The sequence below is a fragment of the Lactiplantibacillus sp. B652 genome, from assembly GCF_023806745.1.
Taxonomy (GTDB): Bacteria; Bacillota; Bacilli; order Lactobacillales; family Lactobacillaceae; genus Lactiplantibacillus; species Lactiplantibacillus pentosus.
Map to the genome: position 1 here is coordinate 1 of NZ_JAMSKY010000002.1, position 57,671 is coordinate 57,671.

The 57,671-nt window shown below is 47.5% G+C and carries 47 protein-coding genes, 1 other RNA gene and 2 pseudogenes (1 of these 50 running past the window's edge); 14 read left to right on the forward strand and 36 right to left on the reverse strand.

Annotated elements, in window-relative coordinates; genetic code table 11:
• Window positions 1-108 (forward strand): annotated as a pseudogene (locus tag MZO40_RS02750) (IS5/IS1182 family transposase); the annotation flags it as partial.
• Here MZO40_RS02750 and MZO40_RS02755 read toward each other — a convergent pair.
• From MZO40_RS02755 to MZO40_RS02770, 4 genes and pseudogenes are all read right to left on the reverse strand, one after another.
• Window positions 104-424 (reverse strand): annotated as a pseudogene (locus MZO40_RS02755) (glycosyl hydrolase family 25); the annotation flags it as partial. The pseudogenes MZO40_RS02750 and MZO40_RS02755 sit on opposite strands and share 5 nt — an antisense overlap.
• Window positions 425-824: 400 nt before the next feature.
• Entirely contained in the window at window positions 825-1,904 is a 1,080-nt protein-coding gene (locus MZO40_RS02760) for a S66 peptidase family protein (RefSeq protein ID WP_105961765.1), read from the reverse strand.
• Window positions 1,905-2,060: 156 nt separating this feature from the next.
• Entirely contained in the window at window positions 2,061-3,401 is a 1,341-nt protein-coding gene (locus tag MZO40_RS02765) for a glycosyltransferase (protein ID WP_105961766.1), read from the reverse strand.
• 71 nt (window positions 3,402-3,472) lie between these two features.
• Window positions 3,473-3,868 (reverse strand): nuclear transport factor 2 family protein, encoded by a 396-nt coding sequence (locus MZO40_RS02770; RefSeq protein ID WP_122217602.1) that lies wholly within the window; start codon window positions 3,866-3,868, stop codon window positions 3,473-3,475.
• Window positions 3,869-4,056: 188 nt separating this feature from the next.
• On the opposite strand from MZO40_RS02770, the gene MZO40_RS02775 reads away from it, so the two are divergent.
• Complete coding sequence (locus tag MZO40_RS02775; protein WP_105961768.1) at window positions 4,057-4,809, forward strand: alpha/beta fold hydrolase; 753 nt, start codon at window positions 4,057-4,059, stop codon at window positions 4,807-4,809.
• Window positions 4,810-4,992: 183 nt separating this feature from the next.
• Here MZO40_RS02775 and MZO40_RS02780 read toward each other — a convergent pair whose 3' ends face one another.
• The 4 genes from MZO40_RS02780 to MZO40_RS02795 all read right to left on the reverse strand — a co-directional run bounded on the left by MZO40_RS02780 (window position 4,993) and on the right by MZO40_RS02795 (window position 7,679).
• Window positions 4,993-6,135, reverse strand: coding sequence for a class I SAM-dependent RNA methyltransferase (locus MZO40_RS02780; protein ID WP_050338671.1), 1,143 nt, complete (start codon window positions 6,133-6,135; stop codon window positions 4,993-4,995).
• 168 nt (window positions 6,136-6,303) lie between these two features.
• Window positions 6,304-6,678: RNase P RNA component class B (gene rnpB / locus MZO40_RS02785), an RNA gene on the reverse strand.
• Window positions 6,679-6,693: 15 nt separating this feature from the next.
• Window positions 6,694-7,035: a cell division regulator GpsB gene (gene gpsB, locus MZO40_RS02790; RefSeq protein ID WP_252133089.1), complete on the reverse strand. Its 342-nt coding sequence runs from the start codon at window positions 7,033-7,035 to the stop codon at window positions 6,694-6,696.
• 74 nt (window positions 7,036-7,109) lie between these two features.
• Window positions 7,110-7,679, reverse strand: coding sequence for a DUF1273 domain-containing protein (locus MZO40_RS02795; RefSeq protein ID WP_252133090.1), 570 nt, complete (start codon window positions 7,677-7,679; stop codon window positions 7,110-7,112).
• A 113-nt stretch (window positions 7,680-7,792) separates the two neighbouring features.
• Between MZO40_RS02795 and recU the strand changes: the two genes are divergently transcribed.
• From recU to MZO40_RS02820, 5 genes are all read left to right on the forward strand, one after another.
• Window positions 7,793-8,416 (forward strand): Holliday junction resolvase RecU, encoded by a 624-nt coding sequence (gene recU, locus MZO40_RS02800; protein ID WP_021336540.1) that lies wholly within the window; start codon window positions 7,793-7,795, stop codon window positions 8,414-8,416.
• An 11-nt stretch (window positions 8,417-8,427) separates the two neighbouring features.
• A complete protein-coding gene (locus MZO40_RS02805; RefSeq protein WP_105961770.1) occupies window positions 8,428-10,734 on the forward strand; it encodes a PBP1A family penicillin-binding protein in 2,307 nt (768 codons plus the stop codon).
• Between the two features lie 175 nt (window positions 10,735-10,909).
• A complete protein-coding gene (locus MZO40_RS02810; protein ID WP_088769535.1) occupies window positions 10,910-11,863 on the forward strand; it encodes an ABC transporter ATP-binding protein in 954 nt (317 codons plus the stop codon).
• An 11-nt stretch (window positions 11,864-11,874) separates the two neighbouring features.
• Window positions 11,875-12,888 carry an extracellular solute-binding protein gene (locus MZO40_RS02815; RefSeq protein WP_105919756.1) on the forward strand — a complete coding sequence of 338 codons (1,014 nt, stop codon included), beginning with the start codon at window positions 11,875-11,877 and terminating at the stop codon, window positions 12,886-12,888.
• Window positions 12,888-14,525: an iron ABC transporter permease gene (locus MZO40_RS02820; RefSeq protein WP_105961771.1), complete on the forward strand. Its 1,638-nt coding sequence runs from the start codon at window positions 12,888-12,890 to the stop codon at window positions 14,523-14,525. Before MZO40_RS02815 ends, MZO40_RS02820 begins: the two co-directional genes overlap by 1 nt.
• Window positions 14,526-14,813: 288 nt before the next feature.
• On the opposite strand, the gene MZO40_RS02825 is transcribed toward MZO40_RS02820, so the two are convergent.
• The 11 genes from MZO40_RS02825 to MZO40_RS02870 form a co-directional block, all read right to left on the reverse strand.
• Window positions 14,814-15,311: a universal stress protein gene (locus MZO40_RS02825; protein WP_105919754.1), complete on the reverse strand. Its 498-nt coding sequence runs from the start codon at window positions 15,309-15,311 to the stop codon at window positions 14,814-14,816.
• A 91-nt stretch (window positions 15,312-15,402) separates the two neighbouring features.
• Complete coding sequence (locus MZO40_RS02830; protein WP_088769539.1) at window positions 15,403-16,260, reverse strand: MetQ/NlpA family ABC transporter substrate-binding protein; 858 nt, start codon at window positions 16,258-16,260, stop codon at window positions 15,403-15,405.
• A 15-nt stretch (window positions 16,261-16,275) separates the two neighbouring features.
• Window positions 16,276-16,947 (reverse strand): methionine ABC transporter permease, encoded by a 672-nt coding sequence (locus MZO40_RS02835; RefSeq protein WP_122217599.1) that lies wholly within the window; start codon window positions 16,945-16,947, stop codon window positions 16,276-16,278.
• Window positions 16,947-18,014: a methionine ABC transporter ATP-binding protein gene (locus tag MZO40_RS02840; protein ID WP_050338680.1), complete on the reverse strand. Its 1,068-nt coding sequence runs from the start codon at window positions 18,012-18,014 to the stop codon at window positions 16,947-16,949. Before MZO40_RS02840 ends, MZO40_RS02835 begins: the two co-directional genes overlap by 1 nt.
• 1,006 nt (window positions 18,015-19,020) lie before the next feature.
• On the reverse strand, window positions 19,021-19,149 hold the full coding sequence (locus MZO40_RS17365; RefSeq protein WP_260201178.1) for a hypothetical protein: 129 nt from the start codon (window positions 19,147-19,149) through the stop codon (window positions 19,021-19,023).
• Between the two features lie 360 nt (window positions 19,150-19,509).
• Window positions 19,510-20,235, reverse strand: a complete 726-nt coding sequence (locus tag MZO40_RS02845; RefSeq protein ID WP_050338681.1) for a DnaD domain-containing protein — start codon at window positions 20,233-20,235, stop codon at window positions 19,510-19,512.
• Window positions 20,236-20,307: 72 nt separating this feature from the next.
• Complete coding sequence (gene asnS / locus MZO40_RS02850) at window positions 20,308-21,603, reverse strand: asparagine--tRNA ligase (protein ID WP_165860976.1); 1,296 nt, start codon at window positions 21,601-21,603, stop codon at window positions 20,308-20,310.
• Between the two features lie 20 nt (window positions 21,604-21,623).
• Window positions 21,624-22,823: a pyridoxal phosphate-dependent aminotransferase gene (locus tag MZO40_RS02855; protein ID WP_165860975.1), complete on the reverse strand. Its 1,200-nt coding sequence runs from the start codon at window positions 22,821-22,823 to the stop codon at window positions 21,624-21,626.
• Window positions 22,824-22,846: 23 nt separating this feature from the next.
• Window positions 22,847-23,347 (reverse strand): DUF5590 domain-containing protein, encoded by a 501-nt coding sequence (locus MZO40_RS02860; protein WP_021336528.1) that lies wholly within the window; start codon window positions 23,345-23,347, stop codon window positions 22,847-22,849.
• A gap of 66 nt (window positions 23,348-23,413) precedes the next feature.
• Window positions 23,414-26,218 carry a helicase C-terminal domain-containing protein gene (locus MZO40_RS02865; RefSeq protein ID WP_252133091.1) on the reverse strand — a complete coding sequence of 935 codons (2,805 nt, stop codon included), beginning with the start codon at window positions 26,216-26,218 and terminating at the stop codon, window positions 23,414-23,416.
• 164 nt (window positions 26,219-26,382) lie between these two features.
• Entirely contained in the window at window positions 26,383-26,625 is a 243-nt protein-coding gene (locus tag MZO40_RS02870) for a hypothetical protein (protein WP_105961774.1), read from the reverse strand.
• Between the two features lie 251 nt (window positions 26,626-26,876).
• On the opposite strand from MZO40_RS02870, the gene mvk reads away from it, so the two are divergent.
• The 4 genes from mvk to fni all read left to right on the forward strand — a co-directional run bounded on the left by mvk (window position 26,877) and on the right by fni (window position 31,065).
• Entirely contained in the window at window positions 26,877-27,815 is a 939-nt protein-coding gene (gene mvk, locus MZO40_RS02875; RefSeq protein WP_101873507.1) for a mevalonate kinase, read from the forward strand.
• Window positions 27,816-27,836: 21 nt separating this feature from the next.
• Window positions 27,837-28,817 carry a diphosphomevalonate decarboxylase gene (mvaD, locus tag MZO40_RS02880; RefSeq protein WP_105961775.1) on the forward strand — a complete coding sequence of 327 codons (981 nt, stop codon included), beginning with the start codon at window positions 27,837-27,839 and terminating at the stop codon, window positions 28,815-28,817.
• Between the two features lie 49 nt (window positions 28,818-28,866).
• A complete protein-coding gene (locus MZO40_RS02885) occupies window positions 28,867-29,958 on the forward strand; it encodes a phosphomevalonate kinase (RefSeq protein WP_088769544.1) in 1,092 nt (363 codons plus the stop codon).
• Window positions 29,959-30,030: 72 nt separating this feature from the next.
• On the forward strand, window positions 30,031-31,065 hold the full coding sequence (gene fni, locus MZO40_RS02890; RefSeq protein WP_105961776.1) for a type 2 isopentenyl-diphosphate Delta-isomerase: 1,035 nt from the start codon (window positions 30,031-30,033) through the stop codon (window positions 31,063-31,065).
• Window positions 31,066-32,180: 1,115 nt separating this feature from the next.
• On the opposite strand, the gene MZO40_RS02895 is transcribed toward fni, so the two are convergent.
• The 10 genes from MZO40_RS02895 to MZO40_RS02940 form a co-directional block, all read right to left on the reverse strand.
• Window positions 32,181-33,488 carry an MFS transporter gene (locus MZO40_RS02895; RefSeq protein ID WP_105961777.1) on the reverse strand — a complete coding sequence of 436 codons (1,308 nt, stop codon included), beginning with the start codon at window positions 33,486-33,488 and terminating at the stop codon, window positions 32,181-32,183.
• Between the two features lie 17 nt (window positions 33,489-33,505).
• Window positions 33,506-34,090, reverse strand: a complete 585-nt coding sequence (leuD, locus tag MZO40_RS02900; protein ID WP_105961778.1) for a 3-isopropylmalate dehydratase small subunit — start codon at window positions 34,088-34,090, stop codon at window positions 33,506-33,508.
• A gap of 1 nt (window position 34,091) precedes the next feature.
• Window positions 34,092-35,465, reverse strand: a complete 1,374-nt coding sequence (gene leuC, locus MZO40_RS02905) for a 3-isopropylmalate dehydratase large subunit (RefSeq protein WP_252133092.1) — start codon at window positions 35,463-35,465, stop codon at window positions 34,092-34,094.
• Complete coding sequence (leuB, locus tag MZO40_RS02910) at window positions 35,446-36,525, reverse strand: 3-isopropylmalate dehydrogenase (RefSeq protein WP_105961780.1); 1,080 nt, start codon at window positions 36,523-36,525, stop codon at window positions 35,446-35,448. The genes leuC and leuB overlap by 20 nt, the downstream gene beginning before the upstream one ends.
• Window positions 36,525-37,688 (reverse strand): 2-isopropylmalate synthase, encoded by a 1,164-nt coding sequence (locus MZO40_RS02915; RefSeq protein WP_122217596.1) that lies wholly within the window; start codon window positions 37,686-37,688, stop codon window positions 36,525-36,527. The genes leuB and MZO40_RS02915 overlap by 1 nt, the downstream gene beginning before the upstream one ends.
• A gap of 447 nt (window positions 37,689-38,135) precedes the next feature.
• Window positions 38,136-39,158, reverse strand: coding sequence for an aldose epimerase family protein (locus tag MZO40_RS02920; protein WP_105961781.1), 1,023 nt, complete (start codon window positions 39,156-39,158; stop codon window positions 38,136-38,138).
• 22 nt (window positions 39,159-39,180) lie between these two features.
• Window positions 39,181-41,427 (reverse strand): glycoside hydrolase family 65 protein, encoded by a 2,247-nt coding sequence (locus MZO40_RS02925; RefSeq protein WP_105961782.1) that lies wholly within the window; start codon window positions 41,425-41,427, stop codon window positions 39,181-39,183.
• 14 nt (window positions 41,428-41,441) lie between these two features.
• Window positions 41,442-42,788: an SLC45 family MFS transporter gene (locus MZO40_RS02930; RefSeq protein WP_056953007.1), complete on the reverse strand. Its 1,347-nt coding sequence runs from the start codon at window positions 42,786-42,788 to the stop codon at window positions 41,442-41,444.
• Between the two features lie 381 nt (window positions 42,789-43,169).
• Window positions 43,170-44,096, reverse strand: a complete 927-nt coding sequence (locus MZO40_RS02935) for a zinc ribbon domain-containing protein (RefSeq protein WP_105961783.1) — start codon at window positions 44,094-44,096, stop codon at window positions 43,170-43,172.
• Between the two features lie 194 nt (window positions 44,097-44,290).
• Window positions 44,291-45,658, reverse strand: coding sequence for an RsmB/NOP family class I SAM-dependent RNA methyltransferase (locus MZO40_RS02940; RefSeq protein ID WP_105961784.1), 1,368 nt, complete (start codon window positions 45,656-45,658; stop codon window positions 44,291-44,293).
• Between the two features lie 148 nt (window positions 45,659-45,806).
• Here MZO40_RS02940 and MZO40_RS02945 point away from each other — a divergent pair, with 148 nt between their 5' ends.
• The gene (locus MZO40_RS02945) at window positions 45,807-46,616 is read left to right on the forward strand and encodes a Cof-type HAD-IIB family hydrolase (protein ID WP_252133093.1); all 810 of its coding nucleotides are present in this window, start codon (window positions 45,807-45,809) and stop codon (window positions 46,614-46,616) included.
• A gap of 295 nt (window positions 46,617-46,911) precedes the next feature.
• On the opposite strand, the gene MZO40_RS02950 is transcribed toward MZO40_RS02945, so the two are convergent.
• The 4 genes from MZO40_RS02950 to MZO40_RS02965 all read right to left on the reverse strand — a co-directional run bounded on the left by MZO40_RS02950 (window position 46,912) and on the right by MZO40_RS02965 (window position 52,589).
• Window positions 46,912-48,411: an APC family permease gene (locus MZO40_RS02950; protein WP_050338698.1), complete on the reverse strand. Its 1,500-nt coding sequence runs from the start codon at window positions 48,409-48,411 to the stop codon at window positions 46,912-46,914.
• Window positions 48,412-48,434: 23 nt separating this feature from the next.
• Complete coding sequence (locus tag MZO40_RS02955) at window positions 48,435-49,784, reverse strand: aspartate aminotransferase family protein (RefSeq protein WP_105961786.1); 1,350 nt, start codon at window positions 49,782-49,784, stop codon at window positions 48,435-48,437.
• 423 nt (window positions 49,785-50,207) lie between these two features.
• Window positions 50,208-51,887, reverse strand: coding sequence for an SWIM zinc finger domain-containing protein (locus MZO40_RS02960; protein WP_105961787.1), 1,680 nt, complete (start codon window positions 51,885-51,887; stop codon window positions 50,208-50,210).
• Between the two features lie 150 nt (window positions 51,888-52,037).
• Complete coding sequence (locus MZO40_RS02965) at window positions 52,038-52,589, reverse strand: TetR/AcrR family transcriptional regulator (RefSeq protein ID WP_088769563.1); 552 nt, start codon at window positions 52,587-52,589, stop codon at window positions 52,038-52,040.
• Between the two features lie 157 nt (window positions 52,590-52,746).
• On the opposite strand from MZO40_RS02965, the gene MZO40_RS02970 reads away from it, so the two are divergent.
• Window positions 52,747-54,021, forward strand: coding sequence for a YhgE/Pip domain-containing protein (locus tag MZO40_RS02970; RefSeq protein ID WP_105961788.1), 1,275 nt, complete (start codon window positions 52,747-52,749; stop codon window positions 54,019-54,021).
• 166 nt (window positions 54,022-54,187) lie between these two features.
• Window positions 54,188-54,700 carry a transposase gene (locus MZO40_RS02975; RefSeq protein WP_088769564.1) on the forward strand — a complete coding sequence of 171 codons (513 nt, stop codon included), beginning with the start codon at window positions 54,188-54,190 and terminating at the stop codon, window positions 54,698-54,700.
• A gap of 190 nt (window positions 54,701-54,890) precedes the next feature.
• On the opposite strand, the gene MZO40_RS02980 is transcribed toward MZO40_RS02975, so the two are convergent.
• The 3 genes from MZO40_RS02980 to MZO40_RS02990 form a co-directional block, all read right to left on the reverse strand.
• Window positions 54,891-56,078 carry an MFS transporter gene (locus MZO40_RS02980; RefSeq protein WP_105961790.1) on the reverse strand — a complete coding sequence of 396 codons (1,188 nt, stop codon included), beginning with the start codon at window positions 56,076-56,078 and terminating at the stop codon, window positions 54,891-54,893.
• Between the two features lie 993 nt (window positions 56,079-57,071).
• Complete coding sequence (locus tag MZO40_RS02985; protein WP_105961791.1) at window positions 57,072-57,320, reverse strand: hypothetical protein; 249 nt, start codon at window positions 57,318-57,320, stop codon at window positions 57,072-57,074.
• Window positions 57,321-57,428: 108 nt separating this feature from the next.
• On the reverse strand, window positions 57,429-57,671 hold the 3' portion of the coding sequence (locus MZO40_RS02990) for a hypothetical protein (RefSeq protein ID WP_105961792.1). 57 nt of this gene lie beyond the right edge of the window; only the last 243 of its 300 coding nucleotides appear in the window; the start codon falls outside the window, past its right edge; it ends in the stop codon at window positions 57,429-57,431.

Genomic DNA, 57,671 nt, shown 5'->3' on the forward strand with positions numbered 1-57,671 from the left:
TGGTTAGATAAATGTCGTCGGCTCTGGAAAAATTGTGAGCGGCACCTTAATTCAAGTCGCCAAATGATTATTCTCGCTTTCTTGATATTACTCTTAAAAAGATTTTAAACAGATTCTTAGCTTCTGCCTTGGCCGTACTGGTGCTGGTAAACGTGGCATAGTCGTATGAGCCAAACGGAATCCCATACTTCACGTATAAACTTTCGTTAGAAGAATGATACAAATCCTCGTAACTACTCCCGTACTGCACCCGGTTGATGACAAAGTCCGCTTGGCTCGCCAGACTCTTGACTTCCGTACTCGTCAGCTTTCCTTGCCATTCTGAAATATCCGGCACCGCGGCGCTGGCCTTCACCGCGCCAGCGCTACCAATCAAACTCCCTAACAGTAGCAACATTAATTGCCATTTTTTGTGCTTCTTCAAAATCTTCGCCTTCCCATCCTTAAACTAAATATGTACCACTTTCCCTGCACTACTTATCGTACCCATAAAATGTGCAAAAAGGTTCACAAACTGATTGCATTCATTTTACGTTTTGTTTACATTGTGAACTAATGCTGGAAAGTGCGATTTAGTTTTTTCGGTGGGCGCCAAAACTGCAGTGAGATATGTAGATTGGAAACTGGCATTCACGATTTTTGCGGACCTTGTTTGCTGAGATGTCATGGATTTGAGCGCTAGACTAAAAAATTTGACCCTTCGCTGAACCAGTTACCGGTGACTGGTTCAGAAAAAGTGTCAAATTTGACTTGAATGTATTACTTGGTAAAAGCTGCAGACGGGCCGCGTCCTGCATCGTAGCAGGCAACCCGAACCAATGACCTCACTCGGACTGAAACCACGGTTCAAGAATCGTCAAGCTGGCCTGGTCGAAATTAATTGCCGCCTGGGCACCATATGGCAACGCTGTTCGTGGAAAGGCGTGGCCAAAATTAACGTTGTAAAGAATTGGCAGATCGAGCGCTGCGGTCTCATCAATCAGCAACTGGCGATATTCTGCGTAGTAATTTTCATTCTGGGGTTTACCGACCACGACAGCAGCGACATTGGTCAAGATACCCGCATCGCGGATACAGCGTAACATCCGCTGGAACAATGCCGGTGCCGGCTGCTCATCACTAGTTTCCATAAACAGAATTTTGCCCCGCCATTCATCAGCGGCCGGAATCAACTTGAAGGTCCTGGCAACTTGCTGTTCATCCGGATAGCGAGTCGTCGTCAATAGATCATAAAAGCTATCTAAACACCCTCCTAGTAATGGCCCTTTAACGACGCCAGTTCCTCGCAGCACTTCATAGTGATGCATTTCCACATGGCTTGTTCGAGAGGTTCCAATAGCCGTGGGACTAAAATCAACCCGCTCGTCATACCAGACTGGACTGCTCTTAATCACCGTCTGAGCATTGTCTGTCATAAAGCGGTGCCAAGTCGCGGCGGTGTATGGCAGCATCTCTGGGGCTAACTCAGCTAAATCACTAAGAAAATTAGGACCGTAAAACGTTTGAAGTCCCAACTGATAAAACATCAAGTGATTAATCGTGGTATCAGAGAAACCAGTAAATAGCTTGGGAGAACGGCGAACCGCGGTTGTAAATTCGTCGTCGTTCAACAAATATGGCAAAGTCCGATACGTTTCATCCCCACCAATCGCTGCCACGATACCTTGAATGTGATCATCCAAGAACGCCGCTTTCAAATCTGCTGCCCGCAATTCCGGGTGCCGGCGTAATGTTTCGCGCCCCTTAAGTGCATTTGGCATTATGACGGGTACTAAGCCAAGTTGGCGTAAACGTTGTAAGCCTAACTTTAGTTGGTGCTCACTTGACGGTTCGCCAAGCGTTCCGCTTGAAAGACTGACCACAGCTAAATGGGCCCCCGGCAATAACGCTGCTGGTTTTAACATTTGACCACCTCCAATTTCATCGTTTCTTAATGTTATCATTTATTTCCAATGTCAACAATCCAGTGATTAAGATTTTCGCTACTTTAGGGTACTCAAAAACGGCCAGGAGACGGCCGCGTGGCTCCTAGCCGTATTTCTGTCAATCGGATTTCAAGTTCAGTGCACCCAGTGCGTGACCGCAACTCGACGTAAATTGTTCGTCACCAGCGCCCATTGTTGCGGCTGCGTTTTGATACTCGTGAGTAACTGCGACAGCGATTGAGGCCCTGACAACAACCGCTGACACAGTTCAAAAACTAATGGTGACTGCGGTTGGGCACCCAAGACAACGCAACGTTCACCACGATAAACCACCACGTCCCCACCGGCCCGCAACTGACCAAACGGCCGCTGCAACGTTACAGGCCCCAAAACTAGTAAGCCACCATGATCAAACAAACCTTGTAATTGCCAATAATCACGTTTGACAGCATCCGGACGTGCTTTTATCTGTCCTGGTGTTTGACCAGTTTTGGGCATTATTACAGTTAAACCACGACTATAGGTTTGCCACGAATCCAGCCAATTTTGCACGGTGCAAATCAAATATGGCGGCAAGGTCGGCTGCGTCGCATAATATAAAATTCGCTTGATTGCGGGGTCGTTCATCACAGACGGACTGGCCTTAAAGGCAGTTGCTAGGCCACGAATCAGTTCGGTAAACGGTGCCAAGTAATCGATAAAACCGGGTGTCGCCAGGTTGATCAAAATTCGTTTGGCGACACAATACGTCACGGCATCCACGTAACGTGGCGCTGCATGGGCAACCGCATCCCGATAAGCGGTCATAATATCGAACAAACGTGGATTGGTGTAATCAAGGGTCGTCGAACCAGCATGTTTGTAATAGTTATAAAAGGGTTGTTGAACATAGGCCACGCGCTCACAGCGACTCAGCATGTCTAGTAAAATATCCAAATCCTCATAAACCATCGGCTGATAGCGACAATTTGTCCAACAATTACGAGCATACAGCTTATTGCCTGAATAGGCATTGTTCAGCCCGTACTTGAGATAAGCGGCGATATCCACGTGGTCGCTGGCAGCCGGTAAGCTCTGCAAACTAGTCTCGCGATTAGTTGCCACATACAATTTGCGAACGTCACAGACCACAATTTGGGCATGACTGCGCTCAGCGGTCGCCAGTAACGTGGCGTACATCGTTGGTTCGACCCAGTCATCACCGTCGACAAACCCCAGATAACGCCCCTGAGCAGCCGCGATCCCCACATTTCGGGCAGGCCCTTGTCCACGATTGGACTGATGAATAACTCGAAACGTCTGTGGCCACTGCTGCGCGTACTGATCACAAATAGCAGCGGTGCCATCCGTACTGCCATCATCAACGACAATCACTTCTAATCCCACCAACGTTTGTTGCCGCAATGACGTCAAACATCGACGAATCCAACGTGCTTCATTGTAAACCGCCACGATCACTGAAACCTGAACTTGCATCCTGATGCCCCCAACAGATTAATGTTTTCGCTTTCATTATGGCACAATCGCTATCCCAATGACAGCTGTATCTAATGATAAGGGTAAGTGTGTTGGGTGGTCGTTTGATATTCTCGTAAGTCATCAATTTGGTTAGCGGCATTAAAGTGAATCGACGAAAGACCATCAAAGACGGTTAGTCGTTGTGTCTGCGCTTCAAAGTGCCACTGAACAAACATCGTCCCATCCGTCGCGGTCCAAATCCGCTGAATTTGCCAGACGATGACTCGTTGCACGGTAAGTTGATGCTGAATCCAGGCCTGAATTTCGGCAAACGAACAATATGCTGGTCCGTAGCATTCTTGGTAATAACAATCCGTGGCGATGACCTGCTTGAGTTTGCTAAAATCACGGGTCAGCCACATGCTGAAATAGCGTTGAATAATGGTTGTCCTTCTTTGAGTTGATGCAATATCGATTGGTTTCATTTTATGTTGCCCTCACTTGCTGATTTATCTTTAGCAGCTACTTGTCCAATTATTAACTCAATTATAACAGCATTGCTGGCCCCAAAATCACTTGAGCGTGCACCATCGAACCTATCAGTTGTATTCTGCAGGTATTTCTGGCAGAGTTAATTTAATAACAATTCTAATCATAAAGTGAGTCGAAAATCATGATCAACATCAAAAGCTATCAGTTGCAAGACGTCCCCGTTTTGGAAGTTGTCGAAGCAACGGATGAACAGCAGCCCTTACCACTCGTCGTTTTTTATCACGGTTGGCAGTCTAATAAAGAACTTGTGCTAACGCAAGCCCGCAAGTTGGCGCATCAACGGTTACGCGTCGTTCTCCCAGATGCGATGAATCACGGCAATCGCCATCAACCCGTCAGTCGCATTCCCTCGTTTACTTTCTGGAATAGCATTCAGGGCAACCTCGCCGAGTTCGACCTCATCATTGCCCACTATGAACAAGCCCATCTGATTTTAAACCATCAAATCGGCGTCGGCGGTTACTCGATGGGCGGGATGACGACCGGCGCCCTACTAACGCACCACCCAGAAATCAAAGCGGCCACCATTATCATGGGCACCCCTAATCTAAATGCTTACGCACAACTGGTTCGTCAGCACGCCACCAAACACCACATTTATTTTCCAAGTGACCTCGGCCTCCTAACCAGCTGGCTAGACCATTACGATCTGAATCTGCAGCCGGAAACAATCAACCACCGGCCAGTTCTCTTCTGGCACGGCACGGACGACGAACGAATTCCTTACGCCCAGTCCCGCAACTTCTTCGACCGCGTTCATACTGCACCGTATGCTGAGCAGGTCGCGTTTATTACCGGGTATCAAGCTAAACACTTGGTTAAAATCCCGTTAATGGATAAGATTGCCAATTTCTTTGATTACTATTTGAACTAGACGCGCCATTTGAGTCATCGACGTGTCTGCTAGTGTCATTGGGTCCCACTAAACTCATGTGCGGTTGTTTATCCTGGATGACTAAAATAAGCGTTCAACCGAATTTTTTCCGATTGAACGCTTATTTCTCATGCTAACCTAAATACAACATCAACCTAAATTGAGGCTGTCTCTTGCTCCTATTTAGTTACGCGCTGGCCGAATACGCTTCCCCCAGTACTGGAAGTAATCGGTCCGTAACGCCCCGTTATAAAGTTTGCGCCGTTTAGTGGCTTTTTGACCGTAGAAGTCTTCAAACTCTAGATCACTCGTTAAAATATACTTGCTCCAACTGGGAAGCTTACCGTAGACTTGGCCCATTTGGCGATAAAGAATCCGGACGCTGTCACGGTCGCTCAACCGTTCCCCATAAGGTGGGTTGGCGACGATAACGCCATTAACTTTATCGGTGGTGAAGTCTTTCACGGCTAATTGTTTAAAGTGAATGTCATGTAACAGACCAGCTTCACGCGCGTTCAGCTTGGCAATATCGATCATTTTGCCGTCGATATCGTAGCCGCTAATATCTAGTTCCATATCATAATCCGCTAAGCTATCGGCTTCGTCACGTAATTCCTGACTCAACCCTTTAGGTACCCAGTCCCATTTCTCACAAGCGAAGGCCCGGTTGAAACCTGGGGCAATGTTGCGAGCGAGCAGGGCGGCTTCGATTGGAATCGTTCCGGAACCACAGACGGGGTCAACAAACGGATTGTCTGGATACCACTTAGCCAACATAACTAAGGCAGCCGCCATGTTTTCCTTAAGTGGTGCGCCCCCTTTTTCGACCCGATAGCCCCGTTTGAACAGACTTGAACCGGTGGTATCTAAGGTCAGCAAAACGTGATCCTTATTAATGGCAACTTCGAGTGGGAACAACGCCCCAGTCTCTGGTAAGTGGCCGCTACGGTGGTAGGTCTCTGATAATTGGTTGACGATGGCTTTCTTCACGATCGACTGCACATCGGGCACACTGTGTAACTTAGAATTACGCGATTTACCCTCAACTGGAAATTCAGCATCCATCGGCAATAACTGGTCCCATGGTAAAGCCAGCGTCTTTTCGAATAACTCGTCAAACGTGGTCGCGTCAAATTCACCGACAATGATTTTGATCCGGTCCGCAGTCCGCAACCACAAGTTCGTCCGTAAAATATCCTTGATCGTTCCATTGAACCGCACCCGACCGTTTTCAGTCTGCACTTGATAACCCAAGTCTCGTAATTCACGACCAACGAGCGCTTCAATCCCACTCGCCGCGGTAGCGATTAATCTAAATTTTTGCATAATTTCCTCCTACTGCAATTGTTAATATCTCTAGTGTTGGTTCCTCATCGAAAGCGAACCGTTTTCCCGCCATCTAGTTTAGCATAAGTTATTGGTTGACTTGCTTCATAGCTAAAAAAACTGGGACAAAAGCGAACTTTTGTCCCAGTCTCCTGTCTAAATGTAAATTCCTGTAGGCCATGTTTTGTACCTAGTCAAAGTACAGGGTCTGTTAACTAGGCGGTAATCATCTATCTCGAGATTACAAATCTCCCCCCACATTCAGTTCAATTCCATATGTGAAGCGCCCCTACCGTAGTTTGGGTTGCCCGCTCGCGGGGTTTACCGCGTTCCAACTCAGTCGTTTCCAACTGAGTATCGTCACTGTGGCACTTTTCAGGGATACTCGGGCATAGCCGAAACCTTAGCCGTTTTTCCCGCCGTTACCGATAAATCGGCACCCCGGCTTATTTTTTCACCGAGCACGAACACTACAAGCATCGCAGCTTGTGCGAGCATGGACCTTCCTCAGCCGACATAAGCCGACCGCGATTACCCAGAATTTACATCGAATCACAATTATAGGCGGTGTGGTTCGTTTTGATTATTATCTAATTGGGCACCAAAGACGTGGCGTTCCAAGTTAGACAACCGTTTCAGAATGTCCATGTTCGTCACCGTACTCGTTGGTTGTGAAGATGGACTGGTTGCACCGACAGCGACTTGCTTAGTCAGCTCGTCAACTTTGGCACGTAACCGTTCGTTTTCATCTGAAAGTTGTTGGTTATCTTTAGTAAATGACTCATAGTCCTTAATGACATTATCTAAGAAGCCGTCCACGTCGGCGGGATCATAGCCCCGCATCTTTGGCTTAAACTCTTTTTGAAGGATGTCTTTGGGAGTAAAATTACGTTTAGCCATATTTAAAAACACCTCATTGTTATTCGCGCGACACCCATAAGGCATCCGCATTACTTAAAATATTGTAGCAGACTTTATTCAAAATTAAAACCATTATTCTGTTTTTCTGCATATTCGTTGGCACTTTCCTGTAACCAATCGAAGTCGATCAGCGTCAATGGATACGGATGATTCTCGCTGAAGGTCTTGATCAAATCGTAGTCGTAGGAAGGCTTACCGGGATTATCCGGGTCATACACCAAGGTGGCCGCATCGGTGTGAGTCACCATAAATTCTTGATAATTTTTTAATTGTTGCGAATTTTCATACGGTTGCTTGCTGACGGATGCGTGAAAGTCAACGCGGGCCAGTAACGTCTGCAACTTGGCCTGATTATTTTCATTCCAGCGCCCTCCAAATTCTCCATATGGAAGCATCATCGCAACTTTCAGTTCCGGATAGGTCTGCTTCAGTTCGAGCCCGACCTCGGCCGCCCACTGTTCAATCCCCAATTGACCACCGGTAATGAGCCAGTCCATGCCATCTTCAATTTGGGTCTTCAAGTAATTAGTTAACGCAAACTTAATAACTTTCAATTTGTCATCTTGATCACCGAAGACATTCAACTCGTAACTCCGGTAACCACTAAGCCATAACCGACTCATAAAAAGGCTCCTTTCGCGGTAGAATTCACGCTTAATCAGCTAAAAACTCACAGATATTTCACATTCCCCATTAGTTAATGGTAAAATGTAACATTATTAGGAGGTTGATTAATGTGACGATTCGCTATCCCAACGGTAAAGTCTATCGTCAACCTGGCCCAACCAAATCCAAAACTTCCAAATTTGCCAATGTTAATTTTGGCGATCGCGGGATGAGCTTAGAACAAGAAATCAACGATAGCAATACCTACTATCTTGAAAATGATATCGCAGTTATTCATAAAAAGCCAACGCCCATCCAAATCGTTAAAGTTGATTATCCAAAACGGAGCGCAGCAGTTATTCGCGAAGCCTACTTCAAACAAGCTTCAACAACTGACTACAACGGCGTTTACCGTGGCAGGTATTTGGATTTTGAAGCCAAGGAGACCAAGAGTAAGACGGCTTTTCCGCTTAAAAACTTTCATGAGCACCAAATCAAGCACATGCGTCAGTGCTTGTCACAAAGCGGCATTTGCTTCGTTATTATTCGCTTTGCTACATTGGGACGCCTATTTTTGCTGACAGCCAGCGACCTATTTACTTATTGGGATCATCAAGGAGATGGTGGTCGCAAATCAATTCCACTGACGGATATTGAACACTTGGCCGTGGAGCTACATTATCAGATCAATCCACGAATTCCATACTTGGATGCGATTGATAACATCATTGATGAGGCCTCATCAATTCATTAAAGGAGAACATCATGGCAGGTAACAATGAACAGAATTCACGGGTTGCGCGACGTAAGAGCCAACCCCAACCACCCAAGAAACACTGGTTTCGACGAATTTTCCTCTCATTAGTTGGCTTATTTGTCGTCGGGGTACTGGCGGGACTGTGTCTCTTCTTCTACTATGCACAAACTTCCCCAACGATCACTGAATCTGACCTGAAAGGAACCAGTGCCGTTAAGATTTACGGTAAAGATGACAACTACATCACGAACCTGGGCACGAGCAACCTTCAGTACGTTAAGTCTAGTAACATTCCGACGACTTTGAAAAACGCCGTCGTCTCGATTGAAGACCGTCGCTTCTATAAACATCACGGGGTCGATTATTATCGGATCTTGGGGGCTGCAGTTGGTAACCTTAAGGGCAGTTCCCTGGGGATGCAAGGTGGGAGTACCTTAACCATGCAACTGGTCAAGTTGGCCGTCTTCTCGACGGATACGTCCGACCGGAACCTGAAAGTTAAGGCCCAAGAAGCTTGGTTAGCACTTAACCTGGAAAAACATTACAGCAAATCGCAAATCCTGGAATTTTACATCAACAAGGTTTACATGGGCAACGGGATCTACGGGATGGGAACCGCTGCGAAGTATTACTATAACAAGTCGCTCAAAGACTTGAGCTTGAGTCAATTAGCCTTGCTCGCTGGGATGCCGCAGTCGCCAACCTATTATGATCCGACGACCTACCCGTCATATGCGACGAGCCGTCGTAACTTAGTGCTCGAAGCGATGTACGACAATAAGGTCATCACGAAGTCTCAGGAAACGGCTGCCAAGAAAGTTAGCGTTAAAACCGGCCTATCTAGTGCAGGTCGATCCGGATTGACGACTCACAGTAAGACCAACAAGATTCTGGACGCCTATTTGAACCAAGTCCGTCAAGACTTACTCAAAAAAGGTTATAAATTGACCGATGGCGAAAAAGTGTATACCAACCTGGATATGGACGCCCAGAAACGCCTCTATGAGATTGCCAATACGTCGAAATACGTCACCTATCCCAACAATGGCAAGCAGACGTTCCAGTTAGGGGTCTCAGTGGTTGACTCCTACACGGGTAAAATTTCTGCCATGATTGGTGGTCGAAAGATTGGGAACGTCGTTTATGGGACTAACCGGGCGGTCCAAACCGATCGCTCGAACGCTTCCACGATGAAACCAATCTTGGACTATGGCCCAGCCATTGAATATTTGAACTGGCCAACTTATAAATCACTTTCTGATACTAAGTATAAGTACCCTGGCACTAATATCTCGGTTCATGACTTTGATAACAATTACCTGGGCAATATGACCATGCGGGAAGCCTTAGTTCAATCACGGAACATCCCCGCTGTTCGGACCTTGCAAGCCGTTGGTAAGACGCGGGCACAGACCTTTGCTAAGGGCATCGGTATCAATTTGAAGACGGTCAACTACGCCAACGCGATCGGTGCGGGCGTAAGTACCCTGCAAGTGGCTGGCGCGTATGCGGCCTTTGCAGATGGTGGTGTCTACCACAAGCCATACTATATCCGCAAAGTCACGACCGCAGACGGTAAGACAACGTCCTACACGAGCAACGGTAAACGGGCGATGAAGAAGTCGACAGCCTACATGATTACTGACATGCTGAAAGGTGTCATCAATAGTTCTACTGGGACTGCGACGACTGCCAAAATCAGCGGCGTTTATCAAGCTGGTAAGACTGGGACTGATGATTACGATTCGAAATACAAGAATTCAGTTCCTTCTAACGCCGTCGTCGATTCATGGATGGCTGGTTATACGAAGAATTATTCCGTCGCTGTTTGGACTGGTTACGACAAAGCCACTGAAGCTGGCGGTTACTTGGACAGTTCCAACGAGAAGATCTCACAACAAATCTATCGGGCGATGATGAGTTACTTGCAACAATACTCACCAAACTCTGACTGGACCAAACCAAGTACGGTCGGGACCACTAAACGTAATGGAATTGAAGAATTGTACGTCGTCGGTCACCTCTTCTCAAGTAGTGAAGCGTCATCCGGCACTTCTAGCTCAGCTAGTTCCAGTTCGTCCGTAACCAGCAGCTCAGCGACGAGTGCTTCAAGCAGTAGCAGTTCTGAGAGCAGTGAAAGTAGTTCCTCTGAAGAATCTTCATCATCATCGTCTGCTTCTTCTAGCAGCGCTGAAAGTTCGTCATCTGAGGAAAGTTCTGAGAGCAGTTCTACCGAAGCAAGTAGCTCTTCTGCCGCTAGCTCGGAAGCTACAACTGAAACACCAACAACGGACACCAACACTGAAGGCCAATAAGTCTTCTTAATCGCACCATCTGATCACTGGTTGAATCTAACCAGTGATCTTTTTTTGCCTAAATTACACACAAACTTTACACAAACGATACCAAAAATCAACGCATCACCCAGCATTTACCACTACAATACAAAGTGACTTAACCAATTTTATCAATTTAGAGGAGTTATCCATTTTGGTCGCGATTAAATTACAACACGTTTCAAAAAGCTACCAAGGACCCGTCATTGAGGACCTCAACTTGACGATTCCGACGCAGCAGATCACTGCCCTGGTTGGCCCATCCGGTTCAGGTAAGTCCACCCTGCTAAACCTCATTGCGGGTTTAACGACGCCCGACAGTGGTCAAATCTGGTTCGATGAACAACCAATTTTTGATGCTGACCAGTCGCTCAACTGCCCACCAGCCAAGCGCCAATTAGCAATGGTTTTCCAGGACTTCGCACTCTGGCCACACATGACGGTCCATCAGAACATCGCGTTTGCGATTGAGACCCACTTGTCTAAAGCTGAGTGCCGAAAACGCGTCGAGTGGGCGCTCGCGCAAGTCAGCTTAGCTGATTACGGCCAACGCTATCCACGGGAGCTCTCCGGTGGCCAGCAGCAACGCGTGGCGCTCGCCCGGGCACTAGCTACTCAGCCCGATTTAATTTTATTTGATGAAGCCCTGAGCGCACTCGACCCACAACTACGGCTACAACTGCAACAGGATATCAGTGCGCTAGTTAAGGCGCATCATTTGACCGCCATTTTTGTGACTCATGACCGCCAAGAAGCGTTACGAATCGCAGATAATATTGTGCTGCTACATGCCGGACAGGTCGTCCAAAGTGATACCGCTGCCAATTTGTATCAGCATCCGCGTAACCAGTTTGCCGCGCGCTTTATGGGTCCGTTGAATCAAATCGACGATCACACTGCGGTTCGTCCGGAACACGTGCATCTCGTGGAACAGGGCGCGGATGGTCCATGTTATCCAGGACAAATTCTGACTTCAACCTTCATGGGTGATCACTATGACACGCTGGTCCAGATGGCCGACTATCAGTGGCACCTCAAAACTGCCCTGCCGTACGCCCCCGCTACGATTACGATGACCGTCGACTCGTCTGCAATTCTTACTTATTAGGAGCTGATACAATGTCTAAATTAGCAATCATCACCCTGTCCACTTTAGGTGTCTTGACGCTGGGTGCAACCATCTACACGAATAGCCACCGTTCCAAAGCCGTAAATGCCGCTAGCAATGCAACCGAGCAACAAACCTTGACGGTATACGCCGCTGGTCCCAAGCCGTTGTCCGATCAAATCATTAAAGGTTTCGAACACCAGACTGGGATCAAGGTCAAAAGTTTTGATGGAACGACCGGTAAAATCTTGAGTAAAGTCAAGGCAGAACAGGCGAACCCCCAAGCAGACGTCCTGATTCTCGCCTCAATGGCCGCTGGTGTCGACTTACAACGCAACGATCAACTATTGACCTACCATAATGCCAAACGCGCCCAGCAGCTTAATCCAGCCTTTCAGGACAAGCACCAGCAACTCTTTAGTTACAGTGCTTCTGCAGTCGGTATCACTTACAATAAGCAACAAGTCAAAGTAGCACCGACGGATTGGTCCGATTTAACCAAGCCGGAATTTCGCAATCAAGTCACCATTCCGGATCCCCAAACGTCTGGTTCCAGTCTGGATTTCATAAACACCTACCAAATGCAACATGGTAATCGGTTACTGAAGGCCCTCAAACAGAATGGGGCCGAAATGGGTGGCGCGAACAAGGAAGTGCTCGATGCGGTCGTCACTGGCCAAAAAGCCGCTGTTTTCGGGGGCGTTGATTACATGAGCATCGCCGCCATCAAAAAAGGCGAACGAATCGGTTTCGTCTACCCTAAAAGCGGAACGCTCGTCAATCCGCGACCAGCAATGATTTTAAAATCAAGTCGCCACCAGACTGCCGCCAAGAAATTTGTGGATTACTTGTTATCAGCTAAGGTGCAACAACAAGTCGAACAAAACCATCTGATTGCCGGGACAACGACCAAGCTGACGAACCCATTGAACAACCAGCCGATCAACACCTATCGCGTCAACTGGCAACGTGCCAATACGGCGTTGACCGACAACTTAGCCAGCTTCAAGCAGGTCTTTAATTGATGAATCGACGGCAAGGACTGATTGGTCTCTCAGTTGGTGGCTCGCTCATCTTAGCAGCCATAATTATTGGCCCGCTGATCGGTTTGGTAGGCCAAACGCTACTCGGACAGGCACCAGCGGCTTTATGGCACCAACTAATACAGTCACAGAACCAGACGAGTCTGCAGCACAGTCTCTTTTTAGGTGTCGGTACAATGGTCCTAACGACGTTGATTGCGACCCCGTTGGCCTTGATTATGACCCGCACACCACTCGCACAATATCGGTGGTTACAAGGCCTGTTATTAGTTCCCTTTATGACACCGCCATATATCAACGCGATGGGTTGGATCTACTTTTTCCAACCACACGGCCTGTTAGCCCAATTGAGTCCGACTTGGCATCAGCACTTCCAGTGGCTCTTCTCTCCAGCTGGCATGGTCTTGATTATGAGCCTGCATCTCTATCCCATCGCGTACCTGGGATTACAGACGGCGTTCAGTCAATATAACCGGCGTTGGACGGAGGCGGCTACTGTTCATGGTGTGTCCAAATGGCGTCAGTTGACCCGCATTAGCTTACCCGTGATGGCAGTCCCATATCTAGCAGTCTGGCTACTAGTCTTCACCAAGACTCTGGCTGAGTTTGGCACCCCGGCGACGTTTGGCCGTAACATTCATTTCGAAGTCCTGACGACCACGATTCAAAAGGATTTAAGTCAGTGGCCACTCGACTTCCAGAATGGCGTCTTGACGGGAACAATATTGCTCGGCCTAGCACTGACCGCATGGATCGTTCAGCAATGGCTCTCACGGCGCCCCAGCGTTACTTTGACCGGGCAAGAACCTATCATCACAACTCGGCGTGGCTTAATCGGCCTAGCCAGTAGCTATACAGCGCTCTTGGTCGGTGTCGCCATCATTCTGCCCTATAGCGCAATTCTGGCTCAGTCGTTGTTCAAGCAGCGCAGTCTCGGCTGGCAGCTAAGTAATTTGACCCTGGTGCATTATCTGGAACTATTGCGTTTTGACAGTCCGGCCTTTCAAGCGATGCTGACGACCCTGGGCCTCGCACTCTTAATTAGCAGTCTCAACGTCCTAATTGGGCTATATTTAAGTCTTGGAAGTCTCACTAACCATCTGCCCAACTGGTTACGACAAGTCAACCGGATTTTAGGCGCCTTGCCACTGGCAATACCAAACGTGGTCTTGGCACTCAGCCTGATGATTTTATTCTCACAATGGTTGGCTTTCACGAAACTATATGGGACGCTCGCAATATTGGTGATTGCAGACATCACGCTCTTTTTACCAACCACGGTACAATATTTGACCGCCGCATTAAAAACATTTGATGGGAGCCTGCTCCAAAGTGCGCGCGTCTTTGAACCCAACTTTGTACGGATCATCCGTAAGATTGCCTTACCAATTTTGTGGCCAGCGCTGGCCAATAGTTTGATCATGGCCTTCATTGCCACGAGTCGTGAGCTCGTCGTCGCACTACTGTTATTACCATCCGGCATGACAACCGTTTCCACCTACATCTACCAATCGTTTGAACAAGGTGAAGCGGCATCCGGCATGGCACTGGCGGTGATTACAGTCGTACTAACGCTATTGGGCACGACCGCAGCCAGACGTCTGAAAGTTGATCGATAATTTGAGATAGTCGCTAATCTTTGTTCACCTGAATTGCAGCTTTGACGGACGGGACGCCTGTGATCAGTTCACGAACTTTCAGTTTAAAACCGCGCTGATAACAACCACGACTAGCGTGCCATTCAAACGCGCTAACACAACTATCACAGGACACCAAAAAGACTTATCGCGCCAATTGGTAGCGTGGTAAGTCTTTTTATAAAAGCAGTATTTGCATCGAAACGCTAACTTACGACCCAAGGCGGCCTACCATGGAAAATTCAGACCGCTGCCCTCTCACTGGATTGGCTATTCCGTCTCATCCTGAGTGGCATCCGTCCGTTCCAGTTCCTCAGCATCGTCATTCGGCATGTTCACGACTGTCACGTTGGCTTCTGTATTGCGCACCACGTAGGCCGTGGTCGACCCTAAGAATAGTCGTGAAATCGCGTTGGTTCCAGAACGGCCAATCACAATCAGGTCAATATTTTGTGCTTTAGGCACATCGACCGCGATCGCCACTTTTGGGACCCCCGTCTGCCGAATAATTTCGGCGTGTAGCTGGTGGGCTTCAACACGTTCTTGCGCCTGCTCCAACAGCTTCTTACTCTGTGCTTCATCAAAACTCATCATATCTGGGGCCGCACTTGTAAACACATCCGGGCTATAGACGCCAAACCGATTCGTATCGATCACATTGAGTAAGAACAGCTGTGAATCAAATACCTTGGCAAGTTCAATCGCATGTTCTAACGCGAAGTAAGCATTATCCGAACCATCGAGTGGGACTAAAATTCGTTCATACATGATTGAGGACCTCCTGATCAAGTTCAAAGTTTACGACATTTGTTATCATAATCATAACTTGAACGTAATCATTTAGCATTCAATATGCTCATCAATTATCGAAATAAGTGAGGGGCTTTTCGACGTTGATCTTCGTCCCATAATATTTCTGCTTGATATATTTCTGGATAGCCGCACGGTGATACAATTTGACCAGTTTGAGATAGCTGGCCCGATGCTTGTTTTTCGCCGCGGTCGCCAAAATATTGACATTGTCCTTGGTGCTTTTATTCATACTTTCATGATAAATCGAATCTTGTAAGACGTGTAAATGTCCTTCCAAGGCGACGGTGTTCGAAATCAGGACGGCATCGACGTTCTTAATAATTCGCGGTCCAGTCGTATCATCAATCTGCTTGAACTTCAAATGTCGTGGATTGCTAGTAATATCTTTAATCGTTCCGAGGACGCCAAAGTTCGCCGATAATTTAATGAGTCCCGCTTTTTGCAACAACAGCAGTCCCCGTGACGCTTGCGACGGATTATCGGCAATTGCGATCGTTGCGCCGTCTGGAATTTCATCGACATTTTGATATTTTTTAGAATAAATTCCCATCGGTTCTAGATAGGTCGTTCCTAACGCTGCCAATTTGGCCTTGGGATTTTGCCGATTGTAGGTTTCATAATACGACCATGACTGAAACGCGTTCACGTCCACATCGCCGTCCGCCGTGGCTTTGTTCAACTGAACACCATCCGTGATCTGTTTAACTTTAATTGTTAGTCCCATTTGCTTGGCTTCGGTACTTTTAGCAATATGCTGCCAGACCTCATAGTCTGAACCCATCGAGCCCACCGTAATCGTGGCACTTTGTTGCGCCCGTGCGGAGTAACTTGTAATTTCGTGTAAGCCGACGCACACGCCGACAATCACTGCAATGCCTAATAACCACCATGCTAATCGTTTCATCGACACTTTCCCCTTTTACTGGTGTGAGACTCGTTTGACGAGCCAGTCGCCGAATAACTGAACGGCAAACACCATCACTAGAATAATAATCATTGCGACCAACGTCACGTCATTTTCAAACCGGGCATATCCAATGCTGATGGCGATGTCACCAAGACCGCCAGCACCAATTGCGCCAGCCATCGTGGTCAACCCAATCAAACTAATGGCGGTGACGATGGAAACTCGGACTAAATCTGGTAGGCCTTCCTTGAGATACACGCGAAAAATAATCGCGGCCGGGCTCGAGCCCATCGATTGAGCAGCCTCAACGATGCCACCATCTACATCTAATAGGGCATTTTGTACCTGCCGAGCATAGAATGGAAAAATGCCAAAAACTAATGGCACCAGTGAAGCCGTTGTCCCCACCGTCGTCCCAACTAAGTAACTGGTCAGTGGCGAAATGACTGCCAGCAAAATAATGAATGGCACCGACCGCAATAAGTTAGTTAGTTTATCTAATAATTCATAAGACGGCCGGTCCGCCAAAATCCCACCGGGTTGGGTCACGACTAGTAAGACCCCGAGACCCAGGCCAAGTATACCCGCTACGATGGCACTGATTGCGGTCATGTACAGCGTCTCCCAGGTTGCTTGAATAAATTCTGCTTTCATTTGTAACACGTTTGGTATCAAGGCACTCATCAGTCCACCAACTCCTTTACATCTTGTTCATTAATCACATGAGTCTGCACACCCTGGTCAGCGAGTTGCGCAATCGCCTGATTGAATGCGGGCAAATTACCCGTAATAATCGCAATCATATCACCGACATTTTGACCATCGATCTGGTCAATATTGGCAAACAGAATGTTGACATCCACACCGAGCGTTTGTGAAAGATGGGAAACGATGCCTTGCTTGGTCGATTGCCCCACGAATTTAAACGCAATTAATTCTTGATCATCTGCCAGTTCACTCAATTTGATTGTCCGCGTGATGCGTTCAATGGCTGCCCGCACGTTGGTCGATGTTTCCACAAAATCAACCGTCAGTGGCGCTTGGGGTGCCGTAAAGACTTGCGCAACAGGGCCGCGTTCAATGATCCGGCCATTTTCCATGACGGCCACGTGATGACAAACACTCTTGATCACTTGCATCTCATGCGTAATCAGCACGATCGTAACACCTAAGTCCCGATTCACCTGTTGCAGTAACGACAGAATCGCCGCGGTCGTTTTGGGATCGAGTGCACTGGTCGCTTCATCTGAAATCAGAATTTGCGGATCAGTCACCAGTGCCCTGGCAATTGCCACCCGTTGCTTTTGCCCACCCGACAATTTATCTGGATAGCTGTCAGCGTAATCTTCCAGGCCAACCAGTTTAAGTAACCGTAGCGCTTTAGCCCGGCGCTCGGACTTACTGATTTTTTGCCCGAGTAGTGGATAGACCACGTTACCAAGTACCGTCCGCGACTGCATTAAGTTAAAATGTTGGAAAATCATACCGACCCGTTTACGTGCCTGTCGCAAGGCAACTGGCGAAAGCTCTTGCAAAGCCTGACCATTAACGACCACCCGCCCAGTTGTTGGGACCTGTAGTAAATTAATGACCCGGACTAACGTACTTTTTCCAGCCCCAGAATAGCCGATAATGCCATAGATGTCACCAGCCTCAATTTTCAAATCCACGTCTTGAACGGCCTGAATCGTCTGCTGGCCATCCTTAAACGTTACACCAATCTTCGTTAAATCAATTACTGCTTCTGTCATCTTCTGCATCCTCTCCATTAAAAAACGCCCATTATCTTTAATCTGATTGCCAGATTAAGGACGAATGGACGTTTTTCCGTGTTACCACCTTACTTCGAATGACCCTCACAGGCCACCGCACTTCAAGTCACGCCAGTCTTTATGACTGCCGTAACTCTAACCCAATAACGGGCGTACCCGTCAACGCCTTACTCATCAACTGCTCAGCGCTGAAACTTGCATTATAAGACCATCTTCGACGTTGCGGTTTGACTGCCTCACACCACCCGACAGCTCTCTGACCAATCTACACAACGCCTACTCATCTTACACGTATTTATCGATATATTCACTTGCTTGTTTACAGTATCGCGCTCTTATGATGAGAAGTCAATAACTAGTTATCATCTGTTTTTAATTATTCTATGATGTTTAGTTTTGATTTACTAAAGTAGTACAACCATCTGGCATCAAAATGATAAAAACGTGCCGATTATTAAGTTCAAAACAGCCAGCTGAGACCCGTTGGAAACAGTGCGAGTTACCGTAAACATGCAGTGATGGATGCTTCCTAGTCCGGCTTCCAGGCATTCTGGGCAATGGCCGGAACGTGGTGGACACAGATTTAAGCCGACAAACCACGTCTTAAATACTGGTCTTTCACTAACCAAGCACAAAACGCTTGATAAGTGAAATTTCACCACTGGGCCTTGCCCAGAATACCTTCCAGCCGGGATGGTATTCGAAAGGCAGACATATGCGGACCCAACTTTTTATTAGTTTAGTCGTTGGTTCCTCAGCACACGATAATTTTGATATTGAACTGTCAGATTAGTTTCTAACAATAGCTAGACTTCCATACCCAATTTTTTAAAGCCGATAACAAGCAACTTTACTGAGTTCGTCGGAATCTGCTCTAGTCGTCTGAGATAACAAAATCTTGAATTCTAAGCGAAGGCCATTTTATCGATTAAACTCGAGACCAGTGGCCGTTGAATTTAGTGGCATTGAGAATAGTGAACGATATTCAGGTGATTTTCTCACTACTCAAAGGCCATAAAGCATTAACAGTACCGATCAAGATTTTACCGGAGGGGCCAATCACTAAATGTTCAGAGGTCAATTGTACCCAGATAGGTGGTCGTTCATCTGCCATTCGAGTGGCTTCCCGACTGGAGTGGCCGGCTGACAATGCTCAGTAGCCAAATTATTCTTAGTCGGAAGTGATTTTCTTCCGGCTTAGAATAAGACTCGTATTTGAAATTGCGCAGTGATTTTCTGCGTGAGTTCAAATCGACGTCGGCTTACGTTCCAGCAATTGTCAGCCGGCCCCGGAAGTCGGAATAAGGAGATCACCGGCAGACGAACAGTAAACCAAACAATGCGCACTTTTTTATCATCATCGATACCAACTGCCAGCCAAAAAAACTCGCGACCAGCCATCCGAAATAGCTAGTCGCGAGTTTGATTTAAATCCAGTTATGACACGTATTCGTTTTTTTGCGACAAACCAACCCTAAGACTGCTCATCACCCAACTTAAAGAGTGGGATTTTAGGTAGGGCGTTCTCACCAGTTTGGCGTTGCGGTTGTGGCGCGGAATTCAGCCGTTGTTCGATGCTGCGTTGACGTTCAGCTTCGACCTGAGCCGCAGTCTTCAAGTTGCGCTTCTGCCAATTCAGCAGGATCCGGTCCATGTAAGTCAGGTTGTACACTTGCCGTAATACGGCTTCACGCAATGCCAACTCGATAACGTCGGGGTCGTAATGGTCTTCATCAAACCACTTACTAATGCTTTCCATTTCGATTGGCGACAAGTCTCGCCCAAATTCAGTCTGAATCGCACGAAATACTTTCTGTCGTTTGTTCTCATTAGCGGCTTGCTTTTCAGCCTGATCCGTGACAGGTTGCTTTTTAAGAGCCACGGCCAACTTGTCGTAGAGACCGTCAAAATTATACCGGTCATGAATTTTTTGATCATCCCCAGTAATCGATTCAATCGTTAGTAACTTTTTAGCCAACATTTCATGCAAGCGCTGAAAAACGGTGTTCGTTGACTCACCTAAACTCTTGGCAATCACCGCTGCATCCGGGAATTGATTGCCTTGATCGATCAACCGTTTGAATTGTAGATAAACCAATAACTCATCATTAGTGACGCCAATCTCACGATAATGCGCCAGTAAGGCATTGGCAATCGTGGTCTGACCATCATTCACTAATGCCGCTGCTAAAGACTCCATTCAATCAACACCCTTTCACCATTAAGAGCGTGAGACCAGGTCCCACGCTCTTAATAAAAATATCAATTTGTTTTACGGGTAAATCCGGTTCAATAAACGTGGGAATGGAATCGTCTCCCGTACGTGGTCCTCAGCGGTAATCCACGTTAAGAAGCGTTCCAAACCAAGCCCGAAGCCAGAATGAGGGACGCTCCCATACTTACGCAAGTCCAAGTACCAAGCGTAATCGTCAGGGTTCAAGCCAGCTTTCTTGATTTGGTCCAGCAGGTAGTTATAGTCCGTGGCCCGTTCAGAACCACCGATGATTTCACCATACCCTTCTGGTGCCAATAAGTCCGCACAAATCACAACGTCTTCACGCGTTGGATGTGGTTTCATGTAGAATGGCTTGATGGCCTTTGGATAGTTTAAAACGAAGACGGGTTGGTCAAAGTGGTCTGCTAAGAAAGTTTCTTCTGGCGAGCCAAAATCAACACCCCAATCAACATCGAAGTCGTTGGCTTTCAATAATTCGATGGCTTCATCGTAACTGATCCGTGGGTAAGGCAACTTCGTGTATTTCTTCAGTGTTTCGACATCGCGACCTAAAATATCTAAGGCGTATTGACAGTGGTCGATGACACCTTGAACTAAGAAAGCAATGTAGCGTTCTTGAACTTCCAAGCTTTGTTCTTGGTGCATGAAGGCCATTTCTGGTTCAATCATCCAGAACTCGATCAAATGACGACGCGTCTTAGACTTTTCAGCCCGGAAAGTTGGGCCAAACGTAAAGACCTTGCCGTAAGCTAATGCGCCAGCTTCAGCGTATAACTGACCACTTTGAGACAAGTAGGCGTCCCGGTCGAAGTATTCCGTATGGAACAGTTCAGTCGTTCCTTCTGGCGCACTCCCGGTCAAAATTGGTGGATCCATCTTGATGAAGCCTTCTTGATTGAAGAATTCATATGTGGCCCGGGTAACTTCATTACGAATGTTCATAATTGCCCATGGCCGTTTTGAACGAAGCCATAAGTGACGATGGTCTAATAAGAAATCAACCCCGTGTTCCTTAGGTGTAATTGGATATTCTTCACTCTCGCCGACCACTTCAATGTCTTCAACTTCGATTTCGTAGCCAAACTTGGAGCGGCTATCTTCATGAATCACACCCGTAATCCACATGCTAGCTTCTTGTTTGACTTCCTTAGCGAGCTCAAAAACAGTTTCGCTCACTTGGCTTTTAACGACGACCCCTTGGAAAAAGGCTGAACCATCGCGTAATTGTAAGAAGGCAATCTTCCCACTTGAACGCTTATTAGTTAGCCAAGCCCCAATCTTAACTTTTTCGTCAACATGGTCCTTAGCGTCGATAATACTGATCTGTTGCACCATTTACTTCCATCCTCCAGTTACTTTGCTTGTTCAGCAATTTTTTCTGTCATAAATTTATCTAAACGTCGATGGGCTTCGCGTAACGAATCCATGTCAGTTGCATAGCTCAATCGTAAGCAACCTGGTAACCCAAACGCTTCCCCAGGAACTAACCCGACGTGTGCTTCAAGCAGCACCGCCGTCACGAACGCGGGCGCGTCGGCATAACCAGTCAAGCGCAAGGCTTCGGTGATGTCTGGGAACAAGTAAAAGGCCCCTGCTGGCTTACCAGCTGGCATCTTGAAGCCTGGCAGACTCTCAATCAGCGGATAAAGTTCATTCAACCGCGCCTCAAACCCTTGACGCATCGTTTCGACTGAAGACTGATCACCACTGAACGCTTCGATGGCCGCATACTGCGAGACGGCCGCCGGATTGCTGGCCGCGTGTCCGAGTACGACACCCATCTTCGCCATGATTTCTTTAGGACCAGCCGCATACCCGATTCGCCAGCCAGTCATTGAATAGGCCTTGGAAACACCATTGATCAAAACAACGTGATCCATATTGGCCGCATCTAATTCTAACACGGATGTAAATTGATTACCGTTATATAATAGCTTTTCATAAATTTCGTCAGCCACGACCAAAACATCGTGTTCATTGGCCCAGTCCATGATGGCGGTCAATTCAGCTCGGCTGAAGACTAACCCTGATGGATTTTGCGGTGAATTCAAGACCAATGCTTTGGTCTTCGCTGTCCGATGGGCTTCTAAGTCAGCGGCCGTGAACCGCAGTTGGTCATCGGTCGGTACTTCAACTGGTACCCCACCAGCCAACTTAACTTGTTCCGAATAACTGACCCAGTATGGAACGGGCAATAAAACCTCGTCATCCGGATTCAAGACAACTTGGAACAGGGTGAACAACGCCATTTTGGCGCCATCCGTCACGACAATTTGACTGGGATCAAAATGATAATGATGATCCGCTTCAATGCGTTGACTAATTGCCGCCTTCAGTGCGGGTAAGCCCGTCGCTGGCGTATAAAAACTAGCTTGACCATTTTGAATACTGTCAATGGCAGCCTGCTTAATATTATCAGGGGTTTGGTAATCGGGTTCGCCGATACCCAAATTGATAACGTCGATGCCATCCGCCACCATTTGCTTGGCAGTTGCACTGATTTTTAGTGTTGCTGACGGTTGAATCTGCATTACTTTACGCGATAATTCCATGTACATCCGCACTCCTTTAACCGTTAAATATTAATAATCGATTTCAGTTGATTCCCATTCGAATACTGCAAGATTTCATAACACAAATTCTTTTTCTGATTCAAGTAGGTAATTTCCCAGACGGTGGTGCCATCATATTCACCCAGGGTGGCCTTAATGACCTTGCTAGGATTACGTTTCGACCAAACTTTTTTAAGCGCCTTCGTCCGTGAAATCCCAGCGGACTGTTTGACAACGGTCGTTTTATGATGCTTATTCGTGTTGATCAGCGCGTAGACTGGAACGTTCTTGCTGTTAGTCCCAGTTACAACGTAATAACTACTCGTCCCATTGTACTGTGAAAATGCCGTGGTCGTCTTTAGCTTACCTTTGCTGACCGCCAGACTATAAGCGGTCTTTTGGGCTTGATGCATTGGTCGCTGTGCCGCCCATAACGTCCCATATACGGCTACGATGATTGCCAAGATGACAACCAAGATAATCATAATGAGCCGTTCAGGGCGCCTTCTACGTTGAACTCGCATATGCTCTTCCTTTCAAAAAACAGATAAATTAATTATAGCAAATTTATCTGTTTGCGGAATGGTTTCTTACTTAGTTTTGAAAAAACTTTGAAGTTCGGCGGTAATTTCCGGAATCGTCCCAGCTGTCGGCGGTAAGGTCTTCGGCAACGCCTTAATAATCGTTTGCCCATAACGCTTAGTCATTAGCCGGTCATCTAAAATTACGGCGGCCCCGCGGTCATGGTCTGTTCGAATCAAACGACCGATTCCCTGACGTAATTTCAAAGCTGCTTTCGGCAAGGCCTCATTATAGAACGGATTGAGCTGGGCTTGCCGCAATTGCTGATAACGTGCTTTGGTCGTCGTTTGGTCGGGCGACTCAAACGGTAATTGGGTCACGATCAACAGTTCCAACTGTTCTTGCGGCAAATCGATGCCCTCCCAGAAACTGCCGGCGCCTAACAGAATTGCGTTGTCGCCTTGTGTGAACCGGCGCAGGAGTTTTTCACGGCTCCCATTGACGCCTTGTGCCAAGATTTCCCGGTCACCAGGCAAATTGGTCTGGTGCAAACTATAGAAGACCGCTTCAATCATGCTGAGTGAATTGAACAGGATCAGCGTTTGTTTCGGTGTAGCCGTCACAATGTCATGAATCGCGCGTGTCAAATAGGCCACGCGTTGTTTACCGCTCGGTTGTTCATTCGCTTGTGCGTCAGTTGCCACCAGCAAACGAGCCTGATGGGCTAAGTCAAATGGTGTCGACAACTTGTGATGCTTGGCAGTCTCTTGGTCCAAATCCAACTGGGAATAAACGTACTGAGACTTACCGGTCGCAAACAACGTCGCCCCAGTCAACAGTGGTGCGCTGAAATAGGGATAGAGTTGCGTCTTAAAGTAGCCCTGCGTATCGATTAAACTTCCTGCCAGCGTTAAACTTCCCCGGTCGTGCCACTGATTCAAACTCACCCAAAAGACCCGTTGTTCGCGGGAGGCTGGCACTAACCAGGTTCGTAGCAAGTCATAGCCTTGGCGCAAATGTTGGAGGCGATTATCAAAATCGTCTAACACGTGTTGCTCGCTCGGTAAGACTTGCGACTGGTCATGTTGATACTGCTCATTCAATTGTTGAAATTGCAAGAAACAGTTTTCAATCGCCGTTTGTAATTGTTTGATCAGTGGATTATGGGCCGCAAAGAATTCGGTCAGCTCATCAGTCGTGATGCCGAGTTCCACGGGTTGATTGCCACCCTTTTGCGCTGGTACGAAGGCGCGTGCCAATGCCGCCTGCAATTGTTGCAAATGCAGATCCGTATCATTGAGCGAATTGTCTAACAGTTTGAGTCGATAATCGGCTTGTGGCTGTTCGGCAAACAACGCCCGTAAGTTCAGTCGGTGTTCACTATCGATGCGACTGATCAAACTATGACAGGTCGCCATGTAGCCGTTGAAGTCGAATTTTTGACGTGAATCACGGACGACGCCGTCTGCTAAATGCTGAGCCTCATCTAAGACCAGCAATGGCCGTTCTTGGCGACTACCTAGTTGTGCCACGTGGTGCATCAAGTAAGCATGGTTCGTGATAATGAACGTTGCTTGAGCCGTCAATTGGTCACGGAATCGTAAAAAGTCTTCCTTAAAGAACGGGTCATCCGCCTTGAGTGACGCTACCCCGTGATGGGCGATCTCACTAAAATACGGCGCCTGATAGGTACTCAAGTGCAATTCGTCGAGGTCCCCGGTCGTCGTCATCGTCAACCACACGAGCACCCGTAATTTCAGCAATTGCGTCTGTTTGGAATGTTCGTGTAACGCTAATCCACGAGCAAACCGATTCAGGTCAACATAATGCTGGTTACCCTTGATGACGACTGCCGTCACTGGCTCGGGCAAAAGCTGATTTAACAGCCCGACGCCTTGATCACGCAATTGCGTCTGCAACACCGTCGTCGCCGTGCTAATCACGACTTGCTGGCCGTCCTGTGCCAAATAGGCTAATGGTAACAAGTAGCCTAAGGTTTTACCGGTCCCAGTCGGTGCTTCGATTAACAATGGCGGTTGTTCGGCCGGCTGCTTGGCATAGTGACGATAGATTTGGTTCATCATCCGTGCCTGTTGTGGTCGATAAGTTAAACGGTCACCAAATAAGTGTTGCTTCTGCGCTTTGGTCAACGGATAGCGGGCGGCCTTGCGTCCAACGGGCTGCTGTGGCAGTCGTTGTTTTCGTAAGGCTAGCCCATTTTTGATAACTAAGCCACTCGGCAGTTGATGCGGATGCTGCTTGCCTTGTTGGAAAGCGTAGGCGAATAAGTCGGCGGTCTCGCGCGGTAGTTCCGGTGTGAGCTGCACCATCTGCTGCAACGTAATCAGTGGTAACTGTGCCAAGCGCTGCTGCAATTTGATAAACAAGTGTGCCGTTGCAATCGCATCACTATCCGCAGCGTGCGGATGTTCGTGGTCGATCTTTAGTTGGTGACTCAAATCGCGCAGACGAAAACTCGGCGCGGTCGGTAATAAGATTTGACTGAGCGAAACGGTATCCACCGCCTGAATAGGTAGTTCCGGATAGCCGACTCGCTGCAGTTCTCCATTAATGAACGGCAAATCAAAATTAACGTTGTGAGCAACAAAAGCGGTTCCTTGCAACAAGCTATAAATCGTCCCCGCCAAGTCATCAAACGGCGGTGCTTTGCGGACCCGCGCATTACTGATACCCGTCAAATTCTCAATCACGGCGGGTACCGTTCTTAACGGGTTAACGTCCGCGGCAAAGGTATTAATTATTTTATTGTTTTTTACAAACGCACAACCGATCTGAATGATGCGGTCGCTGTCCTTCACACTAGTCCCGGTCGTCTCAATATCAACGACCGCATAAGTTGTGTTTGGTTTCATGGTCATTTCCCCAGATTATTGATTGTAAAGCTGTCGTGTTGCATGCTGTATCCGCGGCGCACTAGCAATTTGATTAGTGCGCCATACGGATTATTGACAGCCTTATCGCATACCATTTTAAATTATAGCATATTCATGCACTGAGCTTGACCCGGACCCCTCGTCTAGGTGAAATCAGCAGGGCTAATCTCAACTGACGGATAATGACTGAGCTGGTCTAAGTCCGTATCCAGTGGGCAATGATACAATTCATAGAAGGTTTGGGGATGAGCTTGTCGCAATGTTGCTAGTTTTGACCGTGTCCGCTTTAGATCTGTTGAAACGTAGACCGCGGCAACGACCCCGACTTGCTTCGGCGTTTCTTCGACATAACCGGTCATAATCAGATAAACTTCTGTCTCTGGCATGGAATCACCCTCATTTCTAATTATTTTCTAATTCTACCATATTCACGCCTAGTCGCCACTAGTTGCCATCCTTTAATGGCACAAACAATCGACAGGTATTGCATGCCACTTGAATTTGTTAGTTTCCAAACCAGTCCAATTTAATTTCAGCTTAAAATCCAGCCGCTAACCGTAGTTGCCGTGGCAAAATCCACGCGAATAAGGTATTATGAAGCTATTATCAATCTACTTACAGAAAGGCAGCGACACGATTGAAAAATCTAGCTACCGGTACTAGTCATGCCAAAATTATTTTAATTGGGGAGCACGGCGTCGTCTATGGACAACCCGCGATTGCCTTACCAATTTCGACGATTCAAATGCAGGCGACGATTCATCGCCGCGATGCCGCTCAGACCGTTAAAAGTCGGTACTTCAACGGCGACTTCAACATGATGTCCGCCAATTTAGGGGGTATTCAGACCCTCATCAAAACTTTGCTGGAACGCTTCGACGCGCCAGATCAAGGCTTTGATATTCATATTACAAGCGATATTCCTTCCGAACGTGGAATGGGCTCTTCAGCCGCCGCGGCAGTTGCCGTCACCCGCGCGTTCTATGATTTTTTCGAACGCCCACTCTCACACCAAACGTTATTAGCAACGGCCAACATTGCCGAGAGCTATACCCATGGACAACCGAGTGGGCTCGACGTGGCGACGGCCAGCGCGAAATCACCAGTCTGGTTCGTCAAGGGACGAGAAAATTTCCCAATTCCGGTCAAATTGCCCGGATATTTAGTCATTGCGGATACTGGTATTAAGAGTCAGACCAAAATTGCCGTTGCAACTGTCCGTAACTTACTGATGATTGAGGGCGCCACGATTCAAAAAAGGATCGACCACTTAGGTGACGTGACTCGCCAAGCACGAACCGCGTTAGCAGATGGTAACATGGGCGCACTGGCAACAGCACTCAATGGCGCACAAGATGATTTACGGGCACTAGGTGTCAGTCATCCCGCGCTTGAACAGTTGCTCGCGGTTGCCCGCCAGCACGGTGCCTTAGCTGCAAAACTCACTGGCAGTGGCCAAGGTGGCTGCTTGATCGCGCTCGCCCCTGAGGCTAGTATCGCCAACCAACTCGCGCAAGAATTAAGCGCTGCGGGGGCCACGGCAACTTGGGTCGAACCACTTTTGACTGATGATTAATTAACTTTTGGAGGAAAATTCATGGCAAAAACTGTAACCGCAAAGGCCCACACGAACATTGCACTGGTCAAATACTGGGGCAAAAAGGATGCCGACTTGATGCTACCCCAAAACGGCAGTATCTCACTCACCTTAGACCATTTCTATACGCAAACTAGCGTGACTTTTGCCACACAACTGACTGCCGACGAAATTGAGTTCAATGGTCAGCGCCTGACCGCCCAAAAAGCGGCCCGCATCAGTCAGTTTTTGGACCTGGTTCGCCAACAAAGCGGTCAGACAGCCTACGCCAAGGTCGTCACTGAAAATCACGTGCCGACCTCAGCGGGACTAGCTTCCTCTGCTTCTGGCTTTGCCGCCTTAGCGGGTGCGGCCAGTCGTGCAGCCGGTTTGCAACTCGACTTGACCGACTTATCACGACTCGCACGTCGGGGGTCTGGTTCAGCGACCCGCTCGATTTTTGGTGGCTTCGTCGAATGGCACGCCGGACATGATGATGCTAGTTCTTACGCGGAAGTCTTACAGGACCCGGTGGATTGGGATATTCAGATGATTGCCGTCGTACTCAAGGCCACGCAAAAACCAATCAGTTCGACTGCTGGCATGGCACGAGTCGTTCAAACCTCCCCTTACTATCCAGCTTGGGTCCAGACCGCCGAAGCCGATTTGAAACGGATGCGACAAGCGATCGCGGCCCGCGATCTACAGCAGGTCGGACAAATCGCAGAGACCAATGCGATGCGGATGCACGCGCTTAATTTGAGTGCCGAACCCGCGTTTAACTATTTTACCGCTGAGACGTTAACCGCAATTCAGGCGGTCACCGACTTGCGTTCACAAGGGGTAAACTGTTATTATACTTTGGACGCTGGCCCGAACGTTAAAATCATTTGTGCGGGTCAGGATACTGACGTGATTAAGACAGCGTTACAACAATATTTCGAACCTGAACAACTGATTGTTGCCAAACCCGGTCCTGGAATCACGATAACAGAAAATTAATGCAGTTTAATTTAAATGGTCATGACTGGCCATGAAAGGACATGATGGCATGATAACGGTGAAAGCTCCTGGAAAACTCTACATTGCCGGCGAATATGCAGTGGTGGAAAGCGGTTATCCAGCAATTATCGTTGCGCTCGACCAGTTCGTGACCGCAACGATTTCACCTAGCGAAACGATTGGGAGTATCGTTTCAGAACAATACCAAGAAAACTCAATCGTTTGGCGACGTCAGGGCGATGCGATGGTCTTCGATAATCGCGATAACCCCTTCCATTATATTTTGGCAGCAATCAGTTACACTGAAAGCTATGCCCACGAACTAGGCCGTGACCTCGGGGTATACCACCTCGGGATCAACAGTGAACTTGATAGCGCGGATGGCAAAAAATACGGTCTTGGTTCTTCGGCTGCGGTCACCGTGGCCACCGTCAAGGCGTTATGCGAGTTTTACCACTTACCAATGGATAAGCCGAAGCTCTTCAAACTAGCGGCGATTGCCCACCTCTCTGTTCAGGGAAATGGTTCACTGGGCGATATTGCGGCGAGTGTTTACGGCGGTTGGATCGCCTACCACTCGTTTGATCGTGATTGGTTGCAGCTACAACAAGCCCAATCCAGTCTCAGCGAACTATTGGCAATGACTTGGCCAGATTTGAGCATTGAACTCTTAACGCCACCTGCCGACTTGCGTTTGATGATTGGCTGGACCGGCTCGCCGGCTTCAACCTCGCGCTTAGTCGATAAGGTCGCATTGGTCAAGGCCAAACAGCGCAGTGAATACCAAACCTTCTTACAAGCCAGTAAAGCCTGTCTGAAACGCATGATCACTGGTTTTCACCACGGTGACCTGGATGCGATTCAAACGGAATTGCGGCTCAACCGACAGTTGCTACAAAAGCTCGGTACGTTTAGTCACGTGACGATTGAAACGCCACTATTACAACGCATGATTCAATTGGCTGAAAACGCCGGCGCAGCGGCTAAAACTTCTGGTGCTGGCGGTGGGGATTGCGGCATCGTCTTGATCAATCAAGCGATCGACCCCCAACCGCTCTTAGCGGCTTGGGCCGCTGAAGGTATCGAACAACTCAATTTAAACGTTCACACGGTGCAAGATACCGTCTTACCAAATTCTTAAGCCTGTTACTGACGAGCCTGGCACACCCTGCCAGACTCGTTTTCAGATTAACCTGATATTGGAGGTGGCCTGATGCCACAAAGTCAACAATCTCATCGTAAAGACGAACACGTTTCCCTGGCCGAGAAGTACTATCATGGGGATCAACCAAATAGCTTCGACCAAGTCCGGATTCGCCACGATGCCCTACCTGAAACCGCAGTCGCCGACGTCAATTTAAGGACGACCATTGGACAGTGGCACTGGGACAGTCCGCTCTATATCGAAGCCATGACTGGCGGCTCCCCGCACACTGGCGAACTAAATGCACGGCTTGGAAAAATTGCGGCGGCGTGTGGCCTACCGATTGCGACCGGCTCGCAAAGTGTCGCCATCAAAGATCCCCAATTAGCTGACACCTTTAGCAGTATGCGGACCAATAATCCTGATGGGTTGATTTTTGGTAACCTCGGCGCAGGTCATCCGCTGGCAGCCGCCCAAACGGCAATCAAAATGTTACAAGCTGATGCGCTCGAATTGCATCTAAACGTCGTCCAAGAAATCGTCATGCCCGAGGGAGACCGCGACTTTCATTGGCTGGCCAATATTCAAGCGCTGGTCCAAGCTTTACCCGTACCAGTGATCGTCAAGGAAGTCGGCTTTGGCATTTCTAAGCCAACCATGCAACAACTTTACCAGGCCGGTGTCCGCTACATCGATCTCGGTGGTCATGGCGGGACCAACTTCGTAGATATCGAAAATCGGCGTCGACCGCAGCGTGACATGGCCTATCTCCATGACTTTGGATTGACCACCGTCGAATCCTTGCTGAGTGTTCAAGGTCATCCACAAGACTTGACGATTTTTGCAGCTGGTGGCATTCGCCAGCCACTCGATGTCTTGAAGGCCCTGTTGCTGGGAGCGGATGCTGTCGGAATGGCTGGGACCGTACTCCACGCGTTGCTCCACCATACTGACGATGAAGTTATTGCAATGCTAACTGACTGGCAAAGCCAATTAAAACGGCTCTTAGCACTGGTCGGTGCAACCTCGATTGCTGATTTACATCAGATGGGTGATAAAATCCTACTATCACCGGAACTTGTTAATTACAAACAAACGCTTTAAAAGCGACAAAATCACGACTGACAAGTCACGTATTAAGTTACGTTGGAACTTGTTAGTCGTGATTTTTGTATGTAACAACAATAATAGACTGCCGATGCATTTGCTAATTATTATTTAGCATGAATCATGATTTAATCGTGCCAATTATTAAGTTCAAATGCGGCCAGCTGAGAATCGCTGGAAATAAGGCGAGTTAGCGTAAACCTGCTGTTGTAGCGACGTCCTATGCCGGCTTCCAGGCATTCTGGGCAATGGCCGGAACGTGGTGGACACAGATTTAAGCCGACAACCCACGTCTTAAATACTGGTCTTTCACTAACCAAGCCAAAAACGCTTGCTAAGTGAAATTTCACCACTGGGCCTTGCCCAGAATACCTTCCAGCCGGGATGGTATTCGAAAGGCAGACATATGTGGACCCAACTTTTTGTTGAATTGGTCGTTGGTTCATTGGTCCACGAGAATTTTGATATTGAACTGTCAGACTGTTTTCTACCAATCGCTAACCTTTCCTACTCATGTTTTAAGGCCTCTGACAAGCGACTTTACTGAACTTGCCAGAATTTTATCTAGTCGTCTGAGATAGCAAAATTTTGAATTATAAGCGAAGGTCGTTTTATCGACTAAATGCAAGACTAGTGTCCGTTGAAATTAGTGAATTATATTCAGTAATCTTCTCAGTACTCAAATGTCATAAAGCATCAGCGATATCAATTCAAAGCTTGCTTGAAGGACAAGGCCCTAATATTCAGTGGTAAATCGTACCCAGATAAGTGGCCGTTCATCCGCCATTCGAGCGGGTTCCCGACTGGAGGGGCTGGCTGACAATGCTCAAGAGCGAAATTCTTCTTGTCCGGGTGGGGTTTCCCGGGCTAGAAGAAGACTCGTATTTGAAATTGCGCAGTGGGTTTCTGCGTGAGTTCAAATCGATGTCCGCCCTGTTCCAGCGTTGTCAGCCAGCCCCGGAGGTCGGACTAAGACGCTCTCGGCTGACGAACAGTAAGCCACATAATTAGCATGTTTTAATCATGACGAATTAACTAGCACCATGCGTAACCCATATGATCCATTGCGCACACCACACATCAACACTAGTTAACCCCCCGTTCTCACCGACTCAATCTAACCGCCGCTGACTGGTTTCAACACCTAGTCCCCAGACGACGAGTCCAGCCAACAATGCGATGCCGCTGATGATCCAGAAAATCACGTTGACGCTGGTCACTTGTAGTAGCCAAGCAACGACGATTGGCATTGCAACCGTGAATAATTTTGCAGTCCCATTAGCAATGCCAGAACCACGAAAGCGGAATTTAGTCGGAAATAACTCTGAGACGTATACCGCGACGACACTTGCCATTAGAATATAGAAACAAACAGTCAGTGCAAAGCCCACCATGACAACGCCACGGATCGCAGTTTGTTGTCCATATCCCATGCCCAGTACCGCTGTCAGTAGAAAGGATGGCACGATGGTCCATTTGCGGCCGATACGATCGACCAAGTAAGCACCGACTGCGCAGCCGATTGGGGCGCCTAACATCATGACGGTTGACACCCCTAGGGAGCCCGTCACGTTGATGCCGCGTTTGACCAATAACGTTGGTACCCAGGAAGTAAATGTATACTGACAAATAATCGTGGCTGAAACGGCAACGATGGCGACGAATAAACTGACGCCTAGGTGCCGGCTAACTGGTGCATTGGGCCGGACTGATGTGGTTTGTGCCTCATCCACGTGTGCCTGCCCCGTTGAGACTTCCAAACGTTTGATCACCGCAGCCGCAGCGACTGGTTGGCCGTGGCTCAACAACCACCGGGGTGATTCTGGAATGTCGCGGCGGAGCACCCACAAGATTGCGGCAATGATGCCAATCGCGGCAAACATCACCCGCCAACCAAAGCGCGGAATGATCATCGTGCAAGCAAGCATCGTCACTGGGGCGCCCGTGTTGGCAATCACCAACACGCTGGCACACCACCGTCCGCGCCGATGCACGGGTGCGAACTCGTTGATCATCGCATACCCGGTCACGATTTCGGATCCTAAGCCGATACTAGCAATCAAGCGACAGCCAATCAAAACCGCCATGTTGGGTGCAAAGGCTGCTAAAAAGGTAAAGCCGCCAAATAGTAACAAATTAACTTGATATGCGACCCGGCGTCCCTTCAAATCACCGATAAAGCCAGCGGTCAATGAACCAATGAAGAGGCCCAAAAAGCCGCTCGATAGGAAGTACGAGTTGGTGGCAATCGTTGACCAGCCACTCTTCAATAACGTGCTCGCGACGGCACTTGCCATATACACATCCGCAGCATCCAAGAACATGCCACCTGCAACTAACGCAAAAATCTTATAAAACAGCGGTGACTCATGGGTCCGGTCGATTCGCTGTCGCAACTGTGTCTCTGTCTGAATTTCCATGCGCATGAACCACCCTTTCAATCATAAGTTGGAATCTTCGCTTCATAGGCCTCAATCTGGTCTTCATATCCCATCGTAATCGCAATATCGTCCAAGCCATTAATAAATTTGTGTTTCCATAACGGGTCAATTTCAAAATGAAACTGTTGATCTTGGTAGCAAACGACCTGGTTGGGTAAATCGACCGTCACTTCCGCATTCGGCGCAATTTGTGCTAATTGAAGCCGGTCTGCTTCCGGCAAAGTGATCGCCAGTACACCATTTTTGGTGCTGTTCATGTAGAAAATATCACTGTAACTGCCAGCAATGATTACTTGAAAGCCGAAGTCCTTAAGGGCCCACACCGCGTGTTCACGTGAGGAGCCGCAGCCAAAGTTCGCACCCGTCACTAGAATATGAGCTCCCTGCCGTTCCGGTCGGTTTAAAATGAACTCCGGGTCCGGATCGTTGGGATGACGGTAGCGCCAGTCATAAAATAGATGGTCGCCATAACCGACTTTTAAAATGTTCTTCAAAAATTGTTTTGGAATAATCTGGTCAGTATCAATATTTTCTTTCATCAATGGGATCGTCGTGCTCGTAATCGTGGTAATTGGCGTCATCTTAAAGCGCTTCCTTTCGAATATCAACAAAGTGGCCGTTAATTGCGGCATACGCCACCATCGCTGGGCTAGCTAAGTGGATTCGCGAGCCCGCACCCTGGCGACCCTCAAAGTTCCGATTCGAGGTCGACGCACAGTGCAGACCAGCGGGAACCTGGTCCGGATTCATCCCTAAGCAGGCTGAACATCCCGGTTCACGCCACTCACAACCAGCGTCCTTAAAAATCTTATCTAAGCCAAGACGTTCAGCAGCTTCTTTGACTGCCCGAGACCCAGGAACGACCAGTGCAGTCAAACCAGGTGCAATATGATGCCCGCATAAGACATTGGCCGCAATCTTTAAGTCTGACAGGCGACCATTGGTGCACGAACCAAAGAAGGCGTACTGAATCGGAATATCGACGGCGGCTTGACCAGGATGCAAGCCCACGTATTCGTATGCTTTTTGGTCATCCGCGTTCTTAATCGGTGGTAATTGTTGGTCAATCGGAATCGACATGCCGGGGTTCGTTCCCCAGGAGACGAATGGCGCCAAGTCACTGACATCAAAATCAATCACGCGATCAAAGGCGGCTGGGTCGTCCGTGTAATACTGCCGCCAATCGGCAATCGCTTTGGCCATGTTTTTAGGGGCATATTTACGACCGGCGACGTAATCAAAAGTCGTTTGGTCTGGCTTAACTTGACACATTTTTGCGCCACCTTCGATCCCCATATTGCAGAGGGTCATTCGTTCGGGCATGCTCATGCGTTCAATCGTGTCACCGTAGAGTTCGACCGCGTAACCCGTCCCGAATGCGACCCCTTCACGAGCGATGATGCCCATGATAATATCCTTCGCATAAACGCCGTGTCCGAGCTGGCCATGAACGTGGATCCCCATGGTTTTCGGCTTCGTTTGCCAGATGGTCTGAGTCGCGAGCACGTGTTCAACCTCGCTAGTGCCGATGCCAAACGCGATTGACCCAAAGGCGCCGTGGGTCGCGGTATGTGAGTCACCACATACGATGACCATCCCAGGCTGCGTTAAGCCCAATTGTGGGCCAATCACGTGAATAATACCCTGATCCGCATCGCCCATACCCGCGAGCCGAACATGAAATTCGGCGGCATTGTGGGCCAGCGTTTCAATCTGTTTGCGTGAAATCGCGTCCTTAATGTTAAAAATATCCTCGGTTGGCACGTTATGATCCATCGTCGCAAACGTCTTGTCGGTCCGGCGTACGTGGCGATGATTTTCTCGTAAGCCCTCAAAGGCTTGAGGCGACGTCACCTCGTGTAATAAATGCAAATCCACATAAATTAATTGTGGCTCACCAGCTTTACCGCTGATGACGTGACGATTCCAAAGTTTATCAAACATGGTCTGTGGCATAGACTTCCCTACTTTCTTGAATGTGATTAATAATGGCAGCGGTCACTGCGGTCGTCGTGGCTGACCCACCCAAATCAGGGGTGACGATTCCGGCCGCCATCACCGCATCGATAGCTGTTGTGATCTCATTGGCTAAATCAGTCCGTTTAAATGAATGTACGAGCATCAGGGCGACGGAGCGAATCATCGCAATCGGATTAGCGCGACTTTGCCCGGCAATATCTGGTGCTGAACCGTGAATCGGCTCATATAAGGCCGGCCCCTGACTACCCTGACTGATTGATGGGATCGTTCCTAGCGACCCGGTGATTTCAGCGGCTTCATCGCTCAAAATGTCGCCGAAGAGGTTGGCCGTCAAAATCACATCGAATTGTTCCGGATGAGCAATCAGTTGCATGGCCGTCGCGTCAACGTATTTGGTATCATAAGTGACTGCTGGAAATTCAGCGGCAATTGCTGCAACGACTTGCCGCCAGAGTCGACTACTAGCCAATACGTTCGCCTTATCGACTAACGTCACATGTTGGCTGCGGGTGGTCGCAAATTGAAAAGCTAAGCGCGCAATACGGGCAATCTCTTCACGTTGATAACGCATCGTATCAACTGCCATCTCTGAACTGAACGTCCGTGGTTGGCCAAAATAAATCCCACTCGTCAATTCTCTGAAAATAACGAAATCAACCGGGGCCGCTAACTTCAACGGTGAATAGTGCTGATTCGCCTCAGTGATCCGTGTTGGCCGAATATTTGCAAATAAGTTTAACGCCTGACGTAAAGCGAGTAGCCCCGCTTCTGGACGTTGCGGGGACAGGTCCCATTTTGGGCCACCGACCGCCGCTAATAACACAGCATCACTCGCTTGGCAGGTCGCCAAAGTCGTTGCGGGTAACGGCTCGCCGCACTGGTCGATTGCAATCCCACCAAAGGGGACTGCTTGTAGCTGGTATTGGAATTGATCTTGACTGACTGCCTTAAGCACCGCTAAGGCCGCGGTCATAATCTCTGGTCCGACACCGTCACCAGCTAGGATCGCAATCTGAGCAACTGAAGTTGTCGTCATTACGCCACCCCCGTTTCAAAATTGGCCATCATTGTTTTCAAATCAGCATCACAGACAATATCGACTTGTTCAGCGATCCGTTTGAATTGCGCAAACACAGCTGCCATTTGTTGTGGGTCGATCCGGTAACCTAATTGCTGTAATTTGTGCATGACCGCGTGGGAGCCAGATAACTTGCCTAATGGTAACGTTGTCTTCGGCGCCCCGACACTAGCAGGTGTCAAAATCCCATACGTCTGCGGATTTTTCAGCATGCCGTCTTGGTGAATGCCAGATTCATGTGCGAAGGCGTTGGCCCCAATTACAGCTTTATTATGCGGGATCGGCATTTCAGCGGCCTGACTGATTAATTGACTCGTCGCCCAGGTCTCGCTTAATTGAATATGGTCGTCAACCTGATAATAATCATGGCGCACGTGTAAAGCGGCTGCGACTTCTTCAAGTGCGGCATTACCGGCCCGTTCGCCAATGCCGTTGATGGTGCCCTCGATTCTGGTCGCACCGTGTGCAATCGCGGCTAAACTATTGGCAACGGCTAATCCAAGATCATCATGGCAATGAACTGAAAAAGTGACTTCATTGAAACTCGCGACGTGTTGTTGTAAGAAATCGAACAATTGACCAAACTCAACGGGATTCGTATAACCGACCGTGTCCGGAATATTGATCACTGTGGCGCCCGCATCTATGGCCGTCTGAATCGCCGTCGCTAGGAAATCTGCTTCGGTGCGCGTCGCATCCTCAGGCGAAAATTCCACGACTTCGAAAAATTGACGGGCATAGCGCACCATTTCGTCAATCGTCGCTAGCACTTGGGCCTTGGTCATATGTAATTTAGCCTCACGATGAATCGGACTCGTTGCGATAAACACGTGCACTTGACGATGCCGGGCCGCTTTGGTCGCACTGACACAAGCATCGATGTCGCCCTGCCGTGCGCGTGCTAAACCCGTGACAGTTGTGTGTTTGACTGCCTTCGATACTTCCTGGACGGCTTCAAAATCGGCCGTAGACGCAATCGGAAAACCCGCTTCGATGCAGTCGACACCCCAGCGTTCAAGCTGCTTGGCAATTGCGACCTTCTGGGCGACACTGAAATTGACGCCAATCGTCTGCTCCCCATCTCGGAGCGTCGTATCAAAAAATTGAATCATTTTACTCATATTAATCACCTTTCTATCCGGCTAACTTAGAAGTAACGGAACAAAGAAAAAAGCACCCCATCGTGAAATGGGATGCTTGCTCGAGCCCCATTCCATAACGCAAATAGGACTCGACATAAATTGTCTGAGTCCTGCATCATAATAATAAGGCTAATAAGGTGGTCATCATGGTTACTGATTTAATTTGCATTTTAGTCATCATCATGACCTCCCTTAAAATTTGTTGTGATTAATATAACATGCGGTCTCATGTCATTCAATTCATTTTCTAATTAAATTATAATATTAAGCATTTAACCCCACTTTTTCCGGTTGCCTGGTGGCCAATTAACATTAATCCACAGCATTTTGACGAATTATATTAACTTGTACGTCATTTAATTTTGTGCAAAAGATAACACCGTCAGCCTAAAATATGGTTGACGGTGTTATCGGACTTATTCGAATTTAGCGCGTTTGATTGCCCACATAGCGATACTGATTGATAAATGTCCGCGGCGTGTCCGCCCTGAGAATCGGATCACCAAAGCCGTGATGGTTAATGGCATCCGGTAAGGTCTGCAGTTCGACTGCCAGTGCGTGATACTTTCCGGCCGTGGTCGCTTGGCCATGATCCGGGTTGGCAGTGAAAATCACCATGCCATTGCGGTCGGTGTTGAAAATCAGCTGACCGTGTGCTGCGACTAATCTGCCTGCCGGTTCAGACTGATGGTCAATGACGTAGCAGTCATCGTAACCTAGCTGCCCCGTTTCTTGACTTAATCGGTCCAGTTGCGCTTGAATCACAGGCTGGGCGCGAAAATCATAGGCTGGTGACGGCACGTAGAAGACCCCCGTAGGCACCTTGTCTTGGTCGGTATGCACTAACTTTGTCGAATTAATGCCTAATTGCTGCGAATTGATCAGGGCCGCACCGCCATTCAAATTGAAATACACATGACAAGTCGGATCAAACAGCGTATCAGCACTCGTCACCCCATGATAAGTGATTTGCACCGTATCATCCGTCGTCAGCCGATAGCTCACCGTGACCTTCAAATCACCCGGAAAGCCATCTTCAGTGGACAATAAGGTCGTCGTTAACGTCACCGTATCCCCAGTGGGGTCAAAATGGCCGTCAAAATTATGCGTCTGTAAACCGTGATCGCCGCCATGTAACAGGTGTTGACCATCGTTTGGTGGCAATCGATAAGTCTGGTCATGCAACTTGAACTGAGCATGGCCGATGCGACCAGCCACCCGCCCAATCGTTTTGCCAACCTGATACGGCGTCTTGAGATAGTCGTCTAGCGTTTCAAAGTGCCAAACGAGCGACTGGGGCTGACCGTCAACTTGCACGATGAAGTCATACCAGGTCGCGGCATAACTGAGCACTTGCAATTGGCTGTGGCGCGCATTTTCAATCGTATAGCGCCAGACGGGCTCGCCTTGATAGCTGCCAAACGGGACTTTTGAAATCGTACGCCTCACCCTCTCATTTTATGGTTGTTAGTTAGGCTTGTTGCAAGCTTTGGGTTTCCCCGTTGACTTGCACGTCGATTGGATCACCCGCAATCAATTTCAGACTCGTCCCATCGTGATCGACCGTGACTTCGATGATGCGGTCACGGAAGACTTGCCGGAAGGAATACTTGGTCCATTGCTTAGGCAAGAATGGGCGGTAACTTAATTGACCATCATGCACCCGCATGCCGGCAAATCCTTGCACCATGGCGATCCAGCCACCGGTCATGGAAGTGATGTGTAAGCCATCGACCGTATCGTTGTTATAGTTATCCAAGTCCAAACGAGCGGTCCGATTGTAGAATTCAACCGCCTTGTCTTCATAGTGCAAGTCCGCTGCGAGCACCGCGTGAATGGCTGGTGAGAGACTGGATTCGTGCACCGTCATTGGTTCATAGAAATCAAAGTTGTGCTTCAATTGGTCACTTGAGAAATCGTCAATGAAGTCGTACATCACTTGTAGGACGTCGCCTTGCTTAATATATGGTGACCGTAAAATGTGATCCCATGACCAGTGTTGGTTGATTGGCAATTGGTCAGCTGGAATGGCCGAGACTGGTTCGAGGTCTTTATCCAAATACCCATCATGTTGAACGAAGATGTCCAGATCTTTGTCATATGGTAAGTACATCCGGTCGACAATATCTTGCCACTTTGCGCGTTCTTCAGGGGTGACGTTCAAAGCCGCTGCTTGGTCAGCGTCCACTTGGTCCAAGATTTCAAGCGTGTACTTTAAGGTCCACTGTGCTAAATAATTGGTGTTAAAGTTGTTGTCCACGTTGTTCTCGTATTCATCTGGACCGGTAACGCCGTGAATCATGTACTGCTGGTTGCGTTTACTGAAGTGTACCCGGTCAGCCCAGAAACGTGAAATCTCGGTCAAGACTTTGCTACCTTCATGTAAGACGTAGGACGTATCGCCGGTGTAGCGCGTGTAATTGTAAATCGCAAATGCAATATCGCCGTTACGATGGATTTCTTCAAACGTGATTTCCCATTCATTATGGCATTCGATCCCGTTGAAGGTCACCATTGGGAAAAGTGCGCCCTTCAAGCCTTGTTGTTGCGCATTATGATAGGCACCATCCAATTGCTTGTAACGGTACATCAACAGGTTCCGTGTGACTTCTGGCTTAGTGATACCTAAGTAGACGGGCACTGCGAAGGCTTCCGTATCCCAGTAAGTCGCACCACCGTATTTTTCACCGGTGAATCCTTTTGGTCCGATATTCAAACGCGGATCGTCGCCATAGTATGTGCTGAACAATTCAAATAGGTTGAACCGCATGCCTTGTTGTGCGGCGGTATCCCCTTCGATTTGAATATCAGATTGTTGCCACCGGTCAGCCCAGACCGTCTCATGTGCACTGAGTAAGTCGTCAAATGACTGAGCCTCAACCGTCTTCGTGAGGCGTTCAAGTGCGGTCATGATGGCATCATCAGTCGGATAATCACGTGAGGTCACGACCACGACCCGTTTTTCAAAACTAACACTTGCGCCAGCATCTAAATCGCCGTAGTACCGGTCGATTGTCGCGGTATCCGTCACTTGAGCGGCTTTATGTGTTAATTCAGTCACATAACTAACTTGCATTCCTGATGTGAATTGCGGCGTACCGAAGTCATTAGGCGTCGTTTGGGCAATCAAGCGGTTGTCCGTTACTTGGTGGACATTCCAGAAGCGTTCGTCATAGTTGGCGTCCTCATTTTTGACATCAGCGTCTAATGCCGAAGCGACTTTAATATTCACCGATTGGTCACTCAAGTTTTCAAAAGTAACCTTTTGAACGGAGAGTTCCTTTTGAGCGACACTCAGGAAGCGTTCAAAGGTGACTCGGACTGATTGGCCGTCTTGGTTAACGATAAATGACCGCGTCAATGTTCCGTGCTGCATGTCCAAGTCGAGTTTGAAATCGCTGAAATCAGCTTGTGCCAAATCGATCTTGGTACCATTAATTTTGAAGTTGATCTTGATGAAGTTGACGGCATTGATGACCTTACCAAAGTATTCAGGGTAGCCATTCTTCCACCAGCCGACCCGGGTCTTATCTGGATACCAGACACCACCAAGATAGATACCTGGTAATGTGTCACCGGAATAGTCTTCTTCAAAGAAGCCCCGCATCCCCATGTAGCCGTTACCTAAACTAGTCATTGATTCTTGGAGCCGTTTGTCTTCCGGCTTGAAGTCTGTCGTCAGTACGTGCCAAGGATTAACGTCAAAAATTCGTTTCATGATTGTTTGTCCCCCTAATTTTTGTAAGTTTCTTTAATCATGCCGACTGAAGCGGCACCGATTGCTAAAATAATTGCGGCAAAGATAAACATGTTAGCTTGCGAATTACCGAATAATGGGTAAAGTGCGAAGCTCAAGAGTGATGCCACGATTTGTGGTAAACAAATTGACCCATTGAATAGTCCCAAGTAGGTCCCCATGTGTTCACCAGATAAGGCGTTCGTCACCATCGTTAATGGATAAGTGTTCATCGAAGCCCAAGCCATCCCAACTAATACGAATGAAACGATCAAGGCGTATTGGCTGTGGATGAAGAAGATTGATAAGAACCCAACGGCCCCAAGCAATAAACTAATGGCGTAGCCAGCCTTGTGATGCTTGTTAGGCACTTTAGCTAGCACGTATGACCATACAACGGCCGCAACGGATTGAACCGCGGATAAAATCCCGTACCAGTTACCTGCAGCTTGATAGCCCGCCGAACTAGCATTGGTCGTGTTCCAAACGTTGGCTGCCATGGCACCCGTTGAGTAAGTCCAGAGATATTGGAACGCCATCCAGCAGAAGAATTGTACTAAGGCCACTAACCAGAAGACTTTTGGCGCCTTCTTTAATAAGGCAAACCAGTTACCACCGGATTTATTAGCGCTTTCATCAATGCCGTGATATTTGGCATAAGTGACTGGATCATATTCACGTACGCGGGCAATCGTGACAATCGTTGAAACAACTAAGATGGCCGCGCCAATGTAGAATGACCAGATGACGGAATTTGGAATAATCCCCTTAGCTGCCGTATTGGCAACCCCAAATAATGTCAGTAAGAATGGGAAGATGGCGGCAATCACTGCCCCGGTATTCAGTAAGAAACTCTGAATCCCATAGGCGTAACTCTTTTGGTCATCATTAACCATGTCACCAACCATCATTTTGAACGGTTGCATTGCCACGTTTGATGATAAATCCAGAAAAGCCACAGTGATCGCACCGAATAACAAGGCCGCCATGGAAGCGTAACCAAATCCAAACGAACCAGAGTTAGGCAATAGTAACATCACGATGGCTGCCACCACTGTCCCTAAAATCAAATACGGTAAGCGCCGTCCGCCTAACCGTGGTGCCCAAGTCCGATCAGATAAACTCCCAATAATCGGTTGAACGATCAATCCAGCTAATGGCGGTAAAATGAAGAACCACCCTAAGTTGTTTGGATCAGCACCCAACGTTTGAAAAATTCGGCTCATTTGTGAGCTTTGCAATGTAAATGCCATTTGAACGCCAAGGAACCCCAGACTCATCATCCAGATTTTACTCGATGAAAGTTTTGGAAGCCCGGCCGTTGTTTTAGCTGTCTCTTTCACAATAATGCCTCCCAAAAAATAATGTGATTGCTTAATACCATGTTTGTATTGTAAAACCGCTTTCAAAATAATGCAAGCGGTTGCGTAAAATTGCATGGTAGCGTTTTAGTTGCGTGCATGACTGGATAACGCTAATAAAATCCAGTGATTGCGGGTGTTTATCTGAATTAACAACTGGCTGATATTCATAAAAAGTTCACAAAAAAGTCATATAAAAATCAACATTTTTGCACGTCATTGCGTAAAACGTTTGCACAGCATTAACATTTCCTTTGCATGTTATTCCGTTGCCACGGTGTGCATGAAGATTTTTTTGGTCAGACGAAAAAAACGTCCGCCCGAGCCACAGCCCAAACGCACGTTTCAATCCATCGCTATATTTTAATCAGCATTTGCAATCTTCGCAAAGCCATTTTGTAAATCCGTATTCGCAGAACTCGTAAAGTTATACGTGGTGTTGGTATCTTGTGAAACCAGTACATCTGGTGACCCATCATGGAAGACGTACAAGTAAATGATCACCTGAGTACCATGCTGATAAGCTGCGGCGGCCACGACCTGATAGTTGGCATCCTTATTCGCTTTAGTCGTCCAGGTCAATTTCACGGCATTACCATTAACGGTGATTTTGTCTTGATAATTATTGTCACGAATATCGGTTGGCAAGTCTAACCCATCAACCGAGACGCTTTGACCGTCATAAGTGCCTGCATACGATTGATTCATGGTATCCTGCCACGTCGCCATAAACGAGGACAATTCACTCATTTTGGCCGTCGACCATTTAGCCGCAGTTTTCGTGGTCGAACTCGACGATGATTGCGTGCTGGCAGCCGACGATGATGATGAGGACTTCGTCGCTGTTGACGAGCTCGACGTTGCCGTGGTAGTCGAATCCGTGTTGGCACTGTTGTGGCTGAACCAGTAGTAGCCACCACCTACCAGCACAATGACAATGAGGGCCAGTAAGAGCGCTGGCAGGCCACGATGCGGTGGTCGTGGGCTTTGCTGGGCGTGTTGCGCTGAACGCGTGGTGGGCGCCACCGTGTCATCAGTATCATCAACCGTGTTTTCGACCCCGGCTGATGAGTCTGACTGAGCCGCTCTAGTCGTGTGATCATCAACATCAGCCGCCGAATGGGTGTCCGCACGGGATGCTGCGTTCTCACTGGTTGCGCGAGTTGTTGCCGAGCTGGCCGCTGAACGCGGCGCTGCACTCGACGAGGTTGGCAAAATCAGACGTGCCCCGCAGTTTTCGCAGAACAAGGCGTCCAAGTCATTCTTTTTCCCACAATTTGGGCAATACATAGCTTCTCCTCCAATATTACGGTTGTTCTCCATGGCGTAATCATTGCCACGATTGCGCATCTATCAGTTTACCATGAAACCTGATCCAGCTGGGGCTCGCCGCTCAAGCCACGTCAAGCACGGTCTGACCAGACTTGTCGCAACAACACGCCAGTACTCGACTTGCATGGCGACAATAGACGCTGCTGGTCAACTTATAACTCAGTATTCTCTGGCGTTGCCAAGAATCGTAAGCCTTTCGGGAAGAAGTTCTTGACTGTCTTGCCAACGATTTTGCCGTAACCAACTGGTAGGCCGTCACACACTAACACGTGAAAACCGGTCTCCGCGCTAGTGGCTAGATCAAACGTCTCACCGTGGACATATTGTTGCCACTGGTCCCTACTGATGGAGACGGTCGTCATCCCAAGCCCATCGCTAGCAAGCGCTAAGGCGTAGCTCGGTTCAAAGCGATTTTTCTTGAAGGTCCCAAGTAAAATTCCGGGACGGAAGACCTTAACTTTCCGCAGAACGGGCATTAATTCAGGCACACCGTAAAGTTGATCACCATGCGCTTGCAAAACTAAGCCTGACAAACTAGTCAAACCCTGTTGGCGTTCGAATGCTTGCCACAATTGACGTTGCGGCGCACTCAACTGTTCACGAACCACTTTTTTGGCTTTGACCGTGTCGGTACCGCGATAATGCAACTTGGCGATAAAATGGCCTTCGCCACGCATCAAGTGTGGGAATAACCGGGCCGCCTTGGCTAACTCTGGATTGCCATCAGCCCACTCTGGTCGCGCATCCGCAATGCCCGCGGTCTTGGGCAGAGCTTCCAGTTCGAATTCTGGGTAGGTCGCCAGCAGCCAGGCCATCATCTGCTCGTCTTCTTCCGGCGCAAACGTACAGGTCGAATAAATCAAATGGCCACCAGGCTTCAGCATCTTGACCGCCTCAGTCAAGATCTCACGCTGCCGAGTGGCACATTCGGCTGGATAGTCGGGTGTCCAATATTGGATGGCATCGTGATCCTTACGAAACATCCCTTCACCAGAACACGGTGCGTCGACTAAAATGCGGTCAAAAAATCCAGGGAGCTCCTTTGCGAGTGCTGCAGGTGTTGCGTTGGTAATCACGGTATTACGGGCGGCATAACGTTCAACGTTATCACCCAGTGCCGTCACCCGTTTTGGATTGATCTCATTAGTGACTAATAAGCCAGTTTGTTGTAAATAACTGAGTAAGTGGGTCGTTTTGCCACCTGGTGCAGCACATAGATCGAGCACCCGTTCACCCAATTCTGGTTTGGCGAACTCACCGACTGTCATGGCACTCGGCTCTTGACTATAGACTGCCCCGGCTAAATGTTCCAACGCGTTGCCGTTGACCTTGCCGTAGTATCCAATCGGGCTGTAAGCAATCGGTGCGTCCATCTTGGCGTGCATGGCGGCAGTCGTCGCCTTATTGGGGTTGACTCGAAACCCCTTTTCCACGGGCCCATCGAAAGCCGCTAAAAAAGCGAGGGCTTCGTCACCCAATAAGTCTTGATATTTTTGAATAAACGCTGCTGGTAATTGCAACAGATTCTCCTCCTTACGCGATAAATCATCCTCAACTAGATTACCACATTTCACCAGTCCTGTAAGGTGGCAAAGATTCGCATTCGAGCGATATTTATGCTAAATTAAACTAATTAACCACCGGAAGATATGGGAGATGTTTGTCAAAATGGAAAGAAAACTAATTGCGTTAGACTTAGATGGCACCACACTCAATGCTGAATCCAAACTCAATTCAGCGACGATCCACACTATGCAGCGCTTGCAAGCAGCGGGCCACGTTGTCAGTATCATCACTGGTCGCTCATATCAAGGCTCTCAGTCGATTTACGATAAGCTCCATCTCACGAGCCCAATGATTAATTTCAATGGCTCCCTTGGCCACCTACCTCACCAAGAATGGCCGTTAGAATATCAGTTCACCATTAATAAAGCCATCGTGCTCGCATTGGTCAAATATCGTGAACACTTGGGCATCAATGAAATTATTGCTGAAAATAAAACCAGTACGATGACAGCCGGTCAAGACTTGATTGCCGGTCAATTCTTCCCAGAAATTGCGGATAGTCCCCGTTTGACACCCGCCACACTGACCCGCAATCCAAATTCATTGGTGCTATTGGTCCAACTCGACCGGCGTGATGCAATTATTGACTGGATCACTGACCGGTTTGGTGACCAAGTCGATGTCGGTGTTTGGGGTGGCCCGAATGCGATTTTAGAAATCACCTCCAAGGGTGTTCATAAAGCCAAGGGGGTCGCCTACTTAGCAGACCACTTACAAATCGCCCGGCGCAATATTATTGCCTTTGGTGATGAGCACAACGACTTAGAAATGCTCCAATACGCAGGTCTGGGGGTTGCGATGGCCAACGGGACGGACAAAATCAAGGCGACCGCGGATGATATCACACCGTATGACAACGACCAAAATGGCGTCGCTCGGTATTTGAACGACTACTTTGAACTGGCCGAATAAATCGCCCGTAGCTGAGCCATGCCGCACAGGTCGTGCCGATCAATGGATCACGACCGACGCCATAATATTGTTGGTGTTGCTGTCAGTCTTCTGAATGGGTTACCACCGTCCGGCCGGGCCTGGCAAATCCCACCACTACCAGTTGTAAACACGACTTGGTCACGAATGGTATCAATCATTAAATCACCCGCTTTGCAACTGCGATGCGAAGTAATTCAAAAAAATCGGCGTTTCGAGCCTACACACTCGAAACGCCGATTTTATGATTTCATTCAGTTATTGCTAATCACAAATACTAATCTTCTTGTTCCTCAACGACCGACTTATCCACTTGCGCACTGGACTTTGCAGTAGTCGTCGTTTGACGTTGTTTGCCAGCGAGGTATGAATGGCGCATGCCGTAACAGAAGTAGATCACCAGGCCCAGGATGAACCAGATACCCGCGTACAATTTAGCTTGAATATCGAGGCCCATGAACACGAACAGTGCACCCAAGAAGGCCACGGCTGGTAAGACTGGGTAGAATGGCATTTTGAAGGCTGGTTCAGGAATGTCGACCCCTTCACGTCGCCGGAGTGCATAAATGCCTAACGAAACGAACATGAAGGCAATCAGCGTCCCCGCGGAAATCAATTGGGCTAAGAACGCAAATGGACAAAAGGCCCCAATGATAATCGCGACGATCGTCAACACGAGTAGCGCGTTGTTCGGTTGGTTGTGCTTTAATTTGCCCAACCACTTTGGCAACATGCCATCGCGACCGAAAGAATAAATCAACCGTGAACCGGCTAACGTCATCCCAATCAAGGCGGTGAACATCCCTAAGACGGCAATCGCCTGAATGACACTTGCCACGATTGGATGGCCGGCGTGCCGCAATGCCCAGCCAACTGGTTCCGCGTTATTGGCATAAGAAGAATACTTAAACATACCGACTAAGACCAACGCAACGGCCACAAACAGCACCACCGCAATGACTAGTGAGCCCAGGATCCCACGAGGCATCGTTTTGCCCGGATTCTTCGCTTCAGCTGAGTTCGCCGCAATCGAATCAAAACCAATGTAGGCCAAGAAAATCATCGAGACCCCGGCGTAAATTCCTTGCCAGCCACCAAACGCACTACCATCCGCGTTTAAATGGTACTTCGGAATAAACGGGACGTAATTTTGCCAATGAATCGCCGTCGCACCAACCACGATGAAGGTCAACACGGCTAGGACTTTCAGGACAACGAGGACGTTTTCCACGCGGGACGCCTTGCTGACACCACGAGACAGTAACAGTGAAACCAATGCAATCACCAGCACGGCAATCAAATCGACCACCCCACCGTTCGTGCCAAAGGTGTTCGATAAGGCATTCGGGAGCTTTAATCCTAGTGGGGTCAAGAGTCCCCGCAAATTGGCAGAGAGCCCGGAACCAACGAAGGCCAGCGCAATGAAATATTCCGCTAACAACGCCCAACCGGCGATCCAACCGAAGAATTCACCGAACATGACGTTGATCCAGGAATAGGCTGAACCAGCAAACGGCATCGCTGCCGCCATTTCAGCGTAGGCAAAAGCAACTAGTCCGGCAACGATGGCCGCCACGATAAATGAAAAGACCACCGCGGGGCCCGCATGTTCCGCCGCCACGACGCCAGGTAAAGTGAAGATTGACGTTGAAACAATCGTCCCGACCCCGAGGGCTAAGAAATCCTTGACCGTTAATACCCGGGCCAAATGGGAATCCTTATCCTCATAAATACTGGGGTCTTCTTTTAGTGTTAACCGTTTGAATAAGCGTTGCATCTAATTCCTCCTAAAATTAACCGTTACCAGCCCATTTTCCCTTGTGGCCGGTGAACGCGTCCCTGTTCCGCCGCAGTCATCGCGTCATCGATGGCCGCTAACGCTGTATCGAGCTGATCCTTCGTGATGACTAGCGGTGGTTGGAACCGTAAAATGTTACCTTTGAGCGTAATCATGACGACACCCCGCTCAAACGCGGCGTAAATGACATCACTCGCAAATTCTGGGTCTGGCTGTTGACTAGCTTGATCAGTGACTAACTCGATGCCACCATTCAGCCCATACATCCGCACTTGACCGATTCTGGGGTGCCGCGTTTGTAAGTCCAAAAACTGGCTTTCCGCGTAACGACCCAGACGTGCGGACCGTTCAACCAATTCTTCATCAGCCAGCACATCGAGCGTCGCTAACGCAGCCGCACAACAGACCGGATTAGCCGCGGTGGTAAAGACGTGGGCTGGTGCACCGAGGCTTTCCATGATCTCCCGCCGCCCAATCACGGCGCTCAGTGGCATGCCTGAAGCAATCGACTTACCGACAGACATCAGGTCCGGGCGAATACCAGGAAAGTTTTGAATACTCCACATTTTGCCCGTTCGTCCCATGCCCTGATTGACTTCATCAACGGCAAATAAAATGCCGTGTTGATGGCAAAAGTCATAAACAAGTTGAACGTATTCCTCAGGTGCTTGGCGAATCCCGCCATCACCTTGAATCGGTTCGATCAAGACGCAGGCCGTCTCATCAGCTGGTAAATACGATTCAAACGGTGCTTTGAACGCATGAAAGTACCGCAGCGCTAACTGATGATCCGTCTCATGCGGCAGTCGCCGGTAAGTATCTGGATATGGCACGTGCACGACTCCAGGTAATAGTGGCCCCATATGACGCGTCATGTTGAGGCTGACGCCCGACAAAGACATCGAGCCATAAGTTGAGCCATGGTAAGCATCCGTATAGGCCACTATGTATTGACGCTTGGTGTAGCCCCGGGCGAATTTGATAATGGCGTCATTGGCATCCGACCCGGAATTACCGAAAATCACTTCATTGTCAGTTCCCGGAGCCAACTTGGCTAACCGTTCCGCTAACTGTTGTTCCGGCTGGTGGTGAAAATACGCCGGCGTATAATGAATTAACTTAGCGGCCTGGTCCTGAATAGCTTTGACCACTCGCGGATGCGTGTGACCGACGTTAATGGCCGAGGCACTTGCCAATAAATCAATATATTGATTGCCGTCAACGTCGGTGAGCAGCGCACCGTGCGCGTGGTCGATCACTAAGTCATAATAATTGATGCGTGCGGCCGTCGCCATATAATGGTCTTCACGTTCAATCAGCTGTTGGTCCAAACGGTGGTTATTACTAATCATCTGCAAGCCCCCATTTATTTAATAAGACCCATTTTAATCATACTTTAATATTTATGCAAGTGCAGATAGTCCCTTCACTCGCGGGATAAACTCGTCTTTTCCCGGTGTTATGCGCCTTTTAAGCGTCATTATTTTTTTGATTAATAAGAATAAAATTAACAAATACGACGACATCTATTGCGATTCCAAGTGACGACATCAATCTGATGATGATGCGTGCCTTCAGACGCCGTCTCAGAATGGACGCGCCTGCTCTCAGCCCGTGATTCCGACTACTACGGCCCACAACGGTCTTCCACCGCCTAGTTATCACTCATGTCCAGACACTAAAAAAAGCACCGCTAAGTTTTGGATAGGAACCTATCCTAAGCTTAGCGGTGCAGCTCAAATCTGTGCGCGATTGCTGCGCCAACTAACGATCAATTACAATTTTAGCCGTGAGAGCTCATCCATCATTGCTGAACGTCGCGGATATTGTTGCTGCCAATCATGGACGATCGTCTGCACGATTGATTTGCCATCCGGGTAATCGAGCATCCGTTTCAATATGCGAACTAATTGTTGATACTTCCGCCGAGTTCTAGTAGCCGTAGCCATCTTCCGCACTTCATGATCATATTTGGCTAATAGCTGATTTGAAAAATGTGGTTTCAATAAAGACTCATAGGTCTGTAAATCCCAGAGTCCGTCCGCGGCCACGACCGCTTTTAATAGCCGGTCCAATAGCTTTTCTTGCACGTACAGTGGTTTCAAATCAACATTGGAATTCTTCGCTATCGCCGTCAACAGTTGCTCACGAACCGCTGGCCAATCCTTGGTCGGGTAACTCTGCTTCAACTCTGAAAATAGCGCCTCATCCGCTGGCGCATATTCAGTCAACAATTGCCATAATTCTTGACGATACAATTGTTGTTCACCTAATTGCTGATAAGCATCCTTTAGTTGGCGACTAAACTCCGCTAACATCCTTCGATTGTCCGTGACCAAGGTTTTGCCATCTTTTAGCAATTGGACCGCGTGCGCTTCATCGTGATGTTGAAGACAGAACTGGCTATAAAACAGGCGGACTTGCGGTGTCGCCAAATTAGCCTTGCAAAATTCAATCACTTGCTTATCAGGCATATGCGCCGCAGTCATCATTTGTAAATAGTGCTTTAGCCATTTTTCAGTCTGCCAGTCATAGTTCCAGGAATCCGGGTGCTTTTGTACCGCACGAAACCGTTTAGCGGTATACGCCAACTTTGCGTCAATAAACGCCGGCGTCTTGAAATATGTGAATAATAAATCATCAAGCGTATCTTCAATGATATTCAACGGTTTCGCTAATTGTTTGCATAACCAATCAAACACCTGCTGCTGCACATCCGCGTCGGCTTTTGTCAAGACGGCTTCCCACAAGTCGACACTAGCATTCACGATCATCATTGTCTCACCATCGGAATCATCCATGTCGACGTGGTCGATTTTAAGCATCAGATGCGCCAAGATTTGAAATACCAAACCATACTCGCCCTGATCGACCAACGGCTGCACCTCTTCGTTTAGGAAAGTCAAGGTCTCATCACCGAAATCTGTCGCCGCGCCATAATCGATAAAACCACCGGCATCCGCGTTACTATCAAATAAATCGTCAACACTCGCGAGATAGTTAGGTAAATCTGTCACAACATTAGTCTCACCTATGACCGTCCGGAACATCTTGAGCAGATGATTGTCATGGGCCAACACCACACTCAAAAAGTCCCGGACTTGCCGATCAGTCGCCCGCTCAACCAGCTTAGTGGCAGTCTGCTCATGATTGTCGTTATCAGTTGGTGCTTTAGAAACTTGATGTTGACTGGCAGGTTTGTCTGCCGCCGTCGCTTGGTACAAAACGGCCGCCATGTGCTTGCAGTACGGATGACTATTGGCATACGGACACTCACACGTGCCATCCTGAAAGTCACCATTAGCGAGATCAATCACCACGCAATAGTCCTGCGTGCCCGTAACCGTTGCCGTAATTTGTGTTTCGGTCTGCTTTAAATCAGTCACATACCCCTTTGAATAATAATCGTACCCACGTTCAGCGATTGCCGTTGGAAAATAGTCTTCCCAATCCATATTGTCACTCCCGTTAACTTGTCTATCCTTACCATACTATGGTATAGCGGATTGAACAAGACCCGCAAGCATTTTCTCACAAGATAATGCATTACCAACCCTAGCTAGCATGCGCCGTGCCACAACTTATCGAGATGTGGCTGACTGATACTAAGCTTTAAATATCAAATTAAGGGTGTCTGATAATTGGTAAAGTTCATTGCTTGATGGAAATTCATTTGTCTGCAAGTAATATCTGATCATCCCTAACATCATGCCACCAATGACATTAAGTTCCAAATCCGACTCCGAATGCTTGAAAGCGGCCTGTAAATGCTGACCCAAAATATCCTTAAGGCCATCCATTAGTTGCATCTTAGCTTGTGGGATGGTCATTATCGCATGTATTGGTCTGTTCCAACACAGTAGTAATTGTCTAAGTTCAGGTTCCAATTTACTAATTGCGCGACTTAAGACAATTCCCTGATCTATGAGTGCTCGTTTCTTTTTCAATGTCTCATCAAGCCACGTTAGAATGTCTTGTAATATGGCATCCGTCAGTGCAAATTTGTCTTCATAATGTAAATAGAACGTTTTACGACTAATCATCGATCTGAGTGCGATGTCCTTGACCGTAACGTTGTCAAATCCATTCTCTATTACTAGGTCAACAAATGATTTGGTGATCACATCGTCAGTCTTTTTCATCCTAAAATCCGTCATATCGATTCCTCCATTACCAGTTTTGCCAATTCTGTAACCTTATGGCTCATATTGCTGCCATTTGTCCCCTTATGACACAAATCATATTAATTTGGCCATGTTTTTCATTTCAAAATTAATATAAACTACTCGTAGCATAAAGAAGGGGGTCGTGAAAATGTTCAACGTGTTTAAGCGAAAAAGTATCTGGATCAGCATGTTAGTCGCTGCTGTACTAATTGGATTATTTGCCTTCGCACAAGTTGGCGCTAGGAGCACAGTCAAGGTTCGTCATTTACCATTAGCGCTAGTCGTAAACGATAACGGTAAAGATGCTAAGAATATTGTAAAGAAATTACGGAAAGAGAGTCATCAGAAAAACGCTGAAATTAAATGGGTCAATGTCACCCACACGAGTGAACTCACTAAAGGCTTTGCATCCGGAAAATACTACGGGGCGGTTGTCATTCATTCGGGATTTACTCAAGCTATCAATCAGCAAACAGACTATTTAAAGGGCAAAATCATCACTCAGAAGCTCGCTGCCCTGGTAGTTAAAACGCCAATGGTTGCTGAAACGGCTCCATTCCAACAACAAAGGGCCTTGGCAAATTCATTGACCAAGAAGACCCCCGAACAAGCAAAAATCTCTTTATACGTCAGTCAAGGCAGTAATATGACCGTTGCAAATATTTTAACTACTGCACTTCCAAAGATGACTGACCACCTAAACCAGAAGATTTCTAACGAATATATCACCGTTGCAAATAAGTCAGGACTAACACTCTCTCCTCAGGACTGGTCTAAATTGCAAACACCAATTCACACAACACTTATCAAACGCAATAAGGTTTCAACTAAGGAAATAAGTGGTATGGCGCCATTCTTAGTAACCATCTTCTGTTGGCTCGGTAGTCTTATTGCTAGTTTACTGAACTGGCGAGACCATAGTAAGAATGAGCAAAAACGTACGGATGGCCGCCTCTCATTAACCAGCGTCACAAGTCAATTGATTTCGGGTGTCGCAATTGTCACTGCGATCGCTGTATCAGTATACTTCTTCACAAAAGTTTGCTATTCTGTGCCAATTCATGATCCAAAACAATTCCTGCTGATGATTGGTGGTATCTCATTTGTTTTCTATCTACTGCAGTCAGCTGTACTCGATTTACTTGGACTAAAAGGATGGCCGTTACTGCTTATTATCTGGATTGGTTCCATGGCAGTCATCACTTTCATTCCGCAAATGCTGAGTCCCTTCTACCATAATTACGTTTATGATATTACCCCAATTCGATTTGCCTATGATCTTATTCTTAATCAAATGTATATTACAGATGCATCAATCACCGGATCTTCAATGTTGAGCTTGCTGTACATTGGAATAGCTTCAGTTATTGCCATGTATGCATCCACCCTCATTAAGAAGCGGAAAAAAGACCGCTTAGCATAAAAAGCGATTTACGACTTCTTTAAACCTCCTGAACTCAGCGAAAAATGAATTTATGAATAGTGGTTAAATCAGGTTGTGTGTCCAGCATATCCCTGATTTGCCACTATTTGAGTTAACAAATGCCAATTTATCCCCGGAAGAATTTTGATGAAAGTTGCTACCAAAAATGACGCGAGAAGAATATCAACTCACCAATGCTAAATTGGTCAAGCATTTGGGAGCCCGAATCAAGACCCGTCATGTCATTACTTTAATAGCCGCTCTAGCAAATCATTACCGGTTATTAATGCGATTCGGCGTGGTGTTACGCGAATCTACCCATTACAGTTCGATTGGCATTATTAATAGTTTTCCGATACCGTTTTGTGTAAAAGTACGTAACGTCTGGCCTAAAAGTTTTGATGGCGACGGCAATATTGGTTACAATGCCACAAGGAAAATACCCTGTTACGGCTTTAAAGCACAAATGTTAGTATCAGTCGCCTGGGTTGTCTTAAATTATGAAATCACACCAACTCCCGTATCTGATGTAACAGCTACACCAGAGCGACTGGCACACTGTTCCGGACTAGTTGTATTAACTGATGTGGGTTATGTTGGTCAACCATTACAGCGAGTAATAGCTAAAAATGCAATTCAATTTTGGACATGTCATCGTTCTAAGATGAAAGATTCTTAACAACATCACAAACGCAACACCGTCCGACAAACAATCGAAAACGCTTTAGCACAATAATAACAATCCAGTATCGCAAACAATCTCGAATTTGGGATAGCTGAATTCCAGATACTTGGGCTGCTATTTTAGTGTATATCTAGAATTCTTAGACTTTATTAAGCACTAGTGTCACAGGAATTGAAGCTTTATATTAATCCTTTACCATCCTTCTATGTCCTACGATTCCTAAGAGTGCGACCAATATCATTAACAATCCGCAAAAGACAAAGATACCATTAACTGAAATTTTCGTGGCAATTAGCGGTGATAGTGCTATCCCAGCTAATTGTGCGATAGAATTAACGGTTACAGTAATTCCTGATAAACGGCTAGCCTTTTCTTTATCAATTAATTTTTGTTTTTTCAACTCAGCCGCCATTATAATTCCAGGTGACAAGATACCGGCTAACGTCACTATTAACAGCAACGAGGTTAAGCTTTTTACAAATACGACAAGACTAATTAAGATACCAAAGCAGAACATGCTGATCAAACATATATTTAATAACTTATACTTTTTATCCAATTTAAGAACACTTAAGGCACCCAATGTACCGCCAGCTCCCATTAATGTAACGAAAACAGCCTGTACATATGACTTGTGTGTGAATGTTCGAATCAAAATACCTGAGCTTGTGTCAATGGCATTTAGTGCAAATAAGAAGGTAAAGACGATAACGAAAACGTAGCCTAATTCTTTATTTCTGAATATTTCCTTCACGACTTCCAGTTTAATTGATTTTTTACTCGTTTCACCTTTGACATTGTTAATGTCCTTGCCAGTCTGTACATTCAAAAGGACAAAAGAAAGAAGAAAGAGAATAACAGCCAAAGAGAATAGTCTAGTTATCCCTAAGAAAAATGATATTCCAGCAGCCATTGCTGGACCAAGAATTTTGATAATATCCTCCAGCATATAATAAATCCCTAAGAGGTTAAAATTTTGAGTGTGGTCTTTCTGTGGCAAATTTCTAATTATTCCTATCATTCCTGGTTCTTCTACGGATAAAGCTGAATTTAATAGAATGACCATGAACAATAAAGCCCCACTATCTTTCTGAAAATAACAAACAGTTGCGATGAAACCTGCAAATAGACGTGCACCTCTCACAAAGTAAATCCGATTACCCAGCTTATCCAATAGAGATCCGATAAAACTTGGTAACACTATTCTGGGTACCAAAGCAGCTGCATATAACACTGAGACGCCAGCAATATTCGCATTATACTTAAAAATGATTATCATTTGTATTCCTAAAGTGATGCACCATGTGGCAACACCACTACAAATCTGTGAGACAATTATTTTGATTGCGTCTCTGCTTCTTATCAGCTTCATTAGACACCGCCTTTTTAATAATTATTGATCTGTTTTTGAGAAGAGAGGTAGACAATTCGTCAGAGAAAAAGTTGCCGTTAAGACAAACGATTCCTTACATGTAAGAAATCTGTTTTCAAAAAAGGCTAGTGCCCATTCAATGCACTAGCCCGATCGAACACAAAATAGAAAAGGCGCAGTCGTTATTCAATCATCAAACCGTTAAAAATTTCCACATGACTGCGGTTCTGAAAGTGGTTATTTCCGCTTATTGGTTGACACGCATAAATATCATCCGCCGCTGAGGATAGAATAATTAAATTGGATGGTTAAATTCTAATTTCACTAACTCAAAAGCGCAACTCAAAACTCATATTTTTCAATCGATTCAAGCGATTTACTTTTATCATTTGTTTTTTCACTATACTTAAAAGTAAATTGCAACTTATTCCTCATCACGTCGACCGGCTGGATAAGCTTTTTTATATTTCTGGAAGACTATGCCCATAAAAAGAAGGCAAATATATTAAAACCCGATTTATCCTATCCAAAAAGCAACTCAGAACTGCCCAAATTGTTAACAAAAAGTCCTGAGGTTCCTATCGCCAAAGCGATAAGAATCTCAGGACTTTGTTTTTATCTGCTTGATGAAAACACAACAACGAAACGCCACTTAGCTTTGTAGGCTGTTATAAAACAACACATTCAAATCTTGTGTTTCGCTTGCAAAGCATGAGTCAAATTCTATGAATAAACCGGAACTGTACTAAAAGGCTAATTGGCCCTCAAATCTGACTGATGACACTTCCGCGGTCCGCTAATCGATACCAATCAGACGAATAGCTGACATCGCTGAACTTCTTCAGTAATATAGCTTGGTCATTTGCAAGTCACCCAACTGCTGACAAACAGGCACTGCCGCGTTCAAGGGCCGACAAGCCACCAGCATTACACTCGCACGTTTCCAGATGATTCATGATCAACGTCGCAGTTCACCTGCTACCAACACACCAATCATGACCGTCGACTCAACCACCAACACCCACTACCAATCAAGGCCATTGCTAACAATAACCATAGGCTCTCCCAGTTCACAGCGCTAGTTAATGTTGCTGGACTCGCGGGCCCTGCCAGTGGGCGAATTGCAGCGCGTACCACGGTTGATGCTTGCAGCCAACTCAGGCCGCCACAGGTCACCCCGACTACGATGACACTGATTCGGTGACCAATGCTTCGCTCGCCACCGTTACTTATTTGTCTCATCCGCCTCACACCCTCACTTAGTTCATATTCATTTTGTGAGTCTGAGGATAGCATCTTGATACTATTTGTGCGAGTTTAACGCTTACTTGGTCCGGACGCTAAACTTACCTACCGATTGAAACAAATCGTGGTGCCCCGTGTCATTACAGGATGCTGCGGGGCTGCTTGAATTGCGGCCTGCCCAGGACCGACCGCCTGAGCGGCAAGCGCAACAAACGCTGCCTGCTGCTCAGGGGCAAGTACCGCCGAGTGAATGCCACTCCAGTGTTGCGCTTTAAACACATACCACTGTGCCGAACGTAATGGCAAGGGGTGCTGTTGCAAATCACCATAATGCGTTTTGAATGTGGC

What these genes read in the sequence shown, in the direction of transcription:
- MZO40_RS02760 (WP_105961765.1), bottom strand. Translation starts at nt 1,904, where the DNA reads ATGTTAAAACCAGCAGCGTTATTGCCGGGGGCCCATTTAGCTGTGGTC.
- MZO40_RS02765 (WP_105961766.1), bottom strand. Translation starts at nt 3,401, where the DNA reads ATGCAAGTTCAGGTTTCAGTGATCGTGGCGGTTTACAATGAAGCACGT.
- MZO40_RS02770 (WP_122217602.1), bottom strand. Translation starts at nt 3,868, where the DNA reads ATGAAACCAATCGATATTGCATCAACTCAAAGAAGGACAACCATTATT.
- MZO40_RS02775 (WP_105961768.1), top strand. Translation starts at nt 4,057, where the DNA reads ATGATCAACATCAAAAGCTATCAGTTGCAAGACGTCCCCGTTTTGGAA.
- MZO40_RS02780 (WP_050338671.1), bottom strand. Translation starts at nt 6,135, where the DNA reads ATGCAAAAATTTAGATTAATCGCTACCGCGGCGAGTGGGATTGAAGCG.
- gpsB (WP_252133089.1), bottom strand. Translation starts at nt 7,035, where the DNA reads ATGGCTAAACGTAATTTTACTCCCAAAGACATCCTTCAAAAAGAGTTT.
- MZO40_RS02795 (WP_252133090.1), bottom strand. Translation starts at nt 7,679, where the DNA reads ATGAGTCGGTTATGGCTTAGTGGTTACCGGAGTTACGAGTTGAATGTC.
- MZO40_RS02805 (WP_105961770.1), top strand. Translation starts at nt 8,428, where the DNA reads ATGGCAGGTAACAATGAACAGAATTCACGGGTTGCGCGACGTAAGAGC.
- MZO40_RS02815 (WP_105919756.1), top strand. Translation starts at nt 11,875, where the DNA reads ATGTCTAAATTAGCAATCATCACCCTGTCCACTTTAGGTGTCTTGACG.
- MZO40_RS02820 (WP_105961771.1), top strand. Translation starts at nt 12,888, where the DNA reads ATGAATCGACGGCAAGGACTGATTGGTCTCTCAGTTGGTGGCTCGCTC.
- MZO40_RS02825 (WP_105919754.1), bottom strand. Translation starts at nt 15,311, where the DNA reads ATGTATGAACGAATTTTAGTCCCACTCGATGGTTCGGATAATGCTTAC.
- MZO40_RS02830 (WP_088769539.1), bottom strand. Translation starts at nt 16,260, where the DNA reads ATGAAACGATTAGCATGGTGGTTATTAGGCATTGCAGTGATTGTCGGC.
- MZO40_RS02835 (WP_122217599.1), bottom strand. Translation starts at nt 16,947, where the DNA reads ATGAGTGCCTTGATACCAAACGTGTTACAAATGAAAGCAGAATTTATT.
- MZO40_RS02840 (WP_050338680.1), bottom strand. Translation starts at nt 18,014, where the DNA reads ATGACAGAAGCAGTAATTGATTTAACGAAGATTGGTGTAACGTTTAAG.
- MZO40_RS17365 (WP_260201178.1), bottom strand. Translation starts at nt 19,149, where the DNA reads ATGGCAGATGAACGACCACCTATCTGGGTACAATTGACCTCTGAACAT.
- MZO40_RS02845 (WP_050338681.1), bottom strand. Translation starts at nt 20,235, where the DNA reads ATGGAGTCTTTAGCAGCGGCATTAGTGAATGATGGTCAGACCACGATT.
- MZO40_RS02855 (WP_165860975.1), bottom strand. Translation starts at nt 22,823, where the DNA reads ATGGAATTATCGCGTAAAGTAATGCAGATTCAACCGTCAGCAACACTA.
- MZO40_RS02860 (WP_021336528.1), bottom strand. Translation starts at nt 23,347, where the DNA reads ATGCGAGTTCAACGTAGAAGGCGCCCTGAACGGCTCATTATGATTATC.
- MZO40_RS02865 (WP_252133091.1), bottom strand. Translation starts at nt 26,218, where the DNA reads ATGAAACCAAACACAACTTATGCGGTCGTTGATATTGAGACGACCGGG.
- MZO40_RS02870 (WP_105961774.1), bottom strand. Translation starts at nt 26,625, where the DNA reads ATGCCAGAGACAGAAGTTTATCTGATTATGACCGGTTATGTCGAAGAA.
- mvaD (WP_105961775.1), top strand. Translation starts at nt 27,837, where the DNA reads ATGGCAAAAACTGTAACCGCAAAGGCCCACACGAACATTGCACTGGTC.
- MZO40_RS02885 (WP_088769544.1), top strand. Translation starts at nt 28,867, where the DNA reads ATGATAACGGTGAAAGCTCCTGGAAAACTCTACATTGCCGGCGAATAT.
- fni (WP_105961776.1), top strand. Translation starts at nt 30,031, where the DNA reads ATGCCACAAAGTCAACAATCTCATCGTAAAGACGAACACGTTTCCCTG.
- MZO40_RS02895 (WP_105961777.1), bottom strand. Translation starts at nt 33,488, where the DNA reads ATGGAAATTCAGACAGAGACACAGTTGCGACAGCGAATCGACCGGACC.
- leuD (WP_105961778.1), bottom strand. Translation starts at nt 34,090, where the DNA reads ATGACGCCAATTACCACGATTACGAGCACGACGATCCCATTGATGAAA.
- leuC (WP_252133092.1), bottom strand. Translation starts at nt 35,465, where the DNA reads ATGCCACAGACCATGTTTGATAAACTTTGGAATCGTCACGTCATCAGC.
- leuB (WP_105961780.1), bottom strand. Translation starts at nt 36,525, where the DNA reads ATGACGACAACTTCAGTTGCTCAGATTGCGATCCTAGCTGGTGACGGT.
- MZO40_RS02915 (WP_122217596.1), bottom strand. Translation starts at nt 37,688, where the DNA reads ATGAGTAAAATGATTCAATTTTTTGATACGACGCTCCGAGATGGGGAG.
- MZO40_RS02925 (WP_105961782.1), bottom strand. Translation starts at nt 41,427, where the DNA reads ATGAAACGAATTTTTGACGTTAATCCTTGGCACGTACTGACGACAGAC.
- MZO40_RS02935 (WP_105961783.1), bottom strand. Translation starts at nt 44,096, where the DNA reads ATGTATTGCCCAAATTGTGGGAAAAAGAATGACTTGGACGCCTTGTTC.
- MZO40_RS02945 (WP_252133093.1), top strand. Translation starts at nt 45,807, where the DNA reads ATGGAAAGAAAACTAATTGCGTTAGACTTAGATGGCACCACACTCAAT.
- MZO40_RS02950 (WP_050338698.1), bottom strand. Translation starts at nt 48,411, where the DNA reads ATGCAACGCTTATTCAAACGGTTAACACTAAAAGAAGACCCCAGTATT.
- MZO40_RS02955 (WP_105961786.1), bottom strand. Translation starts at nt 49,784, where the DNA reads ATGATTAGTAATAACCACCGTTTGGACCAACAGCTGATTGAACGTGAA.
- MZO40_RS02960 (WP_105961787.1), bottom strand. Translation starts at nt 51,887, where the DNA reads ATGGATTGGGAAGACTATTTTCCAACGGCAATCGCTGAACGTGGGTAC.
- MZO40_RS02965 (WP_088769563.1), bottom strand. Translation starts at nt 52,589, where the DNA reads ATGACGGATTTTAGGATGAAAAAGACTGACGATGTGATCACCAAATCA.
- MZO40_RS02970 (WP_105961788.1), top strand. Translation starts at nt 52,747, where the DNA reads ATGTTCAACGTGTTTAAGCGAAAAAGTATCTGGATCAGCATGTTAGTC.
- MZO40_RS02975 (WP_088769564.1), top strand. Translation starts at nt 54,188, where the DNA reads ATGACGCGAGAAGAATATCAACTCACCAATGCTAAATTGGTCAAGCAT.
- MZO40_RS02980 (WP_105961790.1), bottom strand. Translation starts at nt 56,078, where the DNA reads ATGAAGCTGATAAGAAGCAGAGACGCAATCAAAATAATTGTCTCACAG.
- MZO40_RS02985 (WP_105961791.1), bottom strand. Translation starts at nt 57,320, where the DNA reads ATGAGACAAATAAGTAACGGTGGCGAGCGAAGCATTGGTCACCGAATC.